This is a genomic window from Burkholderia anthinoferrum (assembly GCF_002925705.1).
Taxonomy (GTDB): domain Bacteria; phylum Pseudomonadota; class Gammaproteobacteria; order Burkholderiales; family Burkholderiaceae; genus Burkholderia; species Burkholderia semiarida.
The window spans coordinates 56184-112418 of sequence record NZ_LFZP01000057.1 but is presented as its reverse complement, the minus strand read 5'-3'; the positions used below and the strand labels follow the sequence as shown (position 1 = coordinate 112418).

At 68.2% G+C, this 56235-nt stretch carries 53 protein-coding genes (1 of these 53 cut by a window edge); 28 read left to right on the top strand and 25 right to left on the bottom strand.

Annotated elements, in window-relative coordinates:
• Positions 1–1216 carry the 3' portion of a cyclic di-GMP phosphodiesterase gene (pdeR, locus tag C5F75_RS27800; RefSeq protein WP_060315859.1) on the top strand. 788 nt of this gene lie to the left of the window's left edge, so the window shows 1216 of its 2004 coding nt (coding positions 789–2004); the start codon falls outside the window, past its left edge; its stop codon occupies positions 1214–1216.
• Between the two features lie 48 nt (positions 1217–1264).
• On the opposite strand, the gene C5F75_RS27795 is transcribed toward pdeR, so the two are convergent.
• Positions 1265–2128: a crotonase/enoyl-CoA hydratase family protein gene (locus tag C5F75_RS27795; protein WP_104013026.1), complete on the bottom strand. Its 864-nt coding sequence runs from the start codon at positions 2126–2128 to the stop codon at positions 1265–1267.
• A gap of 697 nt (positions 2129–2825) precedes the next feature.
• Here C5F75_RS27795 and C5F75_RS27790 point away from each other — a divergent pair.
• Positions 2826–4742, top strand: a complete 1917-nt coding sequence (locus C5F75_RS27790) for a DUF3857 domain-containing protein (RefSeq protein ID WP_104013025.1) — start codon at positions 2826–2828, stop codon at positions 4740–4742.
• A gap of 68 nt (positions 4743–4810) precedes the next feature.
• On the top strand, positions 4811–4975 hold the full coding sequence (locus tag C5F75_RS36930; protein WP_180278226.1) for a hypothetical protein: 165 nt from the start codon (positions 4811–4813) through the stop codon (positions 4973–4975).
• A 55-nt stretch (positions 4976–5030) separates the two neighbouring features.
• Here C5F75_RS36930 and C5F75_RS27780 read toward each other — a convergent pair whose 3' ends face one another.
• The gene (locus C5F75_RS27780) at positions 5031–6080 is read right to left on the bottom strand and encodes an AraC family transcriptional regulator (RefSeq protein ID WP_060315850.1); all 1050 of its coding nucleotides are present in this window, start codon (positions 6078–6080) and stop codon (positions 5031–5033) included.
• Between the two features lie 70 nt (positions 6081–6150).
• Between C5F75_RS27780 and C5F75_RS27775 the strand changes: the two genes are divergently transcribed.
• Entirely contained in the window at positions 6151–7353 is a 1203-nt protein-coding gene (locus C5F75_RS27775) for an MFS transporter (RefSeq protein ID WP_060010326.1), read from the top strand.
• 50 nt (positions 7354–7403) lie between these two features.
• On the opposite strand, the gene C5F75_RS27770 is transcribed toward C5F75_RS27775, so the two are convergent.
• Positions 7404–8282: an aldo/keto reductase family oxidoreductase gene (locus C5F75_RS27770; protein WP_059640367.1), complete on the bottom strand. Its 879-nt coding sequence runs from the start codon at positions 8280–8282 to the stop codon at positions 7404–7406.
• A gap of 101 nt (positions 8283–8383) precedes the next feature.
• Between C5F75_RS27770 and C5F75_RS27765 the strand changes: the two genes are divergently transcribed.
• Positions 8384–9283 carry a LysR family transcriptional regulator gene (locus tag C5F75_RS27765; protein WP_059580001.1) on the top strand — a complete coding sequence of 300 codons (900 nt, stop codon included), beginning with the start codon at positions 8384–8386 and terminating at the stop codon, positions 9281–9283.
• Between the two features lie 152 nt (positions 9284–9435).
• Here the strand turns inward: C5F75_RS27765 and C5F75_RS27760 are convergent, their stop codons facing one another.
• Together C5F75_RS27760 and C5F75_RS27755 are read right to left on the bottom strand one after the other, a co-directional pair.
• Positions 9436–10197 carry an isocitrate lyase/PEP mutase family protein gene (locus C5F75_RS27760; RefSeq protein ID WP_059640365.1) on the bottom strand — a complete coding sequence of 254 codons (762 nt, stop codon included), beginning with the start codon at positions 10195–10197 and terminating at the stop codon, positions 9436–9438.
• A 146-nt stretch (positions 10198–10343) separates the two neighbouring features.
• Entirely contained in the window at positions 10344–10811 is a 468-nt protein-coding gene (locus C5F75_RS27755; protein ID WP_104013024.1) for a MarR family winged helix-turn-helix transcriptional regulator, read from the bottom strand.
• An 81-nt stretch (positions 10812–10892) separates the two neighbouring features.
• Here C5F75_RS27755 and C5F75_RS27750 point away from each other — a divergent pair, with 81 nt between their 5' ends.
• The 5 genes from C5F75_RS27750 (at position 10893) to C5F75_RS27730 (ending at position 20108) form a co-directional block, all read left to right on the top strand.
• Positions 10893–11261 (top strand): YciI family protein, encoded by a 369-nt coding sequence (locus C5F75_RS27750; protein ID WP_059580008.1) that lies wholly within the window; start codon positions 10893–10895, stop codon positions 11259–11261.
• Between the two features lie 93 nt (positions 11262–11354).
• Positions 11355–11972, top strand: coding sequence for a glutathione S-transferase family protein (locus C5F75_RS27745; protein ID WP_059580010.1), 618 nt, complete (start codon positions 11355–11357; stop codon positions 11970–11972).
• A gap of 132 nt (positions 11973–12104) precedes the next feature.
• The gene (locus C5F75_RS27740) at positions 12105–14918 is read left to right on the top strand and encodes a type VI secretion system Vgr family protein (RefSeq protein WP_258048605.1); all 2814 of its coding nucleotides are present in this window, start codon (positions 12105–12107) and stop codon (positions 14916–14918) included.
• Positions 14919–14961: 43 nt separating this feature from the next.
• On the top strand, positions 14962–19836 hold the full coding sequence (locus C5F75_RS27735) for an RHS repeat-associated core domain-containing protein (protein WP_407641362.1): 4875 nt from the start codon (positions 14962–14964) through the stop codon (positions 19834–19836).
• Positions 19833–20108 carry an Imm53 family immunity protein gene (locus C5F75_RS27730; protein ID WP_099317097.1) on the top strand — a complete coding sequence of 92 codons (276 nt, stop codon included), beginning with the start codon at positions 19833–19835 and terminating at the stop codon, positions 20106–20108. The genes C5F75_RS27735 and C5F75_RS27730 overlap by 4 nt, the downstream gene beginning before the upstream one ends.
• Positions 20109–20148: 40 nt before the next feature.
• Here the strand turns inward: C5F75_RS27730 and C5F75_RS27725 are convergent, their stop codons facing one another.
• Positions 20149–20352 (bottom strand): SymE family type I addiction module toxin, encoded by a 204-nt coding sequence (locus tag C5F75_RS27725; protein WP_099317098.1) that lies wholly within the window; start codon positions 20350–20352, stop codon positions 20149–20151.
• Positions 20353–20423: 71 nt separating this feature from the next.
• Between C5F75_RS27725 and C5F75_RS37760 the strand changes: the two genes are divergently transcribed.
• A complete protein-coding gene (locus tag C5F75_RS37760; RefSeq protein WP_436628920.1) occupies positions 20424–20702 on the top strand; it encodes a Tse2 family ADP-ribosyltransferase toxin in 279 nt (92 codons plus the stop codon).
• A gap of 345 nt (positions 20703–21047) precedes the next feature.
• Here the strand turns inward: C5F75_RS37760 and C5F75_RS27720 are convergent, their stop codons facing one another.
• From C5F75_RS27720 to C5F75_RS27700, 5 genes are all read right to left on the bottom strand, one after another.
• Entirely contained in the window at positions 21048–21770 is a 723-nt protein-coding gene (locus C5F75_RS27720; protein WP_104013023.1) for an HAD family hydrolase, read from the bottom strand.
• A gap of 24 nt (positions 21771–21794) precedes the next feature.
• Positions 21795–22766 carry an ornithine cyclodeaminase family protein gene (locus C5F75_RS27715; RefSeq protein ID WP_104013022.1) on the bottom strand — a complete coding sequence of 324 codons (972 nt, stop codon included), beginning with the start codon at positions 22764–22766 and terminating at the stop codon, positions 21795–21797.
• A 109-nt stretch (positions 22767–22875) separates the two neighbouring features.
• Entirely contained in the window at positions 22876–24006 is a 1131-nt protein-coding gene (locus C5F75_RS27710; protein ID WP_104013021.1) for a DSD1 family PLP-dependent enzyme, read from the bottom strand.
• 129 nt (positions 24007–24135) lie between these two features.
• Positions 24136–25095: a LysR substrate-binding domain-containing protein gene (locus C5F75_RS27705; protein ID WP_104013020.1), complete on the bottom strand. Its 960-nt coding sequence runs from the start codon at positions 25093–25095 to the stop codon at positions 24136–24138.
• Between the two features lie 108 nt (positions 25096–25203).
• The gene (locus C5F75_RS27700) at positions 25204–26118 is read right to left on the bottom strand and encodes an NAD(P)/FAD-dependent oxidoreductase (protein ID WP_104013019.1); all 915 of its coding nucleotides are present in this window, start codon (positions 26116–26118) and stop codon (positions 25204–25206) included.
• Between the two features lie 142 nt (positions 26119–26260).
• Here C5F75_RS27700 and C5F75_RS27695 point away from each other — a divergent pair, with 142 nt between their 5' ends.
• From C5F75_RS27695 to C5F75_RS27680, 4 genes are all read left to right on the top strand, one after another.
• Complete coding sequence (locus C5F75_RS27695; RefSeq protein WP_059580023.1) at positions 26261–26701, top strand: Rrf2 family transcriptional regulator; 441 nt, start codon at positions 26261–26263, stop codon at positions 26699–26701.
• A gap of 251 nt (positions 26702–26952) precedes the next feature.
• Entirely contained in the window at positions 26953–27543 is a 591-nt protein-coding gene (locus C5F75_RS27690; RefSeq protein ID WP_060315824.1) for a DUF2760 domain-containing protein, read from the top strand.
• Positions 27540–29381 carry an Hsp70 family protein gene (locus C5F75_RS27685; protein WP_099317101.1) on the top strand — a complete coding sequence of 614 codons (1842 nt, stop codon included), beginning with the start codon at positions 27540–27542 and terminating at the stop codon, positions 29379–29381. The genes C5F75_RS27690 and C5F75_RS27685 overlap by 4 nt, the downstream gene beginning before the upstream one ends.
• A gap of 5 nt (positions 29382–29386) precedes the next feature.
• Positions 29387–32143: an Hsp70 family protein gene (locus tag C5F75_RS27680; RefSeq protein WP_104013018.1), complete on the top strand. Its 2757-nt coding sequence runs from the start codon at positions 29387–29389 to the stop codon at positions 32141–32143.
• Positions 32144–32410: 267 nt separating this feature from the next.
• Here the strand turns inward: C5F75_RS27680 and C5F75_RS27670 are convergent, their stop codons facing one another.
• Genes C5F75_RS27670 through C5F75_RS27655 form a run of 4 tightly spaced genes read right to left on the bottom strand, consistent with a single transcriptional unit; the run spans position 32411 to position 35998 of the window.
• Positions 32411–33004 (bottom strand): peroxidase-related enzyme, encoded by a 594-nt coding sequence (locus tag C5F75_RS27670; RefSeq protein ID WP_104013017.1) that lies wholly within the window; start codon positions 33002–33004, stop codon positions 32411–32413.
• Positions 33001–33531 (bottom strand): CMD domain-containing protein, encoded by a 531-nt coding sequence (locus C5F75_RS27665; protein ID WP_104013016.1) that lies wholly within the window; start codon positions 33529–33531, stop codon positions 33001–33003. Before C5F75_RS27665 ends, C5F75_RS27670 begins: the two co-directional genes overlap by 4 nt.
• Positions 33528–34988, bottom strand: a complete 1461-nt coding sequence (locus tag C5F75_RS27660) for an NAD(P)-binding domain-containing protein (RefSeq protein WP_104013015.1) — start codon at positions 34986–34988, stop codon at positions 33528–33530. The genes C5F75_RS27665 and C5F75_RS27660 overlap by 4 nt, the downstream gene beginning before the upstream one ends.
• Positions 34985–35998 (bottom strand): LysR family transcriptional regulator, encoded by a 1014-nt coding sequence (locus C5F75_RS27655; RefSeq protein ID WP_104013014.1) that lies wholly within the window; start codon positions 35996–35998, stop codon positions 34985–34987. The genes C5F75_RS27660 and C5F75_RS27655 overlap by 4 nt, the downstream gene beginning before the upstream one ends.
• Positions 35999–36353: 355 nt before the next feature.
• Between C5F75_RS27655 and C5F75_RS27650 the strand changes: the two genes are divergently transcribed.
• Genes C5F75_RS27650 through C5F75_RS27635 form a run of 4 tightly spaced genes read left to right on the top strand, consistent with a single transcriptional unit; the run spans position 36354 to position 41028 of the window.
• Positions 36354–37547 carry an ABC transporter substrate-binding protein gene (locus C5F75_RS27650; RefSeq protein ID WP_104013013.1) on the top strand — a complete coding sequence of 398 codons (1194 nt, stop codon included), beginning with the start codon at positions 36354–36356 and terminating at the stop codon, positions 37545–37547.
• Between the two features lie 39 nt (positions 37548–37586).
• On the top strand, positions 37587–39398 hold the full coding sequence (locus C5F75_RS27645) for an ABC transporter permease (RefSeq protein WP_059580046.1): 1812 nt from the start codon (positions 37587–37589) through the stop codon (positions 39396–39398).
• An 11-nt stretch (positions 39399–39409) separates the two neighbouring features.
• Positions 39410–40267 (top strand): ABC transporter ATP-binding protein, encoded by an 858-nt coding sequence (locus C5F75_RS27640; protein WP_104013012.1) that lies wholly within the window; start codon positions 39410–39412, stop codon positions 40265–40267.
• Positions 40264–41028 (top strand): ABC transporter ATP-binding protein, encoded by a 765-nt coding sequence (locus C5F75_RS27635; protein WP_089465393.1) that lies wholly within the window; start codon positions 40264–40266, stop codon positions 41026–41028. The genes C5F75_RS27640 and C5F75_RS27635 overlap by 4 nt, the downstream gene beginning before the upstream one ends.
• Before the next feature lie 6 nt (positions 41029–41034).
• Here the strand turns inward: C5F75_RS27635 and C5F75_RS27630 are convergent, their stop codons facing one another.
• The gene (locus tag C5F75_RS27630; RefSeq protein WP_226094124.1) at positions 41035–41283 is read right to left on the bottom strand and encodes a DinB family protein; all 249 of its coding nucleotides are present in this window, start codon (positions 41281–41283) and stop codon (positions 41035–41037) included.
• 48 nt (positions 41284–41331) lie between these two features.
• Here C5F75_RS27630 and C5F75_RS27625 point away from each other — a divergent pair, with 48 nt between their 5' ends.
• Positions 41332–41781 (top strand): hypothetical protein, encoded by a 450-nt coding sequence (locus C5F75_RS27625; protein WP_059580053.1) that lies wholly within the window; start codon positions 41332–41334, stop codon positions 41779–41781.
• Positions 41782–41835: 54 nt separating this feature from the next.
• On the opposite strand, the gene C5F75_RS27620 is transcribed toward C5F75_RS27625, so the two are convergent.
• The gene (locus C5F75_RS27620) at positions 41836–43257 is read right to left on the bottom strand and encodes a sensor histidine kinase (RefSeq protein ID WP_059580056.1); all 1422 of its coding nucleotides are present in this window, start codon (positions 43255–43257) and stop codon (positions 41836–41838) included.
• Complete coding sequence (locus C5F75_RS27615; protein ID WP_059580058.1) at positions 43244–43909, bottom strand: response regulator transcription factor; 666 nt, start codon at positions 43907–43909, stop codon at positions 43244–43246. Before C5F75_RS27615 ends, C5F75_RS27620 begins: the two co-directional genes overlap by 14 nt.
• A gap of 237 nt (positions 43910–44146) precedes the next feature.
• On the opposite strand from C5F75_RS27615, the gene C5F75_RS27610 reads away from it, so the two are divergent.
• The 4 genes from C5F75_RS27610 to C5F75_RS27595 all read left to right on the top strand — a co-directional run bounded on the left by C5F75_RS27610 (position 44147) and on the right by C5F75_RS27595 (position 47277).
• The gene (locus C5F75_RS27610; protein WP_059580061.1) at positions 44147–45172 is read left to right on the top strand and encodes an ABC transporter substrate-binding protein; all 1026 of its coding nucleotides are present in this window, start codon (positions 44147–44149) and stop codon (positions 45170–45172) included.
• 124 nt (positions 45173–45296) lie between these two features.
• Complete coding sequence (locus C5F75_RS27605) at positions 45297–46607, top strand: MFS transporter (RefSeq protein ID WP_059580063.1); 1311 nt, start codon at positions 45297–45299, stop codon at positions 46605–46607.
• A 98-nt stretch (positions 46608–46705) separates the two neighbouring features.
• The gene (locus C5F75_RS27600) at positions 46706–46981 is read left to right on the top strand and encodes a YlcI/YnfO family protein (protein WP_059580322.1); all 276 of its coding nucleotides are present in this window, start codon (positions 46706–46708) and stop codon (positions 46979–46981) included.
• On the top strand, positions 46978–47277 hold the full coding sequence (locus C5F75_RS27595; protein WP_059580066.1) for a type II toxin-antitoxin system RelE/ParE family toxin: 300 nt from the start codon (positions 46978–46980) through the stop codon (positions 47275–47277). Before C5F75_RS27600 ends, C5F75_RS27595 begins: the two co-directional genes overlap by 4 nt.
• A 40-nt stretch (positions 47278–47317) precedes the next feature.
• Here the strand turns inward: C5F75_RS27595 and C5F75_RS27590 are convergent, their stop codons facing one another.
• Together C5F75_RS27590 and C5F75_RS27585 are read right to left on the bottom strand one after the other, a co-directional pair.
• Positions 47318–49117 (bottom strand): sensor histidine kinase, encoded by a 1800-nt coding sequence (locus tag C5F75_RS27590; RefSeq protein WP_059580068.1) that lies wholly within the window; start codon positions 49115–49117, stop codon positions 47318–47320.
• Positions 49114–49761 carry a response regulator gene (locus C5F75_RS27585; RefSeq protein WP_059580324.1) on the bottom strand — a complete coding sequence of 216 codons (648 nt, stop codon included), beginning with the start codon at positions 49759–49761 and terminating at the stop codon, positions 49114–49116. The genes C5F75_RS27590 and C5F75_RS27585 overlap by 4 nt, the downstream gene beginning before the upstream one ends.
• 332 nt (positions 49762–50093) lie before the next feature.
• Here C5F75_RS27585 and C5F75_RS27575 point away from each other — a divergent pair, with 332 nt between their 5' ends.
• The gene (locus tag C5F75_RS27575; protein ID WP_104013011.1) at positions 50094–50546 is read left to right on the top strand and encodes a hypothetical protein; all 453 of its coding nucleotides are present in this window, start codon (positions 50094–50096) and stop codon (positions 50544–50546) included.
• Between the two features lie 123 nt (positions 50547–50669).
• Positions 50670–52688 (top strand): VTT domain-containing protein, encoded by a 2019-nt coding sequence (locus C5F75_RS27570; RefSeq protein ID WP_059580074.1) that lies wholly within the window; start codon positions 50670–50672, stop codon positions 52686–52688.
• Positions 52689–52712: 24 nt separating this feature from the next.
• Here C5F75_RS27570 and C5F75_RS27565 read toward each other — a convergent pair whose 3' ends face one another.
• Together C5F75_RS27565 and C5F75_RS27560 are read right to left on the bottom strand one after the other, a co-directional pair.
• Positions 52713–53042 carry a helix-turn-helix domain-containing transcriptional regulator gene (locus C5F75_RS27565; protein ID WP_059580076.1) on the bottom strand — a complete coding sequence of 110 codons (330 nt, stop codon included), beginning with the start codon at positions 53040–53042 and terminating at the stop codon, positions 52713–52715.
• Complete coding sequence (locus C5F75_RS27560) at positions 53039–53371, bottom strand: type II toxin-antitoxin system RelE/ParE family toxin (protein WP_059580079.1); 333 nt, start codon at positions 53369–53371, stop codon at positions 53039–53041. Before C5F75_RS27560 ends, C5F75_RS27565 begins: the two co-directional genes overlap by 4 nt.
• On the opposite strand from C5F75_RS27560, the gene C5F75_RS36490 reads away from it, so the two are divergent.
• Positions 53361–53615 carry a hypothetical protein gene (locus C5F75_RS36490; RefSeq protein ID WP_143328744.1) on the top strand — a complete coding sequence of 85 codons (255 nt, stop codon included), beginning with the start codon at positions 53361–53363 and terminating at the stop codon, positions 53613–53615. The genes C5F75_RS27560 and C5F75_RS36490 overlap by 11 nt on opposite strands.
• 55 nt (positions 53616–53670) lie before the next feature.
• Positions 53671–54180, top strand: coding sequence for a GNAT family N-acetyltransferase (locus tag C5F75_RS27555; RefSeq protein WP_059580082.1), 510 nt, complete (start codon positions 53671–53673; stop codon positions 54178–54180).
• Between the two features lie 19 nt (positions 54181–54199).
• On the opposite strand, the gene C5F75_RS27550 is transcribed toward C5F75_RS27555, so the two are convergent.
• From C5F75_RS27550 to C5F75_RS27545, 3 genes are all read right to left on the bottom strand, one after another.
• Positions 54200–55153, bottom strand: a complete 954-nt coding sequence (locus C5F75_RS27550) for a M29 family metallopeptidase (RefSeq protein WP_104013010.1) — start codon at positions 55151–55153, stop codon at positions 54200–54202.
• A 58-nt stretch (positions 55154–55211) separates the two neighbouring features.
• Positions 55212–55334 carry a hypothetical protein gene (locus C5F75_RS37380; protein WP_006479692.1) on the bottom strand — a complete coding sequence of 41 codons (123 nt, stop codon included), beginning with the start codon at positions 55332–55334 and terminating at the stop codon, positions 55212–55214.
• Positions 55335–55676: 342 nt separating this feature from the next.
• Positions 55677–56132 carry an Lrp/AsnC family transcriptional regulator gene (locus C5F75_RS27545; protein ID WP_059580088.1) on the bottom strand — a complete coding sequence of 152 codons (456 nt, stop codon included), beginning with the start codon at positions 56130–56132 and terminating at the stop codon, positions 55677–55679.
• Positions 56133–56235 lie beyond the last annotated feature (103 nt).

Below are 56235 nucleotides of genomic sequence, written 5' to 3'. Positions count from 1 at the left end.
CAATACGCGCGGCCAGGTCGGCATCCTGTTCCTCGATCTCGACAACTTCAAGCGCGTCAACGATCACTACGGGCACATCACCGGCGACCGGCTGCTGCAGGACGTGTCCGCGGTCATCGGCGGCTGCCTGCCGTCCGGCGCGACGCTCGCGCGGCTCGGCGGCGACGAGTTCCTGGTGCTGTTCGAGCACGGCACGCGGCCGCTGCTCGAGGCGACCGCGCAGATCATCCTCGAGCGGCTGCGCACGCCGATCCACCTCGGGCTGGTGGAGGTCTACACGAGCTGCTCGATCGGCATCGCGATGTATCCGCAGCACGGCGATTCGCTCGAGACGCTGATCCGCAGCGCCGATACCGCGATGTACGTCGCGAAGGAAGAAGGCAAGCATACGTACCGCGTGTTCTCGCTGGAGATGAACCAGAAGGTCGCGAAGTACATGTGGCTCGACACGAACCTGCGCAAGGCGCTCGAGGAAGAGCAGTTCGTGCTGCACTACCAGCCGGTCGTCGACATCGCGACGGGCGACGTGCACGGCGTCGAGGCGCTGATCCGCTGGCAGTCGCCCGATCGCGGGCTCGTCGCGCCGGTCGAGTTCATCCGTTTCGCGGAAGAGTCGGGGCTGATCGCGCCGCTCGGACGCTGGGTGATGCGCACCGCGGCCGCGCAGGCCGCCGCGTGGAAGGCGAAGGGGCTCGGCATCCGGATCGCGGTGAACGTGTCCGCGCGGCAGTTGCAGGACATGAACATCGTGCACCAGTTCGCATCGATTCTCGACGGCGCGGGGCTCAAGCCGAGCCTCGTCGACATCGAGCTCACCGAGAGCAGCTTCATCGAGGACGAAGAAGCGGCGATCGGGCTGATGCGGCAGTTCCGCCAGCTCGGCGCGGAAATCCACCTCGACGATTTCGGCACCGGCTATTCGTCGCTGTCGCAGTTGTCGCGCCTGCCGCTCGACGCGATCAAGCTCGACCGCACCTTCATCACGGCCATCGACCGCAATCCGCGCTCGCAGGCGCTGGTGCGCTCCGTCGTGTCGCTCGCGAAGGCGCTGAATTTCGCGGTGATCGCCGAAGGCGTCGAAACGCATGCGGAGGCCGAATTCCTCAAGCAGCTCGACGTCGATCACGCGCAGGGCTACTACTACGCGCGGCCGATGCCGGCGCAGGCGTTCGAGGCGTGGCTCGCGGAGACGAGGAAGCTCAGGCTGATCGCCTGAGCTTCGTTCCGGAAAAAGGCGCCGCCGACGGCCGGCGGCGCCGTCGCATTACACCGTGCGCAGCTTCGACACGCGCCGGTTCTGCAGCATCACCAGGCGTTCCATGTACGCGAGATCCTTCGGCTCGATCGTGAACGCCGCATCCACCCACGCTTCCGTGATGTCCATCAGCTCCGAACGCGACAACTGGAATACGCGTTCGCGCGCGCGCAGCATCGCGCGGACGCCGTTCAGCTTGGGCTTGGTCACGTCGATGAAGGTGCGCGTCGCCAGATACGCGTCACCGGCGTCGAACGTCTCGTCGATCAGCCCCTGGTCTTCGTACCACTCGGCCGCATGCGCCTCGCCGGTCGCGATCAGCGATTCCGCGAGGCCGCGGTTCGCCTTGCGCGCGACGAGCGAATAGCCGCCCATGCCCGGGAACAGGTTGAACGCGATCTCCGGGAACCCGAGTTTCACGCCCTTCTGCGCGAGCACGTAGTGATGCGCGAGCGCGGCCTCGAAGCCGCCGCCGAGCGCGCTGCCCTCGACCATCGCGATCGAGATCGCGCCGGTGCCGAAGCCGGTGTAGATCTCGTACACGCCGTCGATGCACGAGCGCGCGTAGGCCATCAGCTGATCGCGCCGGCCGCTGCGGATCGCGTCGACGAAGAAGCTCAGGTCGCCGCCGACGTTGAACAGCTCGGGGACGAGCGAGCCCGTCACCCAGAAGTCGAACGTGAGGCCCGAGTCGCGCGCGACGCGCGCGAGATGGATGATGTCGGTGACGAGTTGCTGGTTGAAACACGGCCGCGGCTCCGATCGCAGCATCATCCACATGACGTTCCGGCCTTCTTCGTAGAAGGCCGTCAGTTGCGAGAGTTCGCCGGCTTCGTAAAACGGGCGGCACGCCGGATGGGATTGGAGTTGCATGGTATGTCCTCGTGAGATGTGGTTTTTGAAGACCATCGCGCCCGGCGCCCTGCGGGAATCGGGTCGCCCGCCGGGCGCCAGGCGCGAGGCATCGCCATTGTTGCGCGCGCACAAATGTCGAAATGCGGGGAACAACGCACGAGCGGGACGCCGGTGCGGATCGCGTCCGGGCGACGGGGCGGGTGGCGGTGGATTGGGGATTAGGGGCCGAGATCGGCGGGGGACGGCGGCGCGAGCGGAGCGGCGCGCCGGCGATGAGGCGGCCGGCGTCGTCGGTCGCTTGCGCGCCGAATATGACGTCGGGACGTCGATCGACGGTTGCGGGTCGGGCCGATCGGTGTGGCGGCCCGCCGATTCGCCGTGAGCGATCGCGCAGCGCGCATGACCGTGCGGCGCCGATCGGTGTCGGGTGCCGCCGTTCGAGATGCGGCGCCGCCGGCAAGAGGCAGAACGGGATCACGCGCAGCCACGCGAACGCAATCACGAGGTCGCCGATTTTGAAATCGGTGTTGCTCCGCATGATGTCTGCTTCCCGATGGCGCGGCTTGACGCTCGCCGGCACGTCGCCCACACTGGGTCGCACGACGGCCACGCGTGAGGGTGGCGCGGGCGGCCGTCATGCGCGCGTCATGCGGGTCGGGCTGCCGTGCCGGCGCGCGGTGCTGACGCCCGGCAACGAACGCGCGGGAGCTTCGACGTGGTGCGTTTTCCTTCCCGATGGACCGGCTGCCTGCTCGCGTGCGCCATGGCGTTCGGCGCTGGGGCGGCCGCGGCCGACACGCGCGACTCACACGACACGCGCGATGCTCGCGACGCGGGCGATACGGCGCCCGTCACGCTCGTCAGCGACGTCCACGAATTCGTGATCCAGCGCGACGGCTCGCTCGACGAGCACGACGATTCGACGCTGCGCGCGAATGACGCGAACGGCATCGACGCGGTCGCGCAGCGCTACGTGTGGTTCGACAAGAATCTCGAGAAGGTGGAGTTGCTCGCGGCCGAGACGATCGACCGCGACGGCGTCGCGCACCCGGTCGGCGCGGACGGCATCCGCGACGTGCAGGAGCCGCGCTCGGCCGGCGCGCCGACGTTCCAGGACGGGCTGCTGCGCACCGTCGTGTTCCCCGGCGTCGAAGCCGGGTCGAGCACGCGCGTCGCGTTCCGCAAGACCCGCACGAAGCCCGTCAATCGCGGCTATTTCGGCTACACCGTCGAGCCGTCGCGCGAGCCGGTCGACAACCAGCGGCTGATCTTCGACGTGCCGGCCGACATGCCGCTGTACGCGGATGCGCGCGGCTACGTCGCGCTGCCGCCCGTCACGGCGAACGGCCGCACGCGCTACGAATTCGACTACCGGCACGGCGCGTACGATCGCATCGAGAGCGGCGCGGTCGGCTACCCGACCTACGGCGACCGGCTCGTCGTGTCGACGCTGCCCGACTACGCGGCGTTCGCCGCGCGCTACCGCAACGCGGCCGTCGATCCGGGCGCGAACGATCCGGCCGTCGTGCAACTGGCGCGTGCGCTCACGGCGGATGCCGTCGCTCCGCGCGACAAGGCGCGCATCCTGTACGACTGGGTGCAGGCGAACGTGCGCTACGTCGGGCTGTTTCTCGGCGAAACGGCCGCCGCGCCGCATCGCGTCGCCGACATCCTGCGCAACCGCTACGGCGACTGCAAGGATCACGTCGCGCTGTTCGGCGCGTTGCTCGCGGCGGTCGGCATTCGCAGCGAACCGGTGCTGATCAATCTCGGCGCCGTGTACACGCTGCCGTCGGTGCCCGGCTACGGCGCCGGCGCGATCAATCATGCGATCACGTGGCTGCCCGATCTCGGCCTCTACGCGGATACGACGACGGCCGGCATCGCGTTCGGCTACCTGCCGCCGATCGTGATGGACCGCCCCGCGCTGCTGGTCGATACGGGCGTGCTGTCGCGCACGCCGGCCACGCAGCCGCGCGGCCGCATCGCGCGGATCGCGATCGATGCCGCGCAGCCCGGCGCCGCGCGCGTTCAGGCCTATGTCGAGGACGACGGCTGGGCGGCCGAGCTCGAACGCAACCTGTTTCGCCGCGCGTCGCGCGAGCGCATCGCGCAACTCGCGAACGAGCGCCTGCGGCAAAGCGGCCTGCGCGGCCGCGCGCAACTGTCGACCAGCGACCGGCGCGTGTCGACAGGCCCGTTCGACGTGACGATTACCGGCACGCTCGATCATTTCGTGTGGCCTGACGGCACGACCGCGTTGCCCGTGCTGTCGAGCGTCACGGGCGGCATCGCGACACAGGTCGAGACGTGGCTGGCGGAGCCCGTGCGCACGCAGCCGTGGGGTTGCCTCGGCGGCACGTTCGACGAGACCGGCCAGATCGCGCTGCCGGCGGGCGTCGCCGTGACCGACCTGCCGGCCGATACGGCCGTGCACGACCGCTTCGTCGACTTCACGTCGCATTACGTGTTCGATGCGGCCGCGCGGGTCGTGCAGGTCACGCGGCGGATGAACGCCGATTTCGGCCGGCAGGTCTGTACGCCGGACGAATTCACGGCGCTGCGCGCGTCGCTCGAGCGCATCGAGCGCGACACGCAGGCGCAGATCGTCGTGCGGGCGAAGCAGCGTTGAGCGGCGCGGGCACGGCATTCGCTCCGAACGGGCGAATCACCGGAATCGCCGACGCGAAGGAGGACATCATGACGGAACGGGATCACGAGATCGCCGAACTCTCGAAGGAATTGTTGGGCAGGATCGTGCAGGGCACGGTCGCGACCGGCGCGGCAGTCGACGCGGAGCAGTGCGCGGCGCTCGCGGTGCGGTGCGCGACGGCGCTGGTCGACCGGCTCGACGCGTTGAAGTGACGCTCGCGGGCCCCCGTCCCCGCCGCCGCCGCCACCGGCGCCGCGCGTCGGCGCGTTACGCTTCGGCGTGCACGTTGCCGTCCGCGCGCACGGCGCCCGGCGGCTTGCCGACCACGCGCTTGAACGCACGGCTGAACGCGGCGAGCGAACCGTAGCCGAGCCGGTACGCGACGGCTTCGATCGTCTCGCGGTCGCGCGCGATCCATTGCGCGGCGAGCCGCATCCGCAGCTCGGTCAGGTAGCGCACGGGCGTCATCCCGGTGGCCGCGAGAAAACGCTCGGCGAATACCGAGCGCGACACGCCCGCTTCGGTCGCGAGCTCCGCGACGCTCCAGTTGCGGCCCGGGTCGCGATGCAGCGCGACGATCGCGCGGCCGAGCTTCGGCTCGCGCAGCGCCTGCACCCAGCCGGTCGCATCGCCGCATCCGCACTCGACCCAGCCGCGCACGATGAACGCCGCGACCACGTCCGCGAGCCGCGCGAGGATGCCCGCGAAGCCCGCGCGCGCCGTGCACGCCTCGCGCTCCATCGCGTCGAGCATCGGGCGGATCTCCGGGTAGCGCGCGAGCAGCGTGCCCACGTGCATGAACGCGGGCATCGTGCCGACGAGCGGCTGCATGCCGCCGAGGTCGAGTTCCATGCACGCGCTGAAGATCAGCGCATCGCCGGCGCCGGGTTCCGTCGTCGCGCAGGTCGGGGGCGACATGCCGGCCGACGCGACCGACGCCACCGTATCGCAGATCTTCCTGGCCTCGAAGCCGTTGATCTCGCGGCACGGCACATCCGGATCGGATACCAGCGCATGCATGCCGCCGTGCGGCAACAGGATCGCGTCGCCGGCCTCGAGCCGCATCGTCTCGCCCGACGCGTCGCGCAGCAGCACGGGCCCGCGCACGACGAAATGGAACTGCGCGCGGCCCGGCGCATGGCCGAAATTCAGCCCGAACGGCCGCGCGACCTGGATGCGGCGGTACTGGACGCCGCTCAGGCGCATCCCCAGCAGCAACTCGCTGACGAGGTCGTGCGCATCGGGAATCGGCGGCAGAAGGGGTTCGGACATCGTGAGATACGGACGATCGATCAACAGGAACGGATTGTACGTCATAGACCGTCCTGCCGCTGTTCCTTACGATACGCCCTCATCAGTACTTTCCCTAACCGACACGGAATCCCGCATGAATCCCGGAATCTCCCCGGCCGCCTCGACGGCGGCCCCCCGCGAACCGGCCTGGGGCGCGGTATTCGCGATGGCGCTCGGCGTGTTCGGGCTCGTCACGGCCGAATTCCTGCCGGCGAGCCTGCTCACGCCGATGGCCGAGAGCCTCGGCGTGACCGAAGGCGTGGCCGGGCAGGCCGTCACGGCCACCGCCACGGTCGCGCTCGTCACGAGCCTGCTGATCTCGGCGCTCACGCGCACGATCGACCGGCGGCGCGTGCTGCTCGTGTTTTCGGTGCTGCTCGTGGCGTCGAACCTCGCCGTCGCGTTCGCGCCGAACCTGGGCGTGCTGCTGTTCGGCCGCGTCGTGCTCGGCATCGCGCTCGGCGGCTTCTGGACGATGGCCACCGCCACCGCGATGCGGCTCGTGCCGACGGCGATGGTGCCCCGCGCGCTGTCGATCATCTTCAGCGGCGTGGCGGTCGCGACCATCGCGTCCGCGCCGATGGGCAGCTACTTCGGTCACCTGATCGGCTGGCGCAACGTGTTCCTGATCGCGGCCGTGCTCGGCGGCATCGCGTTCGTGTCGCAGCTTCTCACGCTGCCGTCGATGCCGCCGAGCGGCACGACGCGGCTGCGCACGCTGATCGACGTGCTGCGCCGGCCGACCGTCGGCCTCGGGATGTTCGCGACGATCCTCGTGTTCACCGGCCATTTCGCGTTCTTCACGTATCTGCGGCCGTTCCTCGAACAGGTGGCGGGCGTCGGCGTGAACGGGCTGTCGGCGATCCTGCTCGGCTACGGCATCGCGAACTTCGTCGGCACGTCGCTCGCGGGCCGCGTGCTCGAACACCGGCTGCGGCCGATGCTGATCGGCATGCCCGCGTTGATGGTCGTGCTCGGCATCGCGCTCGTCGCGCTCGGCCGTGCGCCGATGATCGACGCGGTGCTGGTCGCGTTGTGGGGGATGGCGTTCGGCGGCGTGCCGGTCGCGTGGTCGACGTGGGTCACGCGCACCGTGCCCGACGAGGCCGAGAGCGCGGGCGGGCTGATCGTCGCGGCGATCCAGCTCGCGATCGCGACGGGCGCCGCGGCCGGCGGCGTCGTGTTCGACGCGAACGGCGCGGCGGGCGTGTTCGTCGGCGCGGCGATCGTGCTGGCGGTGGCGGTCGCGACGATCGTCACCGGCGTGCCGAAGCGCGTCGGCGTGGCCGCGTCCTGACCGGCGTGGCGGCCCGCGTTGCACGGGCTGCCAGGCGGATTATCCGCGCGTCACGCGGCGTCGGCGCCCGCGATGCGGTCGAGTTCCGCGAGCGCGTCGGCCGGCAGATCGAGGTCGGCTGCCGCGAGATTCTCGCGCAGGTGCGCGACCGACGACGTGCCCGGAATCAGCAGCAGATTCGGCGCGCGGCGCAGCAGCCATGCAAGCGCGACCTGCATCGGCGTCGCGCCGATGCGCGCGGCCACGCCGGACAGCGTCGACGACTGCAGCGGCGAGAAGCCGCCGAGCGGGAAGTACGGCACGTATGCGATGCCGTCGCGGGCGAGCGCGTCGATCAGCGCATCGTCGCCCCGGTGCGCGATGTTGTAGTGGTTCTGCACGCAGACGATGTCGCAGATCCGCCGGCCTTGCGCGACCTGCGCGGGCGTGACGTTGCTCAGGCCGATGTGCCGCACGAGCCCGCGCCGCTGCAGCTCGGCGAGCGTGGCCAGCGGCGCCTCGATCGATCCTTCGGCCGGCCCGTGCGTGTCGAACATGATGCGCAGGTTCACGACGTCGAGCACGTCGAGCCCAAGGTTGCGCAGGTTGTCGTGCACGGCCCGTTCGAGTTCGTCGGGCGCGAAGGCGGGCAGCCACGACGCGTCGTCGCCGCGTCGCGCGCCGATCTTGGTGACGATCACGAGATCGTCGCGATACGGATGCAACGCGTCGCGAATCAGCCGGTTCGTCACGTGCGGGCCGTAGAAGTCGCTGGTGTCGAGATGGTCGACGCCGGATTCGACGGCTTCGCGCAACACGTTCAATGCGGCTTCGCGATCTTTCGGCGGGCCGAATACACCGGGGCCTGCAAGCTGCATCGCGCCGTAGCCGATTCGTCTGACGGGGCGATCGCCGAGCCTGAAGGTGGCGATGTGGCGAATATCGGGCATGACCTTACTCCTGTCGAAGAGATGAATGCGTTCAGCATAAGGACGAGTCGGCTGCGCGATAAGCGGGCATAATTCGCACGGGTTGTACGAAAAAGCGAACAATGCAAACCGATCTGGGCGATCTGAACGCATTCATGGCCGTCGCACGCGCGAGCGGATTCCGCGACGCCGCACGCATGACGGGCCTCAGCGCGTCGGGGCTGAGCGAGGCCGTGCGCCGGCTGGAAGCGCGGCTCGGCGTGCGGCTGCTGCACCGCACGACGCGCAGCGTCGTGCCCACCGAGGCCGGCGAGCGCCTGCTCGCGCGTCTCGAGCCCGCACTGACCGAAGTGGCGGCCGCGCTCGACGGTATCGATGAATTCCGCGGCCGACCGGCCGGCACGCTGAAACTCAACGTGCCGGTCAGCGCGTCGCGGCTCGTGTTGCCGGCGATCGTGCCGCGCTTTCTCGATGCGTATCCGGACATCCGGCTGGAAGTGACTGCCGACGAAAATTTCGTCGACGTGCTCGCGGCCGGATGCGACGCGGGCATCCGCTACGACGAACGGCTCGAACAGGACATGATCGCGGTGCCGATCGGCCCGCGCATCCAGCGGTTCGCGACCGCGGCGGCGCCCGGCTATCTCGACCGGCACGGCCGGCCGCGGCATCCGCGCGACCTGCTCGCCCATCGGTGCCTGCGCGGGCGCTTCGCGAGCGGCGCGATGCCGCCGTGGGAGTTCGAGCGCGACGGCGAGGTCGTGCGGGTCGAGCCGGCCGCCGGGCCGCTGCTGGTCCAGATCGGCGGGGCGACGGAGCTGCTGGTCGACGCGGCGATCGCCGGGACGGGCATCGTGCATCTGTTCGAAGACTGGCTGCGTCCGCATCTCGACAGCGGCGCGCTCGAACCCGTGCTCGATCCGTGGTGGCGGCCGTTTTCGGGGCCGTTTCTGTATTATCCGGGGCGGCGTCTCGTGCCGCCGGCGCTACGCGCGTTCATCGATTTCATCAAGGCATCCTGAGCGTTCGACCGCGCCCCCGGGGCGTGCGCGCCCAGCGGGCCGCGTGCCATCGCCGCTCATGGGGCCGGCCGATGCGCGATGCACGCGCTGCAGCAAGCGGCGCGACGGCCGAAGCGCGGGAGCGGGCGTGCCGCGCCGCCCCCGCGGATCCGTCAGCCGCCTTGCCTGACCAGCGCCGCCAGCGTCTTCATCGCCTGCAGATACGGATACGGCCCGTGGCTGATGCGCGCCACGCCGTAATCGGCGAGCTCCGCGAGCGTCGGCGTTTCCGACACGCGCATCACGTTCACCGGCAGAGGCGACGCGGCCGTCAGCGCGCGAATGAGCGCCGGCGCGCGCAGGCCCGGCACGAACAGGCCGTCGGCGCCGGCCGCCGCATAAGCGCGCGCACGGGCCAGCGTCGCGTCGAGCAATCGTTCGTCGTGCGTATCGGCTGACGCCTTGAAGAACACGTCGGTGCGCGCGTTGATGAAGTAGTCGGCGCCCGCGCGATCGGCCGCCTGCCGGGCTGCCGCGAGACGGGCCGCCGCTTCGTCGGCGTCGCGCAGTTCGCCCGTCGCCGGAAAACTGTCTTCGAGATTGCAGCCGATCGCGCCGGCCCGGATGCTGAGCGCGATCGTTTCGGCGACATCCTCCGGCCGCTCGCCGTAGCCGCTTTCGAGGTCGACGGTGACGGGTAGCGCCGTCGCGCGCGTGATCCGCTCCAGCACGTCCATCATCAGCGCGCGCGGCATCTGCTCGCCGTCGACGAAGCCGTTGGCTGCCGCGACCGACCAACTGCCGGTGGCCAGCGCGACGGCGCCGGCATCGGCCGCCGTGCGCGCGCTGCCGGCGTCCCACACGTTGAACAGCACCAGCGGCTGGCCCGCGCGGTGAAGCGACCGGAAAGCCGCGCCTTTCTCGTTGTTGCCCATGCTCGTCTCCTTGTGAATACCGGATCGGTTGTCGTGCCGAGCGATATTGCCACCGAATCGGGCGGTGCGACGCGTGCCGGCAATGTCTGCTGACAGCGCGTGGCAGGAAGTAGGCATGAGCGCCGCGCGGCGATCCGCGCGCCGGCTCAGCCGCGCGAACCCGGATCGATCGACAGCGTGCGCAACTGGCCGCGCAGCTGGTCGACTTCGCCGGGCGCGAACGGCCGCTCGATCTCGGCATGCGTCTGCCGCCACAGCGGGAACGCTTCGGCCAGCAGGTCGTGCCCGGCCGGCGTCAGTTCGAGCAGGCGGCTGCGCCGATCGTCCGGATCCTGCACGATCGTGACGAGGCCGCGCCGCTCGAGCGGCTTGAGCGCCGCGGTGAGCGTGGTGCGGTCCATCGCGAGCAGCGACGCGACCGATTTCATCGAGGCCGGTTGCGGCCGGTTCAACGACATCAGCAGCGAAAACTGGCCGTTGGTAAGGTCGAGCGGGCGCAGCACATCGTCGAAGATGCGCGCCAGATTGCGCGCCGCGCGCTGCATGTGCAGGCACAGGCAGCAATCGCGCACCATCAGCGTCGTCTCGAAGGGAAGCTTTTCTTTTCGTGCCATGTTGCAATTGTGTTGATATCAACCTATCTTGTCAAGATCGAGGCGCGGCAACCCGCCGTGTCCGTCATCGGAGGGGAAGGCATGAGTGCGCAACAACAGTTGTATCTCGCCGTATTTCTCGGGACCCAGGATAGCCCGGCGATGAAGGCATGGCTCGCGCTGCCGGATGAAGAACGGCGCACGCGCGAGCGCGACGGCATCGCCGCATGGCATGCGTGGGTCGAGCGGCATCGCGACGCGATCGTCGAGCTCGGCGGGCCGCTCGGCAAGACCAAGGCCATCGATGCAGGCGGCATCCGCGACACGGCCAATGCGTTGACCGGCTTTACCGTCGTGCGCGCGGCGTCGCACGACGCGGCCGCCGCGCTGTTCGAAGGTCATCCGCATTTCACGCTGTTCCCGGGCGTGTCGGTCGACGTGATGCCGGTGCTGGCGATTCCCGGCGCATGAGCGACGCGTGACGCCGGGCGCTGCGTGTCGCCAGGTTCGATGCGCGCGGCCCGGATGCAGAGGTTTTCACGACATTCTGGATGGAGACTCGCGATGAAGCTTTACGGATTTGCCGGCACCCGCTCGCAACGCGCGCTGTGGGGGCTGAAGGAACTGGATGCGGACTTCGAATTCGTGTCGGTCAACCTCCTCGAGGGCGAGCACAAGCGGCCCGAATTCCTGCGCCTCAATCCGGCCGGCAAGGTGCCCGTGCTGGTGGACGGCGACCTCGTGATTCCCGAATCGGCCGCGATCGTGCTGTATCTCGCCGACAAGTATCCGGAGAAGGCGCTGTTGCCCGTCGATCCGGCGCTGCGGGCGCAGGCCTATCGGTGGATCATGTTCGCGGTGACGGAGCTCGAGCAGCCGCTGTGGCGGATCACGCGGCATACGTTCCTCTATCCGCCGGAGAAGCGCTCGCCGGCCGATATCGAACTCGCGCGCGAGGATTTCACGACGATGGCCGCGATTCTCGACACGCATCTCGAAGGGCGCGCGTTCATCGTCGGCGATACGCTGACAGTGGCCGATTGCGTGACGGCCTATCTGATCGACTGGGCGAGCGAATGCCACCTGATCGAGCCGTTCCCGCAATTGCGCGCGTATCTCGAACGGCTGTATGCGCGGCCGAAGGCGCCGCAGCGGATCGCGGAGGCGAGGAAGGCGGCGTGAAATGGTGGTCGGTCACGTCGACGTGATCGGCCACGAACATTGTTGCAGACCGTTGCCATTCGCTGGACGAGAACCCGGCCATCCTTTATCTCTTCAGCTTCCGAGAAAAAACGCGGTTGCTGAGAGAGAAGCATGGCCCGAGGACGAGATACGCAACGCGCATTCGCGCAGTGGATAACCGGTCGGCAGTCGTATTTCCTGGAGGTGCCCGGCGCACCCGCGACGCCGGATCTGTCGATCATGTCGTTCGTGCTCGACGAGCGGCTGGGCGAGCCTTATCGGATCGAAGTGACGCTGACGAGCCCGGTTTCGCTCGCACGCGCCGATTACCTCAATCGCCCCGCCATCTTTACGATCGAGCCCCCCGGCACGAATGCCGCGACGGGCGTGGTGCGTCGATTCGCCGGCTGCATCACCGCGTTCGGTCAGATCCGCAAGACGCGCGATTTCGTGTCGTACAGGATCGTCGTCGAGCCGTTCGTCGCCCGTTTGCGCCTCGTGGAGGCGACCCGCATTTATCAGCAACAGTCCGTGCCCGAAATCGTCGAATCGATCCTCAGGCGGCACGAATTCCGCGCGCACCAGTTTTCATTCAAGCTGCGGCGCGCGTATCCGCGTCTTGCGTTTCGCATGCAGTACCGGATGTCCGACTGGGATTACATCCGCCTGCTGATGGAACAAACCGGATTATTCTGTTTTTTCCGCGCGGGACAGCATGGCGACGAACTGCATTTCGGCGATGATGTCGATGCCTATTCGTATCGTCCGCAAGTCGTCATTCCGTACCGCGAAGCAAGCGGCCTGGAAAGTGGTCACGAGGCCGTGCTTTCGCTCGAATCGTTAAGCGAAACGATTCCTCGTTCGATCAAGGTCGCCGATTACAACCCCGAGAAGGCTGACGACCGATTCAACGCCGAGGCGACCATCGCACGCGACGATCCGACGACATGGGGGGCGAGCTACGTCTATGGCACTCACCATGCCGACGGCGACGAAGCCCGGCGTGAAGCGCAATTGCGCCGCGACGCGGCGCTTGCATGGCAGGTCACGTATTCGGGCAAGAGTTCGGTTGTCGACTTCGCGCCGGGCCTTGTCGCGAAGCTCGACGAGCAACCGGCCGACGCGCCGCACGGGATCGTGATCGTGTCGGTGCGTCATGCGGGCGGCCGGGATGCGTCGTATATCAATACGTTCGACGCGATTCCGTGCGGCCGGCCGTTTCGACTGAAACTCGACGAGCACCGCTGGCCTGCGATTGCGGGCACGTTGCCGGCACGGGTCACGACTCCGGGCGCTTCGCCGTATGCGCACCTGACGAGCGACGGCTGTTACACCGTGCGCTTCGATTTCGATTTCGACACATGGCCTGCCGGCGGCGAGTGTGTGCCGCTGCGCCTCGCCAAGCCCTTCGCAGGCAGCCATCAGACGGGATTCCACTTTCCGCTGCTGGCCGATACCGAAGTCGCGGTCGCATTTGCCGGCGGCAACCCGAACCGGCCGTATATCGCGCATGCGCACCATCACAGTCAGGCCGTCGACCTGGTCACGAGCCGGGATAGCTTCAACACGCGCAACGTGATTCGCACGCGAGCGAACAACAAGCTTCGCTTCGAGGATCGGAAGGGGCGCGAAAGCATCAAGCTGTCGACGGATTACGGTGGAAAGACGCAGGTCAACCTCGGGCATTTCGTCGACAGCCGACAGCAGACGCGTGGTGAAGGGTTCGAGGTCAGGACCGATGAGCGCGGCGCGCTGCGCGCCGGCAAGGGACTGTTCCTGTCGGCCGATGCGCAATCGAGTGCGGGCGGGCACGCTTTCGACATGACGGTCGCGCGGCGGCAACTCGACGCGGCGCGATCCCGCATGCGCCGTCTGAGCGACGCGGTCGAGAAGGCGCGAGCGACGATGGCGGCCTGCGAAGCGCAGCAGGCGTTGCTCGAAGCGCAGGTTCGTGATCTCGAGGCTGCCGTGCTGCTCGCATCCGCACCGCACGGGGTTGCCGTGACCAGTGGAGAACACATGCAATTGGCGGCTGACGGACATCTTTTCACGACGACGGGCGGCAACGCCGATGCGGCGATCGGCGGCAACTATACGGTTGCAGCGGGCAATGCGGTGTCGCTGTATGCGAATGCGCATGGAATGAAGCTATACGCGGGCGCGGGCAAGGTCGACGTTCAGGCGCAAGCGGATGCGCTCGAACTGACGGCGCTAAAGGGCGTGACGATCGCGAGCACGTCGGATGCGGTGACGCTGAATGCGCAGAAGGCGCTGGTGCTGATGTGCGGCGGCGCCTATATCAAGCTCGAAGGCGGGGCAGTGGAGATCGGCAGTGCGGGCGAGATCCGGTTGCGTGGGCCGGTGAGTGCCGGGCCGTCCGCGACCCGTCGGCAGGCGTTGCCGCTGATGCCGGCACAGGAGCGAACCGGCATGAAGCTCTGGCATGCATATCCGAATGGGGAGCCGGTCAGGAACGCAAAGTATCGCGTGACGTTCCCGGACGGTTCGTGGCGCGAAGGCCGGCTCGATGCCGACGGCCGGGGCACGGTGGCGGATGTGCCGCGCGGCGGTGGCTCGGTCCAGTATTTCGAGGAAGACCACGATCTTCAGGACACCGCGCGCAAGTGGAGCGATCCGCAAGGGACGCCGCCATTTTCGCCGGCGAGCGGGGATGCCGGCCACGCGGTACCGAGTCTCGTCGGGGCGTCGATGACGGCCGCGATTCCCGTAGCGGAGTCGGCCGGGCAAGCGCTCGGGGCGGCCGCGCTCGTCAGGGAAGCAGCATCGGGCGGGGCGGCGAACGTCGCGAACGGCGATGCCGCTGCGCTTGCCCGGGCCTCGCTCGACGCTGTCGGCAAGCCAGTCGCGAATTCCACAAGCAATCACGTGGCGGCTTCGATGCCCGGCGCCGCCCCCGGTCTCGTCAAAACCACCGTGTCGCGCTGATCGCGCGCGGTGTTCGCTTCCTATTCGAAACAGATAACAATTTATGGCCGGAACCACCGCACCCTCGACCCCGCAGCGTCCGATACCCAACGCGATTCTTCAGAATGCCGAAGCACGGCGCGTGATCGTCAGTCCGGTTCCCGCACCGGACACCTCGCCGAAGCTGATCGCGACCGACGTCGAATCGGTCGGTAACCCCGGCCTCGAGATCTTCGTGCAGTGCCTGTACATGGTGCCGTTCGTCGGCAATGCGATGTCGCTGTACGACGTCGGTGTCGACATCTACCGGATCTGCAGCGAGCCGGGCGGCACGGCGAAGGTCCTCAATTGGGGTATTCTCGCGATCGATGCGATCGGTGTCGTGCCCGCCGCGGGCAATGCGACGCGGCCGGCGCGCGCGGTCGTCAAGGAAGTGTTGCTCGCATTTGCAAAGGGTGCGGGCGCGGCGATGCTCGTCGACCTGTTCTGGGCGACGGCCGGCGGCGACGTGCTCGCCTTCATGGCGGAACTCGACACGTACCTCGACGCGTGGAAGAAAGACATCGTCGCGGGGGTGCGCGAAGCGTCGCGCACGGTGCGCCGCTTCGTGCTCGATCCTGTTTCGGCGGCCGAGCAGATGGGGCGCATCAAGAAGAACCCGGGCTTCCTGTCGTGGGTGCCGTCGACGGAGGAGATCGCGCTCATCGGCATCGACCAGTTGCTCCAGGTGTCGGGCCAGCGCGATGCGATCGTCGCCTGGCTCGACGCGTTCGACCGCGAAACGGGGCCGATGCTGGACCGCGCGTTCGGCAGCGTGGACGAAGCGGGTGGTTTGCTGTTCATGGCCGCGCAGATCACCGCGCAGATCAAGGCGCGCAAGGCGCGCGGGATGCCGTCGCACGTCGCGCAGGTCACGCCGGGTACGATGAGCGCGCCGCACCGCAAGCCGGGCGAGCACCGCGATTCGACGCAGAAAGGCGCGATGCCCAGCCCGCTGCCGCCGAAGGACGGGTGCGGCTGTCCGAAGACGGCGAGCGCGAAGCCCGTCAATTACGCAATGGGCGACGAGCACCTCGCGCAGACCGACTTCGTGCTCGACGGTGTCGTGCCGATCGTGTGGACGCGACGCTATCGATCGAGCCTTGCGGCCTACGATGCGAGCCCGCTCGGCGCGCGCTGGAGCAGTGCGTATCATCTGTCGCTGGAGGAGCGGGACGGTACGCTGACGTTCTTCGATCCGGACAGTCGCGCGGTGCCGTTGCCGCCGGTGGGATTCGGGGAGTCGGTCGAGGTGCCGGCCGAGCAGTTCACGATTGCACGCCCGGATGGCCGCCGAATCCATTTGACCTATCCGGACGGTAGTCGAGAGGAATACGAACTGAGCGGCCGCGTTGCGTCGACCCGTTACCGCCTCGTTTCCCGCATCAACCGCGACGGCCTCGGTCTCGGCTTCACGTACAACGCCGCCGGCGAACTCGTTACGATCAGCGATGGCGCGGCGAACGCGATCCGCATCGAGTACGTCGACGGTCGCGTCTCGGCGATCTACCGTGCAGGCGTTCCGGGGCTCGCCAACGAAGCCCTCGCGCGCTACACGTACAGCGCCGACGGCGACCTGAGCGGCCACGTCGACATGCTCGGTTTCCGGCGTACGTATACGTACGAGCAACACCTGCTCACGCGTTATACGGATTTCAACGGACACCCCGCGAACCTCGCATGGGACTGGCCGGGCCGGCGCGAAGGCATGCCCGCGACGGCCGACGCCCGATGCGTGCGGACGTGGTACGGCAACGACGGCCAGCATGTCCAGGACGACATGCACTTCGAGTACCACCGCGAACACTGGTACACAAAGGTGACCGATGCCGGCGGCCATGCGACGATTCACCGCTACGATTTCCACAACCGGATCGTGCTGGTCGAGCATCCCGACGGCTCGACCGAATCGTACGAATGGGACGACCAGCACCGTCTGGTCGGCATGCGGAACGCGCTGGGTCACACGCAGCGTTTCGAGTACGACGCGCACGGCCGGCTGACGGCCGAGATCGACGCACTCGGCAATGTCACGCGTACCGAATACGACGCGCGCGGTTTGCCGGTCCAGGTCACCGGGCCGGATGGCCGTGTCACACAAACGGCCTACGACGCGCTTGGCCGGCCGGTCTCCGTGACGGACGCGGCAGGCCGCACGACCCGCTACGTGTGGGGCGTACGCAGCGAATTGCTGTCGCTGACCGATCCGAAGGGCGGCGTAAAACGCTTCCGTTATGACCACGGTGGACGGCTCGCGGAGGCGACCGACTGCTCCGGCCACGCGACACGCTACGGCTACGACGAGCGCGGTCATCCGTCGCGGGTCACCGATGCCGCGGGCCACGACACGCTTTATCGCTGCGACGCGCGAGGGCAGGTCGTCAGCGTCGTGCATCCGGACGGCGCCGAGGAACGCTTCACGTGGGACGGAGAAGGCAACCTGCGCACGTATCGCGACGGCGCGGGCCACGTCACCGAGTACACGTTCAATGCACGCGGGCAGCCGACCTGGCGCAAGGACGCCGCAGGCCGGGAACTGGCATACGGATACGACCGGCAATGGCGGCTCGACACGCTGACCAACGAGAACCGGGACCGGACGCGGTTCGGCTACGACCGGCTGGGGCGCATCGTCGAGCAGACGGATTTCGACGGCAGCACGACCCGCTACCAATGGGACGATGCCGGGCAACTGATCGGTTCGCAGGCCGGGGACGTCGAGACGACCTACACGCGCGACCCGCTCGGCCGGCTGACGCGGCGGGAGACGAAGGGGCCGGGCGGCCGGGGCCGGGTGACCGAGCTTTTCCATTACGACGCCCGCGGCCGGCTAACAACCGCGCAGGGATATCACAGCCGTGTGCACCTGCACTACGACGATGCCGATAACCTGATCGCCGAAGAGCAGACGATCTACCCGGACAGCGACGGTTCCTACACGACGGTGACGCGTCACGAATACGACGTGCTCGGCAACCGGATCCGCACGCAACTGCCGAACACGCGCACGATCGACTGGCTGCGCTACGGTTCGGGCCATTTGCACGGCGTGTTGCTGGACGGCCGGCCGCTGGTGGACTTCGAGCGCGACAAACTGCATCGTGAGATCGTGCGCCGGTATCGCAGCTTCGAGCAGGTTCGGGAATACGATCCGGCAGGTCGATTGCAGCGCATGGCCGTGCGGCGTGACGGGAGTGCGCGGCTGGCGGACTGGATGGCCACGCGCCGGTTGCAGTACGACGCGGCCGGTCACCTGACGCGTATCGAGGATCGCACGCGCGGCGTCACGGAGTATGCGTACGACCCGACCGGGCGTCTGCTGAAGGCGACGACACGGGATCTGAAGGAGGTATTCGCATTCGATCCGGCGGGCAACCCGGTGGATCCGGACAGCATCCCGCCGCGCCCGAGCGACGAAACGATCGAGTCGGCCAAGGCGCGGATGCAGCGGCAGATGGCGCAGGATCGTGCGTGGTGGGACGCCCATCCGGGCGAACGGTTGCCCGACGAACAGCTCGCGCGGCGCTTGCGGATTGCCGACGAGGTCGACGCGCTGACCGGCTGGGAGCGGTCATTGCCGAAGTGCATCGGCAACGTGCTGAAGGAACTGAACCGCACGCGCTACGAGCACGACGCGCAAGGCAATCTGGTGCGCAAGACGGAGCCGGGCGGCGTGACGTGGCTGTACGAATACGACGCGGCGAACCGGCTCACGCAGGCCGAACGCTATGCGAGGTGGCCGGCGGCGAACGAGATCGACCGGATCGAGCGGACGCCACATGGCGTGACGTCGACCCCGGGCACGGTGCGGCCGGAATTGCGCGTGCACTTTACCTACGACGCGTTCGGCCGGCGGCGGATGAAAGAGGTGACGAGCAGGGACGGCCACATCGATCGGACAGTGTTCACGTGGGACGGCGACGTGCTGCTGATGGAGGAGCGGTTCCATATCGCACCGCTTGAGCCGGGGGAACGCGGCGAGCGGGTGGGGGACCGCTCGACGCCGATGGTCCGGGAGGATCCTGCCGATCCGTACTCGGTGCCGGTGGCGCAGCGGGTCCATACGTTCATTGAGCGGCACCGGTGGCAGGGGGCGTCGCTGTACCTGCACGAACCGGGGACGTTCGTGCCACTGGCGCGGCTGGACGAGACGCTGGTGGAGGCGGCGTTCGTGGCGACGGGCACGGATGGAAGGTTCGTGCAGGTGCCGGCGAAGACGCGGCATGCGATGCTGTTCTACCAGAATGACCACCTGGGGACACCGCAGGAACTGCTGGACGATTCGGGGAAGGTAGTGTGGCTGGGGCGGTATCGGGCGTGGGGTGGCGAGAAGACGGTGTGGGGGGAGGTGCCGGAGCGCAACGAGGCGGGGAACGCGGTTCGGTTCCAGGGGCAGTATCGGGACGAGGAGACGGGGCTGCACTATAACCGGTATCGGTACTATGATCCGGGCAGCGGCAGGTTCATCTCGAAGGACCCGATTGGGTTGCAGGGTGGATTGAACGTCTGGCAGTACGCACCCAATCCAATTGGCTGGATTGATCCGCTGGGGCTGTCGAAGCAATGTGCGAAGTGCTTGCCGAGTTGCAACGATATCGCATCTCAGGGACCGAAGGATGCCACCGAGATGGCGCAAGAACTTTCTAGGCAGATTAATCGGAATTCGGTAACATTTTCTACGCCGACAACGCAAGGCCATATTGATTTGCAGGGTGATGCGCACTTCGATAAGGCGACGAAAGTTAAAATTCCAACTCCCCATGTTCAGACGCGAACGATTAACATCGGACCGAACGGCCAAATAACTACGTCAAAAAAGACAGAGGTCACGACGGCGGCAACTAAGCAGGATGTGCGAGTGGCAAGAGAGCTTGCAAGACGGAAGGGGTTGTGCAAATGAATGATCTAATCGATGCGTTGCAGCACTGGTATACATCTCAATGCGATGATGTTTGGGAGCATTCTTACGGTGTGAAGATTTCTACCATTGACAATCCGGGATGGGAAGTTAGAATAAATGGTGTTTCGGGGAGAAAGTTGATAGATATTAATGCAGAGCGTGATGAATCAGATTGGATTAGTGTGACTGCTACTAAAGAGGAATTTGTTGGGTATGGTGGTTCAAGTAATTTGAAGGAAATTCTGATGCTTGCGATGGACTGGTTGCATTAAGCACCAAGGGCCGCAGTTGTGGCCCTTGTAGTTAGTGTGGTTAGCCGCAATCGGGGGTGATTTGCGCGGCGGTAATGGTGAGCTTGCCGTGTTCAACGTGAACGTGAAGCTTCTGGCCGGCGTGGAAGCCGACGTCGTGTATCAGCCAGCGGCCGACGATCTTGAGCCAGAGGTGCAGCGGCTCGCAGCTCTCGTCATAGATGGCCTGCAGTCCGTAACGACCGATGTCGCGCTTGCGCTGCATGGTGATGAAACGCTCCGTGACGGGTTGCCGAACCTACGGCGCGTGGACTTGGCGCACGTCCTGGTGTAGATATCCCGGTCGACATTGACGGAACGGTTCATCCAAGCACTGGCGGCATTTCGGTTGCTCTGGAATCAGCACGCAATCTTCCGCCTCATAGGCGCCCCGAAAATCCAGGGGGAACCGGAAGGGACTGTGCTTGTTTGCTGAATACAGCGAACCTTCCGAAAAGTCTGAGGTGCGTGCGGGATAGTGCCAAGCATGGAACGATCCAACCAAGCACAAGTATGTCTTTATCTGATTATCAAGCCGCACTTCGTTCAACGCGTGAAAAATTGGTGAGGCAATGACGGCTGAACTTTATGTCGTGCTGGATCGGGAACTGCGCGACGCATTGGAGGCGAGCGCCGACTTCGACGTGCTGAGAGATATTCTCGTGAAATATCGGGAGAAAGGTTTTAGTTCGAATTCCGTATGTGAATTGTTGGAATCTATGAGGGATGGCGTAACTTAAAATATTGAAGAGCGAATTCTGGAGCTTATGGATATCGTTTCTGGATTCTGTTCTCCGAATATGCGAGTTTGGTGATGGGTGAAAGGGCCGCAGTTGCGGCCGTTGTTGTTATCGTGGTTGGCGGCGATCCGGGCCGATGGTGATCTGCTCCGCCTGTTCTACCCGACCGTCGTACAGACGTCTACGACACGTCGTCAGGCCCGCCGAGCACGCGACAAAGCATCGACAGGTCGCGCAGCCTGAGATGCGGCGCCACGGCGTACCCCGGCGCGTATTCGCCTGCAGAAACCGGCTCGCGTACGACCCACGCCGCCTGCAGCCCCGCATTCAGCGCGCCGACGATATCGAGATGAAAATCGTCGCCGACATGCAGCAATTCGCCCGGCCGTACGTCGAGCGCATCCGCCGCCGCATGGAAGATCTCGGGTTCCGGCTTCGCGAAGCCGAACTCACGCGCACTGAGCGTCGTGCGAAAGAATTCGCCGCCGCCGGTCAGCCGGAGATCCGCGTTGCCGTTGGTGACCGCGATCAACGGAAAGCGCTCGCTCAGCCACGCGAGCGCCGGCAGCGCGTCTTCGTAGAATTCGACGCGGTTGCGCGCCGCATAGAACACGTCGTACGCACGATCGGTCAGCGAGACATCTTCGTTCGCGCGTTCCAGCGCCAGCCGGATCGACCCGATTCGCATCGCGCGAAAGTCGCCGGCAAGCTCTGGACACAAACGTTCGTATTCGTCACGTAGCGCACCAAGTGCCTGTTGCGTGGGCAGCACGCGCTCGGTGTTCGGCGCGTGCTCGATCAACCATGCGCGAAGCGCCGCCTCGGCCCGTACGACGGACGGCCCGAACGGCCACAGGGTGTCGTCGAGGTCGAACGAGAGGGCGGAGACTTTGGCGAGACGCATGGCGGTTGAAAGCGGGAAGTCGTTTTACCAGGGCCACGGAACGGCAGTGCCGGTGCCGTGGTCGAGGGCGTGCCGATACAGGAAGCGCGCGACGGTCAGATCCTGAAGCGCGAGCCCCGTCATGTCGAAGACGGTGATCTCGTGCGCGGCACGATCGATCGATGTCGCACCCGCGAGGATGTCACCGATTTCCGTGCGCGGCAAATCTGGCGCCCACTGGCACTCGCCGATGCCGCGCGCCTGCTCGTGATCGTCCACGACGATGCGCGCGCGTTCCAGCACGCCCGCCGGAAGTTCGCGCTTGCCCGCGGTATCGGCGCCCACGCAGGTCAGGTGGGTGCCGGGCTGCACGGCATCCGCGTCGAACAACGCGCCGCCGCCCGGCGTGGCCGTGATCACCACGTCGCTATCGGCCACCGCGTCGTTGCGGTTGTGCGCCACGCCGATCGTACATCGATCGACGAAGTGCGCTTCGAACGCCGGGTCCGGCTCGCCGCCGACGGTCACGTACTGCACCGTGCATCGCCGCGGCAGCAGCCTGAGCGCGTAGTCGAGCTGCACGCGCGCCTGCACGCCCGTGCCGAACACGCAGAGCCGCGTGCTGTCGCGGCGCGCGAGCAGTTGCAACCCGAGGCCGCCGGCGGCCCCGGTGCGCGCGGTGGTGATCGCGTTGCCGTCCATGATGCACAGCGGGCGTCCCGTCGCCGGATCGAACAGCGCGACGGTGGCCTGATGCGGCTCGCCGCCCAGCGCACGGTTGCCCGGCCAGAACCCGGCCGCCTTGAAGCCGAGCAAGTCCTGACCGGCGACGTCGCCCGACTTGATGCCGAACACGCCGCCGGTATGGAGCTTCTCGCGCACGACCGGGAATACGCGTCCTGCCCGTTGACTGTGCAGCACGAAGGCTTCGCGGACGGCCGCCATCACTTGCTCGACCTGCAGGGCGGGCTCGACGGCATCGCGGTCGAGGAGAAGGAGGCGGGCGTCGGTCGGCATGGTCGGGGGCGCCTGTTCGGCACGAGATGAATCAAGGGTGTTTAAAGTTTGTCCAAATATGGACAAATAGTCAATGCGTGGATGAGACGGCATGGACGCCGGACGACGCTCACCACCCGTAGAACCGCGGCCACGTCTGTGCGGCGCCGTCGCCGCCGATGGCCTGGTATTCGGGATGCTGCGCGCCGGTGGCGCACGCATGATTCGGGAGAATGCGCAGCCGCGTGCCGATCGGAAACCGCTGCGCGATGTCCGTATCCGGCGCGCCCGTTCGCGACACGATCCCGTGTTCCTGATTGGCGGCGCTCATCAGGTAGCCACCGAGCACCTCGCCGTCTTCGGTGCAGACCTGCCCGTAGCCGAAATCGCGCGCCTGGCGCTGCGTGCCGCGGTCGCGGCTCATCGCCATCCAGCCCGCATCGACGATCGCCCAGCCTTTCTCTTCCTGATGGCCGACGACGGTGGTCAGCACCGACAGCGCGATGTCGGACAGTGCGCACACGCCGATGTTGTGCATTACGAGGTCGAACATCACGTACACGCCGGCGCGCACTTCGGTCACGCCGTCGAGCCGTTGCGCCGCCAGCGCGGTGGGCGTCGATCCGATGCTGACGACCGGGCAGGGCAAGCCGGCGGCCCGCAGGCGCTCGGCGGCGCGCACGGTGCGGCTGCGCTCCTGTTCGGCGATCGCGACCAGCGCTTCGGGCGTGTCGTATTCGTAGCTGGAGCCTGCATGAGCGAGCACGCCGCCGAGCCGCATGCCGCCGTCGGTCAGCGCGCGGCCGACCTCGATCAGCAGGTCGGCATCGGGCGGGATGCCGGAGCGGTGCCCGTCGACGTCGACCTCGATCCACACGTCGAAACGTTCGCCGTGCTCGCGCCCGAACGCGGCGATCGCGTGCGCGGCCGGCAGGCTGTCGGCGACGATCGTCAGGTCGCAGCCCTGCCGGCGCAGCGCCAGCGCCTGGCCGAGCTTGGCGGGCACCATGCCGACCGCATAGACGATATCGACGATGCCGTCGGCGAAGAATTGCTCGGCTTCCTTGAGCGTGGACACCGTGATGCCCTGCGCGCCCGCCGCGATCTGCGCGTCGACGACTTGCCGGCATTTGGTGGTCTTGACGTGCGGCCGGAACCGCACGCCGAGCGCGTCCAGATGCGCCTGCATGCGTGCGATGTTGCGGTGCATGCGGCCGATATCGATCAATGCGGCCGGGGTGTTGAGGGTGTGAAGGTCCACGATGCGTCCGTTTGCGAAGTTGCCGATACGGACACTGTAGGGGAGGGGAGCAGCGCCGTGTTTAATGCACGGCTAATCTGCCATTAAGTAGAATTTAATCAACGAAGTCCTCCTGGATCGCACCGGATCTCAGGCCTTGCCGCGCCAGGGCGGCGGATCGAGAAACTGCCGCGCGGCGTCGAGAAACACCCGCTGCCGCGCGGAGCGGCCGGTACGCGATGGCACGAGCGCCGTGACCGGCGCGGGCGGCAGGCGCCAGCGGGGCAGCAACCGGACGAGCTTGCCGTTCGCGAGCAGCGGTGCGACGTCCCACTCGGAGCGCTCGACGATGCCGAGCCCGGCCAGCGCCCATTCGGTGATGACGGTGCCGTCGTTGGACGACAGCGCGCCGGTGACGCGGATGACGGTGGACCGCCGCGAATCGCCCTTGGCGCCGCCAACAGGCGAGAAGCGCCAGCGCGGGATGTCCTCGTCGTTCTCGCGCAGGCACAGGCAGTCGTATCGCGCCAGGTCGGACGGATGCTTCAGATCCTTGATGCGACGCGCGTACGCGGGGCTCGCACAGAGGAAGCGCTCGTTGGGCGCGAGCGGATAGCCGATCCACGAAGACGACTTGAGGCTGCCGACATGGACGACCACGTCGGCCCCCGCCGCGCTGGTCAGCGGGCTTTCCGACAGATGCAGCGAGATCTCGAGTTTCGGATGTGCGCGCTGCACGTCGCGCACGATTCGTGCGACATATTTGCGGCCGAAGCCGAGCGGGGCGACGACGCGCAGCGTGCCCTGCACGTCGCCGTGGTCGCCCGCGATGCTGACTGGCAGCGCCTCCACGCGCTCGAGAATGCCCACGGCTTCCTGGTACAGCCGCTGCCCTTCGTCGGTCAGCGCGATGCCTTTCGGTTGCCGCACGGCGAGCCGCGCGTTCAGGCGCGCTTCCATCCGCTGCAGGCGAATCGTGACCGCGGGCGGCGTGAGATCGAGCAGCCGGGCGGCAGCGGCCAGGGATCGGGACGTGCCGATCGCGCGGACGAGTCGAAGGTCGTCGAGGTCGAGCATTTCATGGCTCTTAATGCAGAGGGTATCCAGCATTAAACCGCACATTCGGTGCCGCCGCCATCGGGGTGGCCGGCGCCCGCCCGCCGCATTCGCCGATACATTGAATCGTCCGATCGATCGTGACGCCCGGCGCCCGCCCGCCTACGCGTGCAGCCCCCAGATCAGCGACCGGTGCGCGGCCACTCCGGCCATCACGCCCGATGCCGATGCGAACGTTGCGTTGCTCATCGACGTCGACGCATCGCCCGCCGCGAATACGCCGGCGACGCTCGTCTGCTTCGACGCATCGACGCGAACGACGGGACCGAGCGGCCCTTCGTCGAACGCGCAGCCGAGCTGCCGCGCGAGGTCGCTCGCCATGCCGGTGCGCGCGCCGATGAACAACGCGTCGATCGGCACGACCTGGCCGTCGGCGAGCCGCAGCGCGTCGATACGCGGCGCAGCGCCGAGGATCTCGGCGGCCGGCGAGCGTTCGATCCGCACCCCGCGCGCGGCGAGCAACGCGGCTTCTTCGTCGTTCGCTTCGACCACGCCCTGCGTGAACCACGTCGTCGGGCCCCAGTCCGGAATCAGGATCGCCTGATGGACCGACAGCGGATGCGTGGCGAGCACGCCGAGCCGCTGGCCGCTTACTTCATAGCCATGGCAGTACGGACAATGCAGCACGCTGATGCCCCAGCGTTCGGCGAGCCCCGGCAGCGCGGGCAGTTCGTCGCGGATGCCGGTGGCGAGAATCAGCCGGTCGGCGCTCGCGCGGCCGCCGTCGGCCAGCGTCACGTGAAAGCGCCCGTCCGCGTCGCGCTCGGCCGTGCGAACCGTGCCGTCGATGCGCCGCACCGTCGGATACGCGTCGAGCTGCGCGCGCGCATCGGCGACGATTTGCGCCGGCGGCTTGCCGTCCTGCCCGAGGAAGCCGTGCGCGTGTTCGGCAAAGCGGTTGCGCGGCCGGCCGGCGTCGATCACGAGCACGCGGCGGCGCGCCCGCGCCAGTTGCATCGCGGCCGACAACCCGGCAAAGCTGCCGCCGATCACGATCACTTCATGATGAGAATGCATGCGTCCGCTCCTTTCTGAACCTGCGTGAATGACCGATGTGCTCCGCTGACGGTCAACTCATGAAACATGAGAAGTTGCATGATAGGGCGATGGTATCCTTCATGCAACTTCATAAGTTTCGAGAGAGAGGGGAGTTCTACCCGTGAGAACCGACAGCCGTTTGTCGCGCATCCTGCATGCGCTGATCCACATGGACCAGGCCGACGGCCCGCTGACGTCGGAGACGATCGCGACGATGCTGTGCACGAACCCGGTCGTCGTGCGGCGCCTGCTCGGCGGGTTGCGCGATCGCGGGTACGTGCAGTCGGAGAAGGGGCACGGCGGCGGCTGGGCGCTCAGCGTCGCGCTCGACGACATCACGCTGCTCGACGTCTATCGCGCGGTGGGCGAGCCGCCGCTGTTTTCCGATCTCGTGTCCGACGACGCGCCCGAATGTCTGGTCGAACAGGCCGTCAACGCGCATCTGTCGGCGACGCTGAAGGAGGCCGAAGCCTCGCTGCTCGCGCGCTTCGGCGAAGTCACGCTCGGCATGCTCTCGCGCGATTTCGACGCGAAGGCGGCGCGGCCGCGCAAGCCGCGCTGACGCGGCGCAGCACGTCCGCCGTACACGCGTGACGTGCGCGCCGGTGCGATCGAAACCGTCGCGCCGTCATGTTCTGTCCCCCAACTTCTGCCCGGTTCGCCCGCCACAGGGCAAAATACGGGTTTTCCGCACCCGCGAGGGCGCGTTCGAATCACGCGCCGGGCGGCGGCAGTGCGCATGCCGCACGCCGCCGCCCGGCGCCCCAGGCAAGATCGCTCGCCACGCTGCGAGCCCACAGGAGTCCAGACCCCATGCCCGAATCCAACCTGTCCTTCTTCGGCCGGCTGTCGCTGGCCGTCGGCACGTTCTTCTCCGTGCTCGGCAATCGCGAGTTCGCCGCCGACGTGCTGCGCGTGCGCGATGGCGCCGCGGCGCCGGTCGCGCCCGCTCCGACGCCGGCACCGGCCGCCGCGCCCGTCGCCCCCGCGCCCGTGAAGCCGCCGGCGCCCGAGCTGCGCGAAGCGAGCCCGCAGGCCGCGCTGCAACTGCTCGGCCTGCTGCAGCGCGATGCGCGCTTCATCGATTTCGTCGAGGAAGACATCGCCGGCTACGCGGACGCCGACATCGGCGCGGCCGCGCGCCTCGTGCACGACGGCTGCCGCGCCGCGCTGCGCGAGCACTTCACGATCGTTCCCGTGCGCGACGAAGCCGAAGGCAGCCGCGTGACGCTGCCGGCCGGCTTCGACGCGACGGCCGTGCGCGTGACCGGCAACGTGGTCGGTTCCGCGCCGTTTACGGGCACGGTCAGCCATCGCGGCTGGCGTGTCGCGGACGTGCGCCTGCCGAAGCTGACGGGCAGCCACGACGCATCGGTCATCGCACCGGCGGAGGTGGAACTGTGAGCGATCCGCGCTATTCGATCGGTATCGACCTCGGGACGACCCATTGCGCGCTGTCGTACGTCGACAGCAGCACGAGCGACGGCGAGAAGATCACGCAGCAGGTGCTGCCGATCGCGCAACTCACTGCGCCCGGCGCGCTGGAATCGCGCGACCTGCTGCCGTCGTTTCTCTACTTGCCGCATGAAAGCGAGCTGACGCAGGGCGACCTGACGCTGCCGTGGACGGCCTCGCGCACCTTTGCGGTCGGCGAGATGGCGCGCACGCGCGGCGCCGGCACGCCGATCCGCCTCGTGTCGAGCGCGAAGAGCTGGCTGTGCCACCCGGGCGTCGATCGCCGCGCGGCGATCCTGCCGAGCGATGCGCCGCCGGAAGTGACGCGCGTGTCGCCGCTGGAAAGCTCGATCCGCTATCTGACGCACCTGCGCGAAGCGTGGGACCACGCGCATCCCGACGCACCGTTCGCCGACCAGGACGTGACGGTGACGATCCCCGCGTCGTTCGATCCGGCCGCGCGCGAGCTCACGGCCGAGGCCGCGCGCGCCGCCGGCTACTCGCGGATGACGCTGCTCGAGGAACCGCAGGCGGCGCTGTACAGCTGGATCCAGAAGAGCGAAGGCGGCTGGCGCAAGCAGGTGCAGGTCGGCGACCTGATCCTGTGCGTGGACGTCGGCGGCGGCACGACCGACCTGTCGCTGATCGCGGTGGTCGAGCGCGACGGCAATCTCGAACTGCATCGCGTGGCCGTGGGCGAGCACATCCTGCTCGGCGGCGACAACATGGACCTCGCGCTCGCGCACGTGGTGGCGCGCAAGCTCGCGCAGCAGGGCACGCAGGCCGATCCGTGGCAACTGCGCGCGCTGACCTACGCGTGCCGCTCGGCCAAGGAAACGCTGCTGTCCGATCCGAGCGCCGACGCGGTGCCGCTCGTCGTGCCGAGCCGCGGCTCGAAGCTGATCGGCGGCTCGATCCGCACCGAACTGACGCGCGCGGAACTGACGCAGACGATCCTCGAAGGCTTCTTCCCGCAGGTCGATGCGGCCGCGCGCCCGGTGAGCCGCGCGCGTGTCGGCCTGACGCAGCTCGGCCTGCCGTATGCGCAGGACGCCGGCATCACGCGCCATCTCGCGGCGTTCCTCGGCCGCCAGGTCGCGGCGCTCGACACGCTCGAAGGCGTGCAGCGCACGCTGCCGCAGGGCGCGACGTTCCTGCATCCGACCGCCGTGCTGTTCAACGGCGGCGTGTTCAAGTCGACGCTGCTCACGCAGCGCGTGCTCGACACGCTCAACGGCTGGCTCGCCGCCGAAGGCGCGCCGCCCGCGCGCCTGCTCGAAGGCGCGGATCTCGATCTCGCGGTCGCGCGTGGCGCGGCGTACTACGGCTACGTGAAGCGCGGCCGCGGCGTGCGCATTCGCGGCGGCACGGCGCGTGCGTACTACGTCGCGATCGAATCGGCGATGCCCGCGGTGCCGGGGCTGGAGCCGCCGGTGCAGGCGCTGTGCGTCGCGCCGTTCGGGATGGAGGAAGGCTCGGACGCGGCGCTGCCGCCGCAGGAGTTCGGGCTCGTCGTCGGCGAACCGGTGCAGTTCCGCTTCTTCGGCTCGTCGGTGCGGCGCCAGGACCAGGTCGGCACGCTGCTCGACTACTGGTCGCCGGAAGAGCTGCAGGAGCTGGAGGAAATCCAGGCGACGCTGCCGGCCGAAGGGCGCACCGTCGGCGAAGTCGTGCCGGTGAAGCTGCATGCGCGCGTGACCGAAGCCGGCACGCTCGAACTCGAGGCGATTCCGAGCGGCACGAACGAGCGCTGGAAGGTCGAGTTCGACGTGCGCGGCGCCGCCTGAGCGCGATGAAGCGTTATACGGTCGGCATCGACCTCGGTACGAGCAATACGGTCGTCGCGTACGTCGAGGCCGATTCCGACGCGATCCGCGTGTTCGACGTCGAGCAACTGGTCGGGCCCGGCGCGGTGGCCGCGCAGCCGCTGCTGCCGTCGGTGCGCTATCACCCGGCGGCGGGCGAGCTGCCGCCGGATGCGTTGCGACTGCCGTGGGCGGCCGATCCGAAGGCCAACACGAAAGCGGACGCGGCCGACGCGCCGCCGGCCGTGATCGGCCGCTACGCGCGCACGCTCGGCGCGCAGGTGCCGGGCCGGCTCGTGTCGAGCGCGAAGAGCTGGCTGTCGCATGCCGCGGTCGATCGGCTCGCGGCGATCCTGCCGTGGGGCGCGGCTGACGGCGTCGACAAGGTGTCGCCGGTCGACGCGAGCGCGAGTTATCTCGCGCACGTGCGCGACGCATGGGACGCGCATTTTCCCGATGCGCCGCTCGCGCGGCAGGACGTGATCCTGACGGTGCCCGCGTCGTTCGACGACGGCGCGCGCGCGTTGACGGTCGAGGCCGCGAAACGCGCGAAGCTGCCGGCGCTGCGCTTGCTCGAAGAGCCGCAAGCCGCGTTCTACGACTGGCTGTATGGGCAACGCGACACGTTGCGCGAGGCGTTCGCCCATGCACGGCGCGTGCTGATCTGCGACGTGGGCGGCGGCACGACCGACCTCACGCTCGTCGACGTCGCGCCGGGCGACGACGGCGAGCCGACCTTTACGCGCGTCGGCGTCGGCAACCACCTGATGCTTGGCGGCGACAACATGGATCTCGCGCTCGCGCGCCTCGTCGAGACGCGGCTGACGGAGCCCGGCACGCGGCTGTCGGCGGCGAGCCTGTCGCAACTCGTCGAGCGCTGCCGCGCGGCGAAGGAGCGGTTGCTCGGCGACGACGCACCCGCGTCCGTCACCGTCACGCTGCTCGGCGCGGGCAGCAAGCTGGTGGGCGGCGCGCGCTCGGCCGAGCTGACCCGGCAGGAAGTCGAGCAGATCGTCGTCGACGGGTTCTTTCCGCAGGTCGACGCCGACGAATTGCCGCGCCGGGCGCGCGCGGCGATCGTCGAATTCGGCTTGCCGTATGCGAGCGACGCGGCCATTACGCGCCACGTCGCCGCGTTCCTGAAGCGTCATGCGGAAGGCCCGCTGCCCGACGCGCTGCTGCTCAACGGCGGCGTGTTCCGCGCGGATGCGCTCGCCGGCCGTCTCGCGCAGACGCTCGGCGCGTGGCGTGGCGCGCCGCTCGACGTGCTGCACAACGCGCACCCGGACGTGGCCGTCGCGCGCGGCGCGGTGGCCTACGGGCTCGCGCGCGCCGGGCATGCGCCGCGCATCGGCGGCGGCTCCGCGCGCAGCTATTTCCTCGTGCTCGACGATGGCGAAGGCAACGCAGCCGCACGCGGCGTCTGCCTGCTACCGCGCGGCGCGGAAGAGGGCCGCGAGATCCGGCTCGACGATCGCACGTTCGCGCTGCAGCTTGGGCAGCCAGTGCGCTTCCACCTCGTATCGACCGTGGCCGACACGAAGTATCAACCCGGCGATCTCGTCGATCTCGACGGTGGCGATTTCGTGCGGCTGCCGCCGATCGCGACGGTCGTCGACGCGAAGGCGGGCGGCGACGCGCGCGAAACGCCGGTGACGCTCACCGCGTCGCTGACCGAGGTCGGCACGCTCGAAATGCACTGCATCGCGATCGACGATGCGGCGCGCCGCTGGCGGCTCGAATTCCAGTTGCGCGGCGATGCACCGGTTCACGGCGACGCTGCCGCGCCTACGCGGCATCCAAGGCTCGACCAGGCGATCGAGCTGATCGAGCGCTCGTTCGGCAGCAAGGCCGCGGGCGTGACGCCGAAAGACACGCGCCGGTTGCGCGCGCAACTCGAGCAGGTGCTCGGCGCGCGCGAAGACTGGGACGTCGCGCTCGCACGCGAACTGTTCGACGCATTGCTCGCGCGGGCGCGGCGGCGGCGCCGCTCGGCCGATCACGAGCGCGCGTGGCTGAATCTCGCCGGGTATTGCCTGCGTCCGGGTTTCGGCCATCCGCTCGACGCGTGGCGCATCGAGCAACTGTGGCCGCTGTTCGACGACGGCATTCAATACGTGACCGACGCGCAGGTGTGGTCCGAGTGGTGGACGCTGTGGCGGCGCGTGGCCGGCGGGCTCGACGACGATGCGCAGACGCAGGTGCGCGATGCGATCGCGTTCCTCGAACCGTCCGACGACAAGCGGCGCAAGCTGCCGTTCGATCCGGCCAAGGTCGGGCCGGCCGACATGACGCGGTTGTCCGCGTCGCTCGAACGGCTGCCGGTCGAGCGCAAGGTCGAACTGGCCGAGCGCCTGATCGCGCAATTGCAGAAGCCGGCCGAACGCACGCTGTGCGCGTGGGCGCTCGGGCGGATCGGCGCGCGCCGGCCGTTCTACGGCAGCGCGCACGGCGTCGTACCGGCGGAAATCGTCATCGGCTGGCTCGATGCGCTGTTCGCGCTCGACTGGAAGCAGGTCGAGCCGGCTGCGTTCGCGGCTGCGCAGATTGCGCGGATGACGGGCGACCGCTCGCGCGATCTGCCGGACGACACGCGCGAGGCGGTGATCAAGCGCCTGTCGGCCGCGAATGCATCGACGGCATGGATCGACATGGTGCGTGAAGCGATCGCGTTCGACGAAGCCGATACGGTGCGCGTGTTCGGCGAAACGCTGCCGGCCGGGTTGAAGCTGCTGGGCGATTGATGGCAGTACAGGATGTTTCGATCTCGTTGGAAGGTCGAAGCATCCGGTCGCGGTCGCGCCAACCATGGCGCGACCGCGACGCCCGTTCCATTCAGGCGTGCGATACCGACGCTGCTTCGCGTCGTTTTTCCATTGATTCGAATTTCGCGCCATCCTGCGCCGCCGCCGAACGCCGTGCGAGATGAATTCCCGCGAGCATGCAGCGCACCGACCGTTGACGCGCAAGGCGCGACACGGGCCGGTTCCGCGCCACGTTCCTGCGTGCGGTCAGGCGCTGGGCGCCGGCTCCGGAAACACCGGCTCACCAAGCGTCAGCATCAACCGGTTCGCCCACGCGAAGATCGCGATCGCGTGCGACAGGTCGAGAATTTCCTCATGCGGGAGCCCTTCGGCTTCGAGCGCGGCGATGTCGTTCTCGTCGATCGCGTCGGGCCGTTCGGACAGCGCGATCGCATAGCGGACGATCGCGCGTTCGCGTGCCGTGGTGCCGGCCGTCGCCGGGTCGTCGAACACCTGTTCGATCGCATCGGTGCGTTTCGCGAGTTGCGCGAAGCGCTGCGCATGCACCGACGCGCAATACACGCAGCCGTTCACGCGCGATACCGCCGTGCTCGCCAGTTCGCGCTCCGCGCGCGACAGCCCGCCTGGGCCGTACATGATCGCATTGAACACGCCCGAGCGCTGCCGCAGGATGTCGGGCAGGTGGACGAGCAGCAGGTAATAGTCGGACGTCTTCGCTTGCGGGTGGCTCGCTTCGAGCACCGCGAGTTGATCGGGCGTCGCCGCATCGAGCGAGACCGTGTCGAGCCACGCGCGCCAGCCGAGCGTGTCGGAGGTGAAGCCGTGGGTGGCAGTCGTCATGCGGCCTCCTTTGCGGCGCGTGCCTGAAGCGCCCGCGCGGCCGCGGCGACGCGCAATTGATACGCGACGAACGCGACGAGCTGCGACAGCGCGACGATCGCGGGCGTCGTGAGCCCGGCCGACTTCAACGTGTCGAGATCGGATGCGCGCGCGTCGACCGGCGCGTGCGTCAGGCGCTTCGCGTGCAGCAGGATCGCGCCGAGGCGGCGAGGCAGCGCGTCGAACGCGTCGGCATCTGCGTGCTCGATGTCGTCGAGCGTGCCGCCTGCGTCGAGCAGCCGGGCGCGATAGATGTCGGCCAGCGCGTGCGCATTCGACTGCCACGCGACATACCGTGCCGCATGCAGCCGCTCGATCAGCGAAAGATCGGGTAGCGCGGGATCGAACAGCGCGGCTTCGCTCAGTTGCGTATGCAACAGCACCTGGTCGCGCGCGCGGCGCAGCGCGGCGACGGCGTCGCCGGCGCGCAGGCCGGCTGCCGCGTCGATCGTGTCCGGCCCGGCGGCCGGCGTGATGGAGTCAGTCATCGTTTCGGTTTCCCTTCGTCGTCAAAGTGATCGATGGCGTCGGCGTCGCGCCATTCGTCGCCTTGCAGTTCGGCATTCGCGTACGCGACGAGCGCATCGTAGTGGCGGTCGCGATCGGCATCGAACAGCCGGCTCGCAATGCCGCGCGCGAGCCGCTGCGCGCCCGCGCTGATCGCCGGGATATCGCCGGACAGCTTGCCTTGGCTCAGGCTCGCCGCATGGTTGAAGCAATGGATGCGCGTGACGGCCGGGCACGCGCCGCGCTCGCGTTCCTGGAACGCGAACGCGGGGCCGAGATCGGGCGACTCGGCGAGCTCGTCGAGCCACAGCGCCGGTTCCGGCCGATACCGATCCTTCCAGCGCCGCACGTGCGCGCCGAACGACGCGAATTCCTCGCGCGTCGTCCAGTCCGAATGAAAGCCCGTCGCGAAGATCAGGAAGTCGACCGTGTAGCGTCCGCGCGGCGTCGTCAGTTCGAGGCCGTCCGCGTGGTCGGCGAGCATTTCGATCGGGCTGCCCGCATGGAAATGCGCATGGTCGTGGCGCGAGACGCGCAGCACGCTGTCGCGCGGCGGTGGCGTCTGCGACGTCAGCGCGTAGTGCATGAAACGCCACTTCGTCGCATCGTCGAGATCGGCGTAGCCGTGCACGAGGCCCGGGCTGCCGATGCCGGTCAGCTTGTTGATGCGCGGAATGTCCGCGCGGCGGAAGAACAGGTCGACGCGCGCGGCGCCCGCTTCGAGCGCGGTACCCGCGTTGTCGAACGCGGACGCGCCCGCGCCGACCACGCCGACGCGCTTGCCCGCGAGCGCGGCGAAATCGATCGGCTCGGACGAATGGGCCCAGCGCGCGCGCGGCGCGCGCCGCGCGACGGGCGGCACGTACGGGCCGCCGAGGCCGTCGCGGCCGGTCGCGAGCACGACGTGCCGCGCGAGCAGCGTGTGCGCTTCGCCGTTGCCGCGCACGTCGAGCGCGAGCAGCCCGTCGTCGCGCGGGCGCAGCGCGACGAGCGTCGTGTCGTTGCGCACCGGCAGGTCGAGCACGCGCCGATACCAGCGCAGGTAGTCCATCCATTGCGGGCGCGGAATCTTGTACAGCGCGTCCCACGCGTCGCGGCCGTATTGCGCTTCGAACCACGCGCGGAACGTCAGCGCGGGCAGGCCGAGTGCGGGGCCCGCAAGCTGCTTCGGCGAACGCAGCGTCTCCATCCGCGCGAACGTGACCCACGGGCCTTCGTAGCCGGCCGGCGCGCGGTCGACCACGCAGTGGTTGTCGATGCCGAGCAGGCGCAGCTCGGCCGACGCCGCGAGCCCGGCCATGCCGCCGCCGACGATCGCGACGTCGAGCACGCGCGCGCCGTCCACTTCGCGCGGCGGCACCCACGACGGCGCGGGCAGGTCGAGCCAGCGCAGGTCCTGCGCGAGGCGCGCCTCGAGTGCGTCGAGCGGGGGCGTCATGCGGCCTCCGGGCGCACGCGGCGGGTACGTGCCGGGCGAGGCGCGCGCGTCGCGCGGTCGGCCCGCAGCCGGTCGCCGCGCAGCAGCGCATCGTGCGCGGCGGCATCGTGAAAGGTCACGTCGTCGAGCAGCGCGCGCGTCGTGCGATGCAGCACGTCGAGCAGCGCATCGACGGCCGCCGTGCGCGCCTTGCCGGCCGGCGTCGCGACGCCGAACGCGAACGGGATGTCGACGTCGAGCGCGCGCGCGACGACACCGTCCACCGGCAGCGCGACGCCCGTGGCCGGATCGACGATGCCGATCCCGATGCCCGCGCGCGCGGCCATCACCGCATTCAGCGACGCGTTGGTTTCGATGAACACGTGCGCATCGACACGCGCGACCGCGAACGCCGCGTCGATCCGCTGGCGCAGCCGGTGCCGGTTCGCGACCGTCACGATGCGGCGCCGCGCGAGGTCGCGCAGCGCGATGCGCGGTTTCGCCGCGAGCGGATCGTCGGCCGGCAGCACGGCGACGCACGGCGTTTGTGCGATCCAGTGCACGTCGAGCCCGGCATGCGCCATCGGCAGCGTGACGACGCCGACATCGGCCGTGCCGGCCAGCACCTCGTGCACGACGTGCTCGGCCGATTCGCTGCGCAACTGATAGTGCGGCGCATGCGCGTCGTCGGGCAGCGCGGCGAGCGCGGCCGGCACGAGCGTGGCCGCGAGCGACGGCGTGGCCGCGATGCGCACGGGTTCGGCCGTTTCGTCGCCGAGTGCGCGTGCGCGCGCCTCGATCGCGCGCAGGCCGACCAGCGAGCGCTCGACTTCCTCGTACAGCAGGAACGCGCGCCGCGTCGGCGTCACGCGCGGGCCGTGCCGGTCGAACAGCGCGTAGCCGAGATCGGCTTCAAGCTCCTGGATCTGCCGCGTGACGGCCGGCTGCGAGCGACCGAGCAGCTCGCCCGCGCCGGTGACGCTGCCGGCCGACATGACTGCGGAAAAGGCTTCGAGTTGATGCAACTCCATGACGCGTTCCGATGATGCGATTTGCGCATTGTAGGAGTGCGAGCATGCACGATTCATATAATGATTTTTGCTATCGACAGCGGGAAAACTGCGAAGGGCGTAACGACCGCGGCGGCCCGTCGTGCGTGCAGTCGCACCGGTCGTGCACGGTGCGCCGAACGAAACGCCAATCGAATCAACACGATGCGATGTATGCCGGCATGTCGATCGATGCGGCGGGTATCGGCGGCCGTTCGCGCTCGTCATCGGCTTCGCGCCGCATACGATATCGATATGCGCAAAACTTCGTTGGATCGTCCTGAACCGGATGGTTACATGCCCTCACTCTTTTCGACTGACTGAAGCTGGGGGACGCATGAAGGTTTCGGGGTACGACGCGCGCGGCGCATGGCGGCGCGTGCTGGGCACGGTGGCGGCGCTCGCCGCCGCATGGGGCTTGTCGACGGGCGGCGCGCTCGCGGCCGGCGTGTCGGGCGAGCCGGTGGTGATCGGCGTGAGCGGGCCGCTGACGGGCCAGGACGCGCAATACGGCGAGCAGTGGAAGCGCGGCTTCGATCTCGCGCTCGACGAGATCAACGGCAGCGGCGGCATTCACGGCCGGCCGCTCGCGATCGACTTCCAGGACAGCCGCAGCGACCCGCGCCAGGCGGTGGCGATCGCGCAGAAGTTCGTCGCCGATCCGCGCATCGCGATCGAGCTCGGCGATTTCTCGAGCGCGACGTCGATGGCCGCATCGCCGATCTACCAGCGCGGGCAACTGGTGCAGTTCGGCTTCACGAATTCGCATCCGGATTTCACGAAGGGCGGCGATTATCTGTGGAGCACCGCGCTGAGCCAGGCCGAGGAGCAGCCGCTGCTCGCCCGCTACGCGGTGAAGGAACTCGGCTTCAAGCGGATCGCGGTGCTGTACCTGAACACCGACTGGGGCCGCACCAGCAAGGACATTTTCGCGAAGGCGGTGACGGGGCTCGGCGCGCAGGTCGTCGCGGCCGAAGGCTACCAGCCGGCGGAGAAGGATTTCCGCTCGACGCTCGTGCGGATCGGCGCATCGAAGCCCGATTCGATCGTGCTGATTTCCTACTACGCGGACGGCGCGCAGATCGTGCGCCAGGCGCGCACGTCGGGCGTCGCGCTGCCGATCGCGGCGGTGGGCTCCGTGTATTCGCCGAAGTTCCTCGAACTGGGCGGCACGGCCGTCGAAGGCGTCTATACGGAATCGAACTTCTTCCCGGCCGAGCCGCGCCCCGAGGTGCAGGCGTTCGTGCAGCGCTATCGCGCGAAATTCCACGCCGATCCCGATTCGTTCGTCGCGCGTGCGTACGATGCGCTGATCCTGTCGGCGGAAGTGCTGTGCCGCTACGGCACGACGCGCCAGGCCGCGCACGACGGCTTCGCGAAGATCAGCGACGTGCCGAGCGTGATCTTCGGCAAGGTGCGTTTCGATCCGCAGACGCGCCGCGTCGCGGGCGCACGCACCGTGTACCTGGTCGTGAAGCAGGGGCAGTGGGCGCTGTGGGACGGCGCGAAGCCGCAGCTCGCGGCGCGCTGAACCCGACATGAACCGCCTGCACCTGACGGACGCATCGTGATGGCTTCCTGGCTCGACTACACGCTCAACGGCCTCATCGTCGGCAACATCTACGCGCTGCTCGCGGTCGGGCTCGCGCTGATCTTCGGCGTGTCGCACCTGATCAACTTCGCGCACGGCTCGGTGTACATGGTCGGCGCGTTCATCGGCTGGCTGTGCCTGACGCGCTTCGGGCTGCCGCTGCCGGCCGCGCTCGCGGCGGTCGTCGTCGGCTGCGGTGCGCTCGGCATCGCGATCGAGCGGATCGGGCTGCGGCCGCTGCGCCATGCCGCGCGCATCGCGCCGCTGCTCGCGACGATCGGCATCAGCTTCATCCTCGATCAGCTCGCGCAGCTCGCGTTCGGCGCGGACCCGCGCGCGGTGCCGACGCCGCTGCCCGACTGGCACCTGCGGATCGCCGGTGCGACGCTCGGCTCGCTCGACCTGCTGATCGCGGGCATCGGCATCGCGGCGGCCGCGCTGCTGTACGGCTTCCTGCGCTTCACGCGGCTCGGCTGGGCCGTGCGGGCGACCGCGCAGGATCGCGACGCGGCGTTGCAGATGGGCGTCGACGTCGATCGCGTGAACCAGACCGTATTCGCGATCGCGTGCGCACTCGGCGGCGTGAGCGGGCTGCTGGTCGGCATGTACTACAACAGCATCGATCCGGCAATGGGCTTTCAGGCGACGCTGAAGGGCGTGGTTGCGCTGCTGATCGGCGGGCTCGGCAACGTGCCCGGCGCGATCGCCGGCAGCCTGCTGCTCGGTCTCGTCGAAAGCTACGGCGTCGCGCTGTTCGGCACCAGCTACCGCGACCTGTTCGCGTTCGGGCTGCTGATCGTGTTCCTCGTGTGGCGGCCGAACGGCTTGTTCAGCGCGAACCGCGCATTGCCGCCCGAGCCGATGACGGGCACCTTCCTCGCCGCCGCGAAAGCCGTGCGCGTGCCGCGCCCCGTACTCGTCGCGCTGATCGCGGCGGCGGCCGTGCTGCCGTGGCTCGGTGCATCGCCTTACGTGCTGCAGACGCTGACCAACGCGTGGCTGTACGGGCTGCTCGCGCTGAGCCTCACGCTCGTCGCGGGCACGGTCGGGCAGATCTCGCTTGGCCACGCCGCGCTGCTCGTGATCGGTGCGTATGCGTCGGCGCTGCTGTCGTCGGATCTCGGCTGGTCGCCGGCCGTGACGATTCCGTGCGCGGGTGTGATCACCGCCGTGCTCGGCACGCTGCTCGTCTATCCGGCGTTCCGGCTGCGTGGGCATTACGTGTCGATCGCGACGCTCGGCATCGGCGAAGTGGTGAGCCTCGTGATCCTGAACTGGGATGGCCTCACGCGCGGCCCGCTCGGCATCACCGGCATCGCGCCGTTGCCGTGGGCGACGACCGCGCGCGCCGCGTACTGGTTCACGTTCGCGGTGCTCGTCGTGTTCGCGCTCGTGCAGGTGCGGCTGCTTCGCTCGCACCTGGGCCGCACGCTGCGCGCGGTGCGCGAGGACGACGTCGCCGCGCGCGCGCACGGCATCGCGCCGAACCGCTACAAGGCGATCGCGTTCGCGGTCGGCGGCGTCGCGGCGGGCGTGAGCGGCGGGATCGCCGCGCACCTGTACAGCTACATCAATCACCAGACCTTCGACTCGCAGGTGTCGATCCTCGCGCTGACGATGGTGATCCTCGGCGGGCTCGGCAACGTGCTCGGCGGTATCGTCGGCGCGATCGCGCTGATCGGGCTGCCCGAGCTGTTCCGCTGGGCGGCCGATTACCGGATGCTGATCTACGGCCTCGTGCTGCTGCTGCTCGTTCGTTTCCGGCCACAGGGCCTGCTCGGCACGGTGTGAGGAGGAATGCGATGACGACGACTCGACCCCTGCTCGACGTGCAGGGCCTGACGCGCCGCTTCGACGGCGTGACCGCGCTCGACGGCGCGAGCCTGACGCTCGCCGACGGCGAACTGCTCAGCGTGATCGGCCCGAACGGCGCGGGCAAATCGACGCTGTTCAACCTGATCGCGGGCGCCGACCGGCCCGATGCCGGCCGCGTGACGTTCGACGGCCGCGACATCACGGGCACCGCGCCCGAACGGCTCGCGGCGCTCGGCATCGCGCGCACGTTCCAGCACGGCCGCGTGTTCGGCAACCTGAGCGTGCTCGACAACGTGCTGATCGGCGCACATGCGCGGCTGCGTGCGGCGCGGCCCGGCTGGCCGGCGCTCGGCGCGGCGGCCGAAGTGCTGCGCGCGCTCGTGCGGCCCGCGTCGGTGCGGCTCGAGGAAGCCGCTTTGCGTGAAGAAGCGCGCGACATCATTGCCGGCTTCGGCGAACGGCTTACGCCGCGCATCGATCATCCGGCGCACAGCCTGTCTTACGCGAACCGGCGGCGCGTGGAGATCGGTCGCGCGCTCGCGCTGCATCCGCGCCTGCTATTGCTCGACGAGCCGACGGCCGGGATGAACGAGACGGAGACGGCCGAGATGCTCCAACTGATCCAGTCGCTGAAGGCGCGCGGACTGACGATCCTGCTGATCGAGCACAAGCTCGAACTCGTGATGCGCGTGTCCGACCGCGTGATGGTGCTCGATAACGGCGTGAAGATCGCCGAAGGCGCGCCGCGCGACGTGCGGCACGATCCGCGCGTGATCGAGGCCTATCTCGGTCGCCGCCACGCGGGCGGTGCGCCGGCGGACCATACCACGCAGGCGGCCGCATGACCGTGCAATCTTCCGTGCCTGATACGACCATGACCGACGCGCTGCTGAAACTCGAACACCTCGACACGTTCTACGGGCCCGTGCAGGTGCACTTCGACGTGAACGTCGAAGTCGCCCGTGGGCAGATCGTCAGCCTGCTCGGCGGCAACGCGAGCGGCAAGTCGACGACGATGAAGCTGATTCTCGGGCTGATGCGTCCGCGCCGCGGCGTCGTGCGTTTCGACGGCGACGACGTGACCGCGCTGGCGACGCCGCAGCGCGTGCGGCGCGGGATCGCGGCCGTGCCCGAAGCGCGGCGGCTGTTCGGCGACATGAGCGTGCGCGAGAACCTGTTGATGGGCGCGTACACGCGCGGCGATCGCGCGGCGGTGGCCGAGGACTATGAGCGCGTGCTGGACCTGTTTCCGCGTGTGCGAGAACGATTGACGCAACGTGCGGGCACGTTGTCGGGCGGCGAGCAACAGATGCTTGCGATGGCGCGCGCACTGATGGCGCGGCCGAAACTGATCTGCATGGACGAGCCGACGATGGGGCTGTCGCCGCTCTACGTCGACAAGGTGCTCGAACTGATCGACGCGATCAACACGCAAGGGGTGACGGTGTTCATGGTCGAGCAGAACGCGAGCCTCGCGCTGGAAATCGCGCACTACGGGTACGTGCTGCAGACGGGGCGGGTGGTGCTGGAAGGGCCCGCGAAAACGCTGCTCGACGACGAGCGCGTGCGCGATGCGTATCTCGGTGGGGAGGCGGTGGCGGCGTAGGGCGTTTCACCGCCCGGCATTCGGCGGGTTCGCGTCGTCGACCTTGCCTTGCAGCCGTCGGTCGGGTTCTGTCCGATGCAAGTGAACCGCGTAGGTATCCCAAGGGAGTTCGATATGCTGTGCCGAGAGCGCGGCCGCCTGAATCATCAGTCTGCCCGCTTCGCCGCGATGATAGCCGCCGTGCGTGACGACATGGGTCAGCATCTCTTCGCGCATGAGCCGCCCAGAAAAATCGTCACCGATACCGAAATTCACGGTAGATTGACGATCTCCTGATCTCGAACGCCACGGGGTTGCCGCGCCATGTTGACCTATTCCATCCAGAGAGTCGGCTACGATTTCAATCAGCTCGATCAGCAGGGCGCGACCGACTACGCGTCGTTCGTTCATGCGTTCGAGGCGTTTCCTTGGGCGGCCCAGCACATCGAATGGAACGAGACGCAGGACGGCCCGCTACCGGCGCTCGTGTTGCAGCATGCCGACGATCAGCGCGAGCTGTGGGTGACGGCATTGACGGATGCGCATTCGGACGGCTTCCAGCTGAATGCGGTGTCCATGCGGATGAAGAAGGGGCTCTTCGGCATCGGCAAGGGCAAGCTGGAGCAGCACGTCGAGACGATCGACGTGAGGAAGCGCGTGGACGTCGATACGTTGTGCCGGTTGTTCTGCGAACGCCAGTATGACGAACTGGACCAACTGGTGGCGCGGCATGCGCGGCGAAACGCCGACGACGGTCGGGACAGCGACGGCTGAACGCGTGTCGCCCGGTGGCGTTCAACCGAGCGTGCCTGCGCCGGATGCCGTTGCCTAAGTGTCGCTTGCGTGCGCCGTCACCGCACGCGGAAACGTCAACACCACCGCGAATCCGCCCGCCTCGGGAAACGCGAACCCGACGCGCCCGCCGTGCGCCTTCATCACTTCCTGCACGATCGCGAGCCCGAGGCCGGACCCCGTGCGCCGTTCGCTGCCGTCCGGCGCGATCCGCACGAACGGCTGCAACGCCGCGTCCCAGTGCTCGCGCGGTATCCCGCGCCCGTTGTCGGTGACGGTCAGCGTCACCGCCTGATCCGCGTTGCCGGTGGTCGCGACCGACACGACGATGTCGTCCGCATGGCCGTGCAGCAGCGCGTTGTGCAGCACGTTCGACAGCGCTTCCTGAAGACTGATCGCATCGCCGTCGATCCACGCATGCGGCGCGTCGCTCGCGAACGCAACGGCCACGTCGCGTTCGCCGGCGAGCGGAATCGTGCGGCCCAGCACTTCTTTCGCGAGCGCGACGAGGTCGACCGGTTGCAGCGGCACGGCCTCGGTGCGATGAATCACCATCGCATGATTGAGCAACTGCCCGGTGAGCCGGCCGACGTCCGACGAGGTCGCACGCAACGCATCGAGCCGTGCCGCGTGACGCGCGGGATCGGATTCGCCGTCGAGCAGCTCGATCTGCGCGTCGAGCCGCGCGAGCGGCGTGCGCATCTGGTGCGCGGCGTCGGCGATGAAGCGCTGCATCGCGTTGATCCGCTCGGCGAGCCGCCGCATCAACCCGTTGATCGACCCGATGATCGCGTCGATCTCGCTCGGCGTATCGACGGCCACCGGCCGCAGGTCGGCCGGGTCGCGTGCGGCGATGATCGCGCCGATCCGCGCGAGCGGGCGCAGGCCGCGCCGGATCGCGAGGCCGCTCGCACCGATCGCGAGCACGCTCATCAGCAGGATCAGCGTCCATACCTTGATGCTCATGTCGTTGGTCAGTTGCTGGCGCGCGTTGGTGGTCTGCGCAACCGTCACGAGCGCCCAGCCCGGCGTGCTTTCTTCCGGCATGTAGCGTGCGATCGTCGCGGTGCGGACCTGATGCCCCTGGTAGACGGCGTTCGCGAACGCGGGGCCCTGCTTCGCGGCGGCGAGTGTCGCGGGGCTCGCGAGATCGTGATAGCCGGCCACGACGACGCCGCGCGAATCGACCACCTTGTAGTAGACGAGGTCGTAGCGCGACAGCGTCGACAGCGCGGCGACCGGCGGATTCAGCGCGAGCACGCCGCCTTGCACGTAGAGGTTTTCCGCGACCTGGATCGACGCGCCCGCCAGCAACTGGTCGTACGCGCGTTCGGCCGCGACGCCCGCGTAGTAGCGCGCGATCGCCGCGAGCGCGAGCGCGCCGGTCGCGACGACGAGCGCGATGAACAGCAGCGTGCGCCCGAACAGCGTCTTCGGGAACCAGTCAATGCGCGGCAATCTGATACCCCATCCCGCGTGCGGTGCGGATCTCGACCGAGCTGCCCTGCAGCTTCCTGCGCACGCGCGTCACGTATTGCTCGACCGCGTTCGCCGTGGGCTCGTTGCCGAAGCTGAACAACTGGTTCAGCAGTTCTTCCTTCGAGAAGATGCGCTGCGGACGGCTCGCGAGGATTTCGAGCAGCGCGAACTCCTGACGCGACAGCGACAGCGGCTGGCCGTCGAGTTCCGCGAGGCGGCTGCTGCGGTCGATCACGAGGCCGCCGAGCGTCAGCACGTCGTTCGCGTGGCCGCTGTTGCGGCGCAAGAGCGCCTGCACGCGCGCGTCGAGCTCGCGGTAGTCGAACGGCTTCACGAGGTAGTCGTCGGCGCCGAGGCCGAGGCCGCTCACGCGGTCGTCGATCGCCGAGCGCGCGGTGACGAGCAGCACGGGCGTCGTGCTGCCGGCCGCGCGCAGGTTGCGCAGCACCGTGAAGCCGTCCATGCCGGGCAGGTTCGCATCGAGCACGACGAGATCGAAGCGCTCGACGCGCAGCAGCCCGTTCGCGGTCGAGCCGTCGGTTTCGAGATCGACGGCATGGCCGAGCCGCGTGAGACGGCTGCGGATCGCCGCGCCGATTTCGGCATCGTCCTCCACGACGAGAATGCGCATGGTGCCGTTTGCAGGTAGGTGGATTAGGGGTTTTCCCGGGGACGGGATGTCAGCATTTTCTCAGACTCGCCCGATAACCTGTGTCGAGCCGGAAGCAGGATGCAAGGACGGCATTAATACCAGAAATATTCAAGGAGACGGCAACATGCAGCATGTCACGGGCACGACGAACGCGCGCCGCCGCGCCACGCCGGCCGGCGCGTCGCCGCTGGCCGTCCGCCGCGCGGCGGTGCGCGCATGACGACGTCGCCGCGCCGCCGCGCGTTGATCGCCGCCGGCCTCGGCGTGCTGGGCGCGCTCGGGGCCCCGGCGCTCGTGCGCGCGAAACCGCGCACGGTGCGGATCTCGAAAGGCTATGGCGTGCTGTACCTGCCGCTGCTCGTGATGGAGAAGCAGCGGCTGTTCGAGCGGCATGCGGCGCGCCACGGCGTGCGCGACGTCGCGGTCGAATGGGTGCTGCTCGACGGCGGCAATTCCGTCAACGACGCGATGATGGCCGGCACGCTCGATTTCGCGGGCGCCGGCGCGCCGGGGTTCATCGAGCTGTGGGCGCGGGCGCGCGGCATTCCGAATGTCGAGGTGATCGGCATCAGCGGGCTGTCGACCACGTCGCTGTCGCTGAACGCGAACCGGCCGGGCCTCGTGTCGCTGCGCGATTTCACGCCGTCCGACCGGATCGCGGTGCCGGGCATCCGCACGTCGCTGTCGGCGGTCGTACTGCAGATGGTCGCGAGCCGGCAGCTCGGCCCCACGCATTTCGCGCAGCTCGATTCGATCACCGTGAACCTGCCGCATCCGCAGGCGATGCAGGCGCTGATCCGCCGCGAGCACGGCGTGACCGCGCACTTCACGTCGCCGCCGTTCTCGACGCTCGAATTGCGGCAGCCGGGCATCCATCGCGTGGTGAGCTCGGTCGACGTGCTCGGGCCGATGACGCTCGACGTCGTGTTCGCGCCGAAGCGGCTCGTCGATGCGGAGCCCGCGTTGGCCGCGGCGTTTCTCGGCGCGCTCGACGAAGCGAACCGCCTGATCGCGCAGGACCCGCGCGCGGCGGCGGCGCTCTATGCGGCGTCGTCCGGCGTCGGCGTGTCGCACGACGACGTGATGCGCATGCTGGCCGCGCCCGACACGCGCTTCTCGGTGCGGCCGAACCAGCTGATGGACTACGTCGAATTCCTGTACCTCGCCGGCACGATCAAGGCCAAGCCGCGCGCGTGGCACGAGATGTTCGCGCCGATGCTCGACGACTACCGGTCGGGTTGAGCCACGCGGGCCGCGAGCCGATTCCATTCATCGAACCACGTGGCGCCGGCGCGCTCGTTCCGCGCGGCGCCGATTCAACCCGCCGATTCAACCGATACGCAACCGATTCACGAAGGAGCCTGAAGTGAACGCTACCGACACCCTGGACCCCGCGTCCGCCGAAGAACAGCGCATCATGTCGAAGATGGCGCGGCGCCTGCTGCCCATCCTCGTCGTGATGTTCCTGATCGCGTTCATCGACCGGCAGAACGTCGGTTTCGCGAAACTGCAGATGGTGCACAGCCTCGGGATGACGGAAGCCGCGTTCGGGCTCGCGTCGTCGCTGTTCTTCATCGGCTACCTGCTGTTCGAGGTGCCAAGCACGCTCGCGCTGCATCGTTACGGCGCACGCGTATGGCTCGCGCGGATCATGCTGACGTGGGGGCTCATCACGGTGCTGATGGGCTTCACCACGTCGATGCCCGCGTTCTGCTCGCTGCGCTTCCTGCTCGGCATCGCCGAGGCCGGCTTCTATCCGGGCGTGATCTACTACCTGACGCTGTGGTTCCCGCAGAGCTACCGCGCGAAGGTGCTCGGCATCTTCACGCTCGGCAGCGCGCTGGCGAACATGCTCGGCTCGCTGGTCGGCGGCGTGTTGCTGAGCCTGAACGGCGTATGGGGGCTCGCGGGCTGGCAGTGGGTGTTCGTCGCGACGGGCATTCCGGCCGTGATCGTCGCGATCGTCGTGTTCCGCGTGCTGCCCGCGTCGTTCCGCGAAGCGCCGTTCCTCGACGAGCGCGAGAAGCAGATCGTCGCGGCCGCGCTGGAGCGCGAGAAGCCGGCGCAGGCCGAGCACGGGCAGCCGTGGAAGGCGCTGCTCGATCCGCGCGTGATGCTGTTCGCGGCGACCTACATGCTGATGTCGACGTCGCTGTACGGCGTCACGTACTGGCTGCCGACGCTCGTGAAATCGTTCGGCGTGTCGAGCGCGACGAACGGCTTCCTGAGCATGCTGCCGTGGGCGCTGGCGGTGGTGCTGCTGGTGTGGCTGCCGGCGAAGCTGCGCCGCGCGAAGAGCATCCTGCGCACGATCGCGATCGTCGCGGCGCTCGGTGCGCTCGGCTTCCTGCTGAGCCTCGTGCTGCCGTCGACGCCGCTGCGCTTCATCGCGCTGGTGCTCGGCGGCGCGTGCATCCCGCTGCTGTATCCGTGCTTCTGGTCGATGCCGCCGCGTTACTTCACCGGCGCGCGGGCGGCCGCGAGCGTCGCGGCGATCAACTCGATCGGCAACCTCGGCGGCTTCTTCAGCCAGAACCTGATGCCGTTCGCGGGCAAGATGACGGGCACCGCGTTCGGGCCGATGATCGTGCCGATCGTGTGCCTCGCGCTGCTCGGCGTCGGCGCGCTGGTCGCGTGGACGCGCTCGGAGCGGGGGATGGTGGCGGCACGGGCGTGAGCGTTCCGTCGACAGCTCGACTAGAACGAACGGTCGACTGTCGTCGATTCGGGCCGATGTGCTACCATGTATTACATATGTAATGCATGGAGGGTGCGATGAAAACGGCCACGATGCCCGCGCTGCGAGTCGATCCGCAGTTGCGCGAGGAAGCGGAATCAGTTCTTGCGGAAAACGAGACGCTCTCTGCGTTCATGGAGTCGGCGTTGCGTGATGGCATCGCTCGGCGACGCTTGCAGCGCGAGTTCGTCGCACGAGGTTTGGCGTCTCGCGACGAGGCGCGACGCACGGGCGAATACATCGATGCCGCCGACGTTCAGCGCGAGCTCGAGTCCATGCTGAAAGCGGCTCGTTCGAAGAAGGCGGCGGATTGAGTTACCAAGTCAGATATACGCGTGCGGCGCGCGAAGACTTGGTGCGACTGTATCGATATCTCGTCGAACGTGATGAGGAAGCGGCAGCGAGGGCGTTGGAAGCGATCGAACGAGGTGTGGCCATGTTGCGATTGTTTCCGTTTACCTGCCGCAAGCTGGATGCGAGCAATCCCTTCCTGCGTGAACTCATCGTTTCCTTCGGCACGTCAGGCTATGTGCTCCTGTTCGAGATCGAAAGTGCAGAACAAGTCACGGTCTTGGCCGTTCGGCATCAGCGCGAAGAGGACTACCACTGACCCCTCGCGGCAGCATCCCGCTACCGTTGCTTTGACCGCTTTAGCCTTTCGTCCGCAACGCGCCGGGTCCTTCATGCACAATCGCCGCATGCACGGACGCCACCGGAATATCCACCTCCACCGTCGTGCCTTCGCCGAGCGTCGTCGCGATCCGCAGCGTGCCGCCGACCAGATATGCGCGCTCGCGCAACCCCACCAGCCCGAATGAACTCGACTTGCGCGGCACCGCGGGATCGAACCCCGCGCCGTCGTCGCGTATCGTCAGCGCGATCGCTTCGCCGCCGCACACGAGCTCGACGGCCGCGTGCGACGCGGCCGCGTGCCGCGCGACATTCGCGAGCGCTTCCTGCGCGATGCGGAACACGGCCGTCGCATACGGCTCGTCGAGTTGCAGCTCGGGCGGCTCGACGTGCAGCGAACAGGCGATCCCGTGACGGTGCCGGAAATCCTCCACGAGCCATTGCATCGCCGCCGCGAAGCCGAGATCGTCGAGCATCAGCGGGCGCAGGTCGGACGCGATGCGGCGCGTCGCGGCCACCGCGCCGCGTGCGAGCGTATGCATTGCCGCGATCTTGCGTGCGAGCGACGCGTCGTCCTGCGGCACGCGGTCGATCAGCCATTCGAGGTCGTTCTTCAGCGCCGCGAGTGACTGCGCCAGTTCGTCGTGCAGTTCGCGCGCGATGCGGCGCTGCTCGGCTTCGCGCGCGCTGGCGCTGATCGCCGCGATCTCGCGCAGCTCCTCGCGCGACGCCTGCAGCGCCCGCTCGGCACGCACGCGCTCCTCGACTTCGCGCCGCAGGTCGCGGTTCGACGCGCTCAGTTGCGCGGTGCGCGCGGCGACGCGCTGTTCGAGCCGTTCGTTCGCGTCGTTCAACTGCGCGCTTTTCTGCGCGACGAGCAGATGCTGATAACGGGCGCCGGCCAGTGCGCGCACCGTCTGCGCATGCAGCCGGCCGTTTTCGAACAGCATCGCGAACAGCACGACGCCCGATGCAACGAGACCGTACGCGCGCCCCGCATAGAAACCGAGATCGAAGCGCCCGTGGTTCAGCATCGACGACAGCGCGATGTCGAACAGCCACGCGACGAGCACCGTCATCACCCACAGGTCGAGCACGGAATGGCGCCGCCGCTGCCGCCACATCAGCATCAGCGCGACCAGGTTCAGCCCCCAGACGACCGTGATCGCGTTCGTCATCGTCGCGGTCATCCGGTTGCCGCTCATGATGCGCGGCAGCAGGTCGTGGCCGGCGGTCGCGAGCAGCGCGAGCGCGACCGTCGCGCCGCCTGCGGCCGCGATGCAGAGGACGACCGGAATCGCCGCGCGACGCTGCGGGGCCGGCACCGCACGGCCGCGCGAGGTCGCGCGCAGCAGTGCGTACGCGGCGACCGACAGCGGAAAGCCGCCATGCCAGAACAGGTACAGCCATGCGGTGGTCTGTTCGCCGGCGCCGAGCAGGCCGGTGGGCGCGAACAGGCCGGGGAAGGTCAGCATGTGCGTGCCGGCCATGAACGCCGTGAACAGGTACCCGCCCGCCAGCACGAGCAGCGGCTTCTCGCGCAGGATCGCGTACTGGCCGAGCAGCAGGCCGGCCGTCACCATGTCGTTGACGACGATCGCCGACTGGTACACGGGAATGAACGCCCAGCCCGGCGCGAGCGGGATCGTTGCGAACGGCGCGAGCGCGGCGAAGATCACGGCCGAGACGAGCACCGTCGCGAGCGCGAGCCGCCGCTCGCGTCGGCCCGGCGGCAGCGACGACATGAACAGGCGCGACGTATCCGGACCGTCGTCGTCCGACGGCGGCGGGACGGGCGGGAGGGGGAAGGCGGTCGTCATGCGTCGTCGGTGCCGAGGTCGAGATCGTGGCGCACCGCGTAGCGGATCAGCGCGGCTTCGTGCGGCAGCGCCATCTTCTCGAGGATCCGCGTCTTGTACGTGCTGACCGTCTTCGCGCTCAGCGCGAGTTCGCACGCGATCTGCGTGACGGTCCGGCCCGTGACGATGCGGCGCATCACGTCGAGCTCGCGCGCGGACAGTCGCTCGTGCGGGAGGGCATGAGCCGGCGCGCGCAGCGTGCGAGCGAGGCTTTCGGCCGCGGACGGGCTCACGTAGACGCCGCCTGCCGCCACCTTGCCGACGGCCTCGACGAGCTCGGCGGTCGCGCTGTCCTTCGTCAGGTAGCCGATGGCGCCGGCCTTGAATGCGCGTGCCGCGTACTGTGTTTCCGCGTGCATCGTCAGCACGAGCGTGCGCAGCGACGGCGCCTGGCGCTTGACCAGCCGGATCAGCTCGATGCCGGTGGGGGCGGGCATCGACAGGTCGAGCAGCAGCACGTCGGCGGCGGCGCGCTCGGCCAGCGCGAGCGTGCCCGAGCCGTCGCTCGCCTCGCCGACGATCTCGAAACCGCCGGCCGTTTCCAGGATGTGACGCAGTCCGTCCCGCATGACTGCGTGATCGTCAGCCAGAATTACCCTGATCATCTTCCAGCGGTCCTCTTCGGGATGACGCCGCGCGCTGCTGTCGTTGCTGTCCGGGTGTTGCCGCGGCCGTTCTTCTGACCAATATATGCCCGCGAACCCGAAAACGGTACTCGTTCGCGAAATTTTCAGGATGGTGGGTCGCGAAATGCCCACCGACACGAAATAATTCACGCGGAATGGCACGGCCCCAGCCCGGGCGAATCAGGGTATTCCCGGAGGGATCGTGACGTCCGACGCGGCCCGGCGCGCCGTCGCCGCAACCGCCCCGCGAACCGTGCCGAATCGGGACTAAACTGGTGCGCGATGCCACTGCGCGAACCGGGGAGCCCGCGATGATCGACCTGGCCGATATCCTGCCGTCCGCGCTGCCCGCCGCGCTCGCCTGGGCCGAAGCCGAGGCGGCGAGCGGGCTCGCGCGGGGCGCGCCGCTGACGCCCGCGCAAGCCGACGATGCGCGCGCGGTGGGCGTCGTGCAGCCGGACCTCATTCGCGTGGTGGCGGTCGATCGCATGCCGTTTCCCGATACGCCAACGCTTGCCGAGATCGCCCGCGAGACCGGGCTGCTGTCGCCCGGGACGATCGGCCTCACGCTCGGTCATGCGGTGTACGTGCTGCGCGGGCACGACACGCGCCGCCTGCTGACCCATGAATTCCGTCACGTACATCAATACGAGGCCGCCGGCTCGATCGGCGCGTTTCTTGCGCGCTACCTGCACGAGATCGCGACGGTCGGCTACCACGATGCGCCGCTCGAGGCCGACGCGCGGCAGCACGAGTTCGATTGAGCCGCGACCCTGCCCCCCTGAACCCCGCCGGCGGCGCGAGCGTGTACATGTTGCGATGAACGTATCCAATGCCCCTGCCGGCCCGGCGTTCGCACACCGGGCCGCCCCGCTCGGGAGTGTGCGATGAGCGACACGATCCATGCGTGGATCGGCGCGATCGGCGCGCATCCGCTGCTCGTGCTGGCCATCGTATTCGTGGCCGCGTGCGCCGAGGCGATCGCGCTGATCGGCACGGTCGTGCCGGCCGGCGCCGTGATGTTCGCGGCCGGCGCGCTGATCGGCGCGGGCGCGCTCGATGCATGGGCGACGATCGGCGTCGCGGCCGTCGGCGCGGTGATCGGCGACGGGATCAGCTACGAACTCGGGCGACGTTACCGCGGGATGATCCGCAACGCATGGGTGCGCTTCGGCTACGCGAGCGCGTACGCGCGCGGCGAGGAATTCGTGTTGCGTCACGGCATCAAGAGCATCGTGCTCGCGCGCTTTCTCGCGCCGGTACGGGCGGTGGTGCCGGTCGTCGTCGGCTGCGCGACGCTGCCGCGCCGGTCGTTCTATCCGGTCAACGTGATCTCGGCACTCGTGTGGGCGCCCGTGCACGTCGCGCCCGGCATTCTGTTCGGCGCATCGGCCGCACTGGCCGCGGCAATCAGCGTGCGGGTCGCCGCCATCCTGCTGGTCGTGGCCGCGCTGGTCGCGCTGGTATGGATCGGCGTGCGCGTCGCGCTGCGGCGCGGCTGGCCGCTGCTGCGCCGTGCGCTCGCCGACGCCGTGCACGCAGGCGCGCACCGCTGGCCGCGGGTCGGCGCGCGATTGCACGGCGCGATCGCCCGCTTGCGCGCGTTGCCGGGCGCGGTGCCCGTGCTCGCGCTGCTGTTCATCGGCTGCGTGTGGCTGTTCGCGGGAATCGTGCGGAACGTCGTCGCGAACGACCCGCTGATGCATGCGGACATCGCGCTGTACGCGTTCCTGCAGAACCTGCGCACGCCGCCCGTCGACGCCGCGATGAGCGCGCTCGCCGTGCTGCACGGGCACGACACGGGGCTGATCGTCGCGGCCGCGTTTCTCGTCTGGCTGATGATCCATCGCTGCTGGCTGACGGCTGCATGGTGGCTCGCGACGGTCGGCGTCGCCGTCGTGCTCATGCCGGTGTTCGGCGCGAGCGTGCCCGGCGCGACGCCGGCGAGCTTGCCGCCCGGCGCGCCGCACGTGCCGCTGCCCGATGCCGACGCCGCGTTCGCGATCCTCGCGAGCAGCGGCCTCGGCTGGGTGCTGACGCGCGACCGGCCCGCGCCGTGGCGCATTCCGGTCGTGACGGCGGTCGTGCTGTGGATCGTGCTCGGCGGTTTTGCGCGGCTGTACGTGGGCGATACCTGGTTGTCGGGTTTGCTGGGCGGCTGGAGCCTCGGGCTCGCGTGGTTCGCGTTGCTCGCCGGCGCCTACGCGTACTGGCGCGTGCGCGAGCACGTGCAGCCGAGAGGCGCGCTCGTCGCGATGGTGGTCGTGCTTGCGACGGCCGGCGTATGGACGGTTCCCGCGCAATGGCAGATCGATCGCGCATCGCGCCCGCATGCCGGCGACGTGGTCGCGATGACGGTCGACCAGTGGCGGCGCGGCGGGTGGCAGCGCGTGCCGACGCGTCGCACCGAGATCGGCGGCGACCGCGAGGAGTATCTGCCGCTGCAATGGAGCGTGACGTCGGACACGCTCGACCGCCATCTCGCGCAGGCCGGCTGGCAGCGTGCGACGCCTTGGTCGCCGGCCACCGCGCTGCGCTGGCTGTTGCCGCAGGCGCCGGCCGACGCGCTGCCGGTGCTGCCACGCTATACGCACGGCGAAAGCACGCGGCGCGTGTTCGTCCGCGTCGATCCGGCCCACCCGGACAGCCGCTTCGTGCTGCGGCTCTGGCGTTATCCGTACGTGCTGCAGGACGCGCTCGGCATGCGCCCGCTGTGGTACGGCGCGCTATATCGCGAGACGCTGCGCCGGCCGGCGCGGCTGATGACGTTCGTGCGCACGACGACGATCGACGATGCGGCGGCGATCGCGCAGGCCTTGGCGGTCGAGCCGACGATCGAGCATCGCCCGGCGGGGACGACCGCCGCGCCGGGCGAGATGCTGCTCGTATGGATGGTCAGGCCGTGAGCGGGCAGGCGTGACGTGCGCCCGTTACGCGTGCGACGGCTGTGCGGGAACGACGGACAGGCGCAGGCCGACGGTCTTGAGCACCGCGAGCAGGGTCTTCAGCGTCGGGTTGCCGTTCGGGGACAGCGTGCGATACAGCGATTCGCGGCTGATGCCGGCCTCGGCCGCGACCGCGCCGAGCCCGCCGTACGCTTCCGCGACCGTGCGCAGCGCGAGCAGGCCGGCCGCGCGGTTGTCGGGGTCGTCGAGCGACTCCATTGCGACGCGCAGATAGGTCACCGCGAGTTCGCGGTCGGCGCCGAGTTCGGCGACTTCCGCGTCGTGGTGCGATACCGCGCCTTTGAGCTTGTTCATGTTTGTCTCCGTTTCCAGTTCGACCAGTGTTCCTTCGCGCGCCTGATGTCGTCGGGTTGGCTACCCTTGTCGCCGCCGGACAACAGCAGGATCAGCGCACCGCCGTACCGGCCGAAGTACACGCGATAGCCGGCACCGACGTGGATGCGCAGTTCGATCACGCCTTCGCCGACCGGTTCGCAATCGCCGAAATTGCCGGTCTGCACGCGGCGCAGGCGTTCGCGAATCCGTGCCTGCGCAAGCTTGTCGCGCACGGCGTTCAGCCACTCGGTGAACGGCTCGCGACCGTCGTCGCGCTGATAGCGAAGCAGTTCGAACTTGGAAAGCATTGTAACTTATAAGCTACAAAAAAGGTGGCTGGAACGAGGCGGTCCGTATCGCGACGGCGCTGCGGCCGACACGCACGCGGCGTCTTCATGGCTCGAGGTTTCAGGCAGTGATGCCGGCTTCACGGACGAAGATCATTCTTTCATCCGGTTCGAAGCGTGGCGATTCGGCCGAATGGCCACGGTCGATGGTGTGATCAGGGGCGCGTATCGCAGCGCGGCGTTGCGCGCCGGCGAGCGTCGATGAATCGCGGTACGATCGCTGGCCTGCCTGCCGACATCACCCGCACGAGAGAACCCGCATGATCACGATCCGCCCGATGACCGACGACGATTTCGCACGCTTCTGGCCGACCTACCGCGCCATCGTCGCTGCTCAGGAAACCTACGCATTCGATCCGGAGCCGACGCCGGAAGCGGCGCGCGCACAGTGGCTCGACGCGCCGCTCTGCACGTGGATCGCCGAGGAGGACGGCGTGCTGCTCGGCTCGTACTACCTGAAGGCGAACGCGGCCGGGCCGGGCAAGCACGTGTGCAACTGCGGCTACATGGTGAGCGAGGCCGCGCGCGGACGCGGCGTCGCGCGCCTGATGTGCGAACACTCGCAGCAGGTCGCACGCGAGCGCGGTTTCCTCGCGATGCAGTTCAATTCGGTGGTCGCGACGAACGAGGTCGCGGTCGCGCTGTGGCAGAAGCTCGGATTCGAGATCGTCGGCCGGCTGCCGCGCGCATACCGTCACGCGCGGCTCGGCTTCGTCGACTGCTTCGTGATGTTCAAATGGCTCGGCGACGCGGCGGCCGCCGAAGCCTGAGCCGGCAATCGCCGCCGCGTCAGACGGCGAACGCGCCGTCGAACACGATCCGCTCGTCGAGCGCGAGCGTGCCGCGCGCGAAGATCAGGTCGAGATGGTGGCTGCCGTTTTCGCCGCCGCCGAGCCCGAGATGCAGCCCGGGGTGGCGTTCCTCGAACCCAGCGTTGCGGCCGTACAGCCCGCGAATCCCGAGGTTCGTGCCGATGCCGAATTCCTCGATCCGCCGGTGATTCGCGTGCCGGTCGAGATAGGTCGAGAAATCGCGGCGGAAGCCTGCGTCGTCGGTGTCGAAATCGACGATCGTGCTGTGCTCGACATGCAGCGTCGCGAGCCGCTCGGCCACCTTGTACTTGATCGCGAACGGCACGGTGCCGAGAAACGTGCCGCTGAACACGACCGAGCCGTTCAGGTCGGTCACGTGCGTCGCGATCTCGCCGGGCACGACGTCGAGGTTGCCCATGCCGTCCACGCTCGTCCATTTCTGGTCCGGCGCGAGCGAGCCCGTCAGCGTGTTGCCGGCTTCGTCGATGAAGCGGATCTGCGACGCGCGCGCGGCCGCCTCGATCAGCCGGCCGTTGCGTGCGGCGATGTCGTCGAGCGATTCGGCGAACGCCTCGTCGAGATGCGGGCCGTAATCCTTGAATAAAACCGATTTGCTCCAGTGCTCGACGATCGCGGGGCGGATCGCGGCGAGGAACGGCGGCCCGCTCGGAGAAGGCGTCGGCAGGCACGACGAGTCGTACAGCAGCACGAACAGGTCGGCGTTGCCGAGTGCGGCGGCGATGTCGGCGGGTGGGGTGCTTTCGAGGCAGAGGGTGGTCGCGTCAAGCGAATCGGGCAGGGCGGAAAAGGCGCGCAACGCGATGTCGCGATTGCGGGTGTCGTAGCCGACCAGCAGTTTTCCCGATTCGCCGCGTGCCAGCTTGTCGCGCAGCGCCGGGTGAAAGCCGAGCGCGCGGTGCAGGTTCAGCATGCGTATCTCCGGAAGCGGCGGAAGGGCCGCGGCCCTTCCGCGAGAACGGGTGGCCCGCTCAGACCGGCCAGAGCGCGGTGCCGAACGGCACCACGGCGTCCTCGACCATCATGTCGACGGCCTCGGGGTGCGTGTCTTCCTGCATCCAGTCAAGCAATTCGATTTGCTGAGTTTCCTGCATGTCAATTCTCCTGTGGTGAACATGAGTGATTCAACATGAAAGCGCGGAAAAAACAATCCCGCTCCTCGTTCGATATTTTGTGAATGCCGGACGAGTGGCGTCGATATTAGTCGGATGAATTTGCGAAAGCAATGCGTTGCAAGGTTTTTAGCGGAAGCGTGCTAAACAAGGGCGTTTGCGGTTCAAATATTGGAAAAAACCGGATAAAACGGCCGACGGATCACGCATCTTTTTTTAGTGAATCGAATTCGGATGGCCGAAATGAATTCGATCATTTTTAATTTGGATTCAATTGCCGGAATTGCTGCGTTTCATGTCATTGACGAAAGCCGCATGCGAGCGTCATCCGAGCAACGCCTTGCCGATCGCCTTCGTCGGCTCGGAGCGCAGCACCAGCGAAGTCGTGACCGCGCCGAAGCGGGCAATCGCATCGATGAGGGTTTCGAGCTGGCCCGGTGTCGGCACCAGCACCTTCAGCAGAAAGCAATCCTCGCCGGTCATGCGATGGACTTCGATCACATGCGGCATCTCGGCAAACGTGCGCAGCGCCGGCTTGATGTGCTCGTGGGTCGTTTTCAGCCGGATGATGGCCATCATGCCCAAGCCCAGTGCCGCCGGATCGATCCGTGCGCCGTAGCCGGCGATGATGCCGCGTTCTTCCAGCCGCTTCACGCGCTCCGACGTCGCGGGCTGCGACAGCCCGATACGCCTGCCCACTTCCGACAGCGGCGTCCGCGCGTTCTCCTGCAGCGCTTCGAGGATCGCAAGATCCAGGCGATCGAGTGCTTCGTCCGGCATGACGGTCCTCCAGTACCGTTGATTCATCGGCATTCTGGCTCAATAACCGATGACTTGCCATTCCATGCCGACCGGCGCACCGCCACACTGCGGGCTTTGCGTT

What these genes read in the sequence shown, in the direction of transcription:
- C5F75_RS27765 (WP_059580001.1), top strand. Translation starts at nt 8,384, where the DNA reads ATGCAAACCGATCTGGGCGATCTGAACGCATTCATGGCCGTCGCACGC.
- C5F75_RS27690 (WP_060315824.1), top strand. Translation starts at nt 26,953, where the DNA reads ATGCCCGAATCCAACCTGTCCTTCTTCGGCCGGCTGTCGCTGGCCGTC.
- C5F75_RS27775 (WP_060010326.1), top strand. Translation starts at nt 6,151, where the DNA reads ATGAATCCCGGAATCTCCCCGGCCGCCTCGACGGCGGCCCCCCGCGAA.
- C5F75_RS27780 (WP_060315850.1), bottom strand. Translation starts at nt 6,080, where the DNA reads ATGACGTACAATCCGTTCCTGTTGATCGATCGTCCGTATCTCACGATG.
- C5F75_RS27640 (WP_104013012.1), top strand. Translation starts at nt 39,410, where the DNA reads ATGACGACGACTCGACCCCTGCTCGACGTGCAGGGCCTGACGCGCCGC.
- C5F75_RS27610 (WP_059580061.1), top strand. Translation starts at nt 44,147, where the DNA reads ATGACGACGTCGCCGCGCCGCCGCGCGTTGATCGCCGCCGGCCTCGGC.
- C5F75_RS27705 (WP_104013020.1), bottom strand. Translation starts at nt 25,095, where the DNA reads ATGCTGGATACCCTCTGCATTAAGAGCCATGAAATGCTCGACCTCGAC.
- C5F75_RS27615 (WP_059580058.1), bottom strand. Translation starts at nt 43,909, where the DNA reads ATGCGCATTCTCGTCGTGGAGGACGATGCCGAAATCGGCGCGGCGATC.
- C5F75_RS36930 (WP_180278226.1), top strand. Translation starts at nt 4,811, where the DNA reads ATGACGGAACGGGATCACGAGATCGCCGAACTCTCGAAGGAATTGTTG.
- C5F75_RS27745 (WP_059580010.1), top strand. Translation starts at nt 11,355, where the DNA reads ATGAAGCTTTACGGATTTGCCGGCACCCGCTCGCAACGCGCGCTGTGG.
- C5F75_RS27680 (WP_104013018.1), top strand. Translation starts at nt 29,387, where the DNA reads ATGAAGCGTTATACGGTCGGCATCGACCTCGGTACGAGCAATACGGTC.
- C5F75_RS27665 (WP_104013016.1), bottom strand. Translation starts at nt 33,531, where the DNA reads ATGACTGACTCCATCACGCCGGCCGCCGGGCCGGACACGATCGACGCG.
- C5F75_RS27700 (WP_104013019.1), bottom strand. Translation starts at nt 26,118, where the DNA reads ATGCATTCTCATCATGAAGTGATCGTGATCGGCGGCAGCTTTGCCGGG.
- C5F75_RS27755 (WP_104013024.1), bottom strand. Translation starts at nt 10,811, where the DNA reads ATGGCACGAAAAGAAAAGCTTCCCTTCGAGACGACGCTGATGGTGCGC.
- C5F75_RS27585 (WP_059580324.1), bottom strand. Translation starts at nt 49,761, where the DNA reads ATGATCAGGGTAATTCTGGCTGACGATCACGCAGTCATGCGGGACGGA.
- C5F75_RS27770 (WP_059640367.1), bottom strand. Translation starts at nt 8,282, where the DNA reads ATGCCCGATATTCGCCACATCGCCACCTTCAGGCTCGGCGATCGCCCC.
- C5F75_RS27735 (WP_407641362.1), top strand. Translation starts at nt 14,962, where the DNA reads ATGGCCGGAACCACCGCACCCTCGACCCCGCAGCGTCCGATACCCAAC.
- C5F75_RS27565 (WP_059580076.1), bottom strand. Translation starts at nt 53,042, where the DNA reads ATGAACAAGCTCAAAGGCGCGGTATCGCACCACGACGCGGAAGTCGCC.
- C5F75_RS27760 (WP_059640365.1), bottom strand. Translation starts at nt 10,197, where the DNA reads ATGGGCAACAACGAGAAAGGCGCGGCTTTCCGGTCGCTTCACCGCGCG.
- C5F75_RS37380 (WP_006479692.1), bottom strand. Translation starts at nt 55,334, where the DNA reads ATGCAGGAAACTCAGCAAATCGAATTGCTTGACTGGATGCAGGAAGAC.
- C5F75_RS27655 (WP_104013014.1), bottom strand. Translation starts at nt 35,998, where the DNA reads ATGGAGTTGCATCAACTCGAAGCCTTTTCCGCAGTCATGTCGGCCGGC.
- C5F75_RS27725 (WP_099317098.1), bottom strand. Translation starts at nt 20,352, where the DNA reads ATGCAGCGCAAGCGCGACATCGGTCGTTACGGACTGCAGGCCATCTAT.
- C5F75_RS27720 (WP_104013023.1), bottom strand. Translation starts at nt 21,770, where the DNA reads ATGCGTCTCGCCAAAGTCTCCGCCCTCTCGTTCGACCTCGACGACACC.
- C5F75_RS27795 (WP_104013026.1), bottom strand. Translation starts at nt 2,128, where the DNA reads ATGCAACTCCAATCCCATCCGGCGTGCCGCCCGTTTTACGAAGCCGGC.
- C5F75_RS27650 (WP_104013013.1), top strand. Translation starts at nt 36,354, where the DNA reads ATGAAGGTTTCGGGGTACGACGCGCGCGGCGCATGGCGGCGCGTGCTG.
- C5F75_RS27750 (WP_059580008.1), top strand. Translation starts at nt 10,893, where the DNA reads ATGAGTGCGCAACAACAGTTGTATCTCGCCGTATTTCTCGGGACCCAG.
- C5F75_RS27600 (WP_059580322.1), top strand. Translation starts at nt 46,706, where the DNA reads ATGAAAACGGCCACGATGCCCGCGCTGCGAGTCGATCCGCAGTTGCGC.
- C5F75_RS27670 (WP_104013017.1), bottom strand. Translation starts at nt 33,004, where the DNA reads ATGACGACTGCCACCCACGGCTTCACCTCCGACACGCTCGGCTGGCGC.
- C5F75_RS27625 (WP_059580053.1), top strand. Translation starts at nt 41,332, where the DNA reads ATGTTGACCTATTCCATCCAGAGAGTCGGCTACGATTTCAATCAGCTC.
- C5F75_RS27570 (WP_059580074.1), top strand. Translation starts at nt 50,670, where the DNA reads ATGAGCGACACGATCCATGCGTGGATCGGCGCGATCGGCGCGCATCCG.
- C5F75_RS27545 (WP_059580088.1), bottom strand. Translation starts at nt 56,132, where the DNA reads ATGCCGGACGAAGCACTCGATCGCCTGGATCTTGCGATCCTCGAAGCG.
- C5F75_RS27560 (WP_059580079.1), bottom strand. Translation starts at nt 53,371, where the DNA reads ATGCTTTCCAAGTTCGAACTGCTTCGCTATCAGCGCGACGACGGTCGC.
- C5F75_RS27635 (WP_089465393.1), top strand. Translation starts at nt 40,264, where the DNA reads ATGACCGTGCAATCTTCCGTGCCTGATACGACCATGACCGACGCGCTG.
- C5F75_RS27660 (WP_104013015.1), bottom strand. Translation starts at nt 34,988, where the DNA reads ATGACGCCCCCGCTCGACGCACTCGAGGCGCGCCTCGCGCAGGACCTG.
- C5F75_RS27740 (WP_258048605.1), top strand. Translation starts at nt 12,105, where the DNA reads ATGGCCCGAGGACGAGATACGCAACGCGCATTCGCGCAGTGGATAACC.
- C5F75_RS27555 (WP_059580082.1), top strand. Translation starts at nt 53,671, where the DNA reads ATGATCACGATCCGCCCGATGACCGACGACGATTTCGCACGCTTCTGG.
- C5F75_RS27575 (WP_104013011.1), top strand. Translation starts at nt 50,094, where the DNA reads ATGATCGACCTGGCCGATATCCTGCCGTCCGCGCTGCCCGCCGCGCTC.
- C5F75_RS27645 (WP_059580046.1), top strand. Translation starts at nt 37,587, where the DNA reads ATGGCTTCCTGGCTCGACTACACGCTCAACGGCCTCATCGTCGGCAAC.
- C5F75_RS27550 (WP_104013010.1), bottom strand. Translation starts at nt 55,153, where the DNA reads ATGCTGAACCTGCACCGCGCGCTCGGCTTTCACCCGGCGCTGCGCGAC.
- C5F75_RS27715 (WP_104013022.1), bottom strand. Translation starts at nt 22,766, where the DNA reads ATGCCGACCGACGCCCGCCTCCTTCTCCTCGACCGCGATGCCGTCGAG.
- C5F75_RS27590 (WP_059580068.1), bottom strand. Translation starts at nt 49,117, where the DNA reads ATGACGACCGCCTTCCCCCTCCCGCCCGTCCCGCCGCCGTCGGACGAC.
- C5F75_RS27730 (WP_099317097.1), top strand. Translation starts at nt 19,833, where the DNA reads ATGAATGATCTAATCGATGCGTTGCAGCACTGGTATACATCTCAATGC.